Here is a 42,289-nt window from a genome sequence, read left to right on the forward strand (position 1 = left end):
TCTTTCGCGAGGAAGGCGGCCTTTTCCGTTCCTCAGTCGAGGTGCGCCTTGGCTTCCGCGTAGGAGCCGGTGGGGGCGTTCTCGTCGCGGGTGTAGACCAGGTGCAGCACGCCGGTCCCGAAGGTCTCCGACGAGAGCAGGCGCAGCGGAATCGGCGCGCTGTCCTCGAGCAGCCGCTCGCCCTTCCCGACCGCGATCGGATGCACCAGCAGGTGCAGTTCGTCCAGCAGTCCTGCGGCCAGCAGCTGACGCACCACCGATACCGAACCGCTGATCGCGATGTCCCCGCCGTCCTCGTTCCGCAGCGCGGCCGCGGCCTCGGTGAGCTCGCCGTCGAGCCGCTCGGAATTGCGCCAGGACAATTCCGGATGTTCCTGGTGGGTGACCACCAGCTTGCGCGCGTCCCCCAGCTTCTTCGCGAACCCGGCGTCCGGCCCGCCATCGGCTTCCCGGTCCGGCCACGCGCCGGCGAAACCCTCGTAGGTCCCGCGGCCGAGCAGCAACGTGTCGGCGCTGCCGAGCTGGGCGTCGACCGCGGCGCCCATGGCGTCGTCGAAGTACGGGAAGTGCCAATCCTGGGGGTCGGCGATCACGCCGTCGATCGACATGAACAGTCCGGCGGTGATTTTCCGCATCGCGATTCTCCTCTGACGAGCACTGAGTGGGTCGCTTGATACGACGGCACGGCACCCACGAACTCATCGCCGCGACCGTTCGAGTTCCGCTGTGAACGCTGTGATGGCGGTGGCGAGGGAGGTGGGGTGGGTGAGGGCGAGGCCGTGGTCGGCGTCGGGGAGCAGGACGGATCGGGCGTGAGGGAACCAGGTGTTGATCAGGTCCTCGATCTCGGCGAACCACGGGCCGCTCGCGGTGCCGCCGAGGTAGAGGACGGGAGCTTGGACGCGGGTGGCGTCGGTGGCGGTGAAGGTCCAGGTGAGGAGGGCGGACAGGTCGGTGGTGAAGAAGGTGGGCGCGTCGGTCGTCGCCTGCGCTGTGGCGCCGGGGAGCTGCCGGTCGAGGACGCCGCGCCAGTCGGGTCCGCTGACGATCTCCATCAGGTGCGCGAGGGCGGCGTCGGCACCCGCGGCCGCGTATTCGCGCTGGAGTTCGGTGCAGGCGGAACGGAATTCGGCGAGGTGGACCGGCGGGGGCTCGATCAGGATGAGCGAACGGACGCGCTCCGGCAGGTCGGCCGCCAGTTGCAGGGCGACGGCGCCGCTGTAGGACAGCCCGAGCACCTGCGTGGAGTCGATATCCAGCGCGGTGAGCAGGGCCGCGCAGTCCCGCGCGTCACGACTGATCGAGCCGGGGCCGGTCACCGGATCGCTGCCCGCGTAGCCGCGCCGGTGATAGCGGATGGTGGTGAAATCGCGCGCCAGCGCCTCCGCCAACGGCGCGCATTCCTCGGCCAGCAGCCCGGTCTGGATCAACACGAGCGGCGGCCCGGTTCCGCCGATGATCACTTCCAGGCCGACCTCGCCCGCGAGCACACGACGAACACCGTGGCGAAGGCGGGACATGGCAGCCACCTCGATCCATCGAGCCTGCTCAGCCAGTGTATTCCACCAGGACGACCGGCCACGGGGAGCGCGTCGACGCGGTGCGGCCTCCTCACACCTGGGTTACGAGCGTCCAGATCACCAGCAGGGGCAGGGTGCTCAGATAGGCGATCCCGCTGTATCGGAACACCTTCTCGGCCATGAGGCCACCATCGTTTCCGGTCAGCACTTTCATCGGGTTCGTGGATTCGTTGTCGCCGCCGTCGTCCAAGGTCAACGCGCACACCAGCAGCAGTGTGTCGGCGACGACGAGCAGGGGCCACACGGTCGGCGAGGCGGCGAATCCGGCGAAGATCAACGGCCCGAAGGTGAGGGCGGGCAGCAGGCCGAGGGTGAACACGCTGACACCGGCATAGATCATGGCGAACCAGCCGAACGCGGTGAGTCGCAGGAGCAGCGCGAGAACAACGACGCCGATTTGGATGTAGCCCATCGACGCACCTCCCCTGTGCCGCGCGACTGGATTCTGCGTAAGTGAGCCTAGAACACCCCGCACCACGCCGCGGCCCACCGTTCGTGACGTCGGGGTGGCAGCTTCGAGCGCGAGGTTTCCGGCTATCGGTAGTGCGCGGCCGCGTCGAGTACCGCGGAGCGATAGGCGCGACCGAAGAGGACGGCGTGGACGAGCAGGAGGGGGAGCTGGTGGAGGGGGACGCGGGTGCGCCAGTCGTTGGCCAGCGGGTGGGTTTCGTGGTAGGCGGCGATGATTCGGGAGAGGTGTGGGGCGCCGCCGAAGAGGATGAGGGTGGCGAGGTCGGTTTCGCGGTGGCCGCCGTGGGCGGCGGGGTCGATCAGGTAGGGGGTGTCGCCGGGGCCCCAGAGGATGTTGCCGGGCCAGAGGTCGCCGTGGATGCGCGACGGTAGTTCGGCGGGGGCCTCGATGTGGATGGATTCGACGAGGCGGGCGTCGGCGGCGTCGAGGGCGCCCGCGTCGACGGCGAGTCGCAGGTACGGGAGGACGCGGCGCTCGCGGAACCAGGTCGGCCAGTCGTCGCCGGGGGTGGTGTCGAGCGGCAGGCTGCCCAGGTAGCCGACACCGTCGCCGTCCTGGGCCGCGACATCGCCGGTCGCGCCGAAGGTGGGTGCGCCCGCGTCGTGGGTGGTGGCCAGACCGTGGCCGAAACGCTCCGCGGCGGCGGCCGTCGGTTCGGCGTGGTCGACCCACCGCATGAGCACCAGGTCGTCGGAGACGGCGTACACCTCCGGCACCGCGACCCCCTCCGCCGCCCGCAACCAGCTCAGCCCGGCCGCCTCGGCGGCGAAGAAGCCGGGCGGCGCCGCGGCGGGCGCACCGTCGGTGGGCGCCGCGGAGACCCCGCCGGGCCAGGTCTTGAGGAACAACTGCGTCCCGTCGTCGAGTCCGATCCGTTCGGCGACGGCGATCGACCCACCACCGACGGGAGTCGTCCGCAGCCGCTGATGGGTGAGGAAGGTGGGCAGCAGGTGCGGGTTCGCGCGCAGGTACGGCAGGTCCACGGCTGCCATTGTGCCCAGGCGCCCCGGCCGCGGTGGCCGATCGACTCACGCGACACGCGGACCACTTTATAAACAGGTATTACTAAACACTGTTCATAAAGGGCCGATCCGTGGTTTCATCGATGCTGGACGTGGTCCGCATCACGTTGAGACCGGAGGAGACAGTCGTGACCAGCACCAACATCCCCGCGGGATTCGATTTCACCGATCCCGACCTGCTCGCCAGCCGATTGCCGATCGCTGAGTTCGCCGAACTGCGCCGGACCGCGCCGGTCTGGTGGTGCGCCCAGCCGGACCGCGCCAGCGGGTTCGACGACGGCGGCTACTGGGTGGTGTCCAAGCTGGCCGACATCAAGGAGATCTCGAAGAACCCCGACGACTTCTCCTCGCACGAGAACACCGCCATCATCCGGTTCAACGAGGAGACCACCCGCGAGCAGATCGACATGCTCGGCAACATGCTGATGCTGAACCTGGATCCGCCGCAGCACACCAAGATCCGCCGGATCGTGTCGAAGGGCTTCACCCCGCGCGCGGTGGAGAACCTGCGGGCCGCGCTCACCGAGCGGGCCGAGCGGATCGTGTGGGAGGCCAAGAAGTCCGGGCGCGGCGACTTCGTCGAGCAGGTGGCCGTCGAACTGCCGTTGCAGGCGATCGCCGAACTGCTCGGCGTGCCGCAGGAGGACCGCCGCAAGATCTTCGACTGGACCAACCAGATGATCTCCTACGACGATCCGGAGTTCGAGGGCAACCACCACACCGCCACCGCCGAGGTGATGGGCTACGCCTGGAACATGGCCGAGCAACGCCGCGGTTGTCCCGCCGCCGACATCGTCACCCAGCTGGTGAACGCCGATGTCGACGGTGAGCACCTCGGCTCCGACGAGTTCGCCTTCTTCGTCATCCTGCTCGCCGTCGCGGGCAACGAGACCACCCGCAATTCGATCACCCACGGCATGAAGGCCTTCGTCGACAACCCCGCCCAGTGGGAGCTCTACAAGGAGCAGCGCCCGCGCACCGCGCCGGACGAGATCGTGCGCTGGGCGACCCCGGTGACCGCGTTCCAGCGCACCGCCACCCGCGACCTGGAACTGGGCGGACAGCAGATCGAGAAGGGCCAGCGGATCGGGTTGTTCTACAGCTCGGCCAACTTCGACGAGGAAGCCTTCGCCAACCCGTTCGAGTTCGACGTGCTGCGCAACCCCAATCCGCACGTCGGCTTCGGCGGCACCGGCACCCACTACTGTGTCGGGGCGAATCTGGCCCGCCTGGAGATCGACCTGATGTTCAATGCCATTGCCGACGCGATGCCGAACCTGCGCCAGGTCGCCGACCCGGTGCGGCTGCGCAGCGGCTGGCTCAACGGCATCAAGCGCTGGGAGGTCGAATACGCTTGAACCGAAACATGATCGAGGGGGTGGCCGGGTGACGGGAAAGGCGCGTGGCCGCGCGCCCGTGGTGACCGATGCCGATATCCGGCGGGTCGCCCGGGCGCTGCTGGCCGCCCAGGGCCCGGACGCGGTCACCCTGCGTGCGATCGCCCGCGAGCTCGGCGTCACCGCGCCCGCGCTCTATCGGCACTACGCCTCGCGCGACGAGCTGATCGAGCGGTTGCGGGTGGAGTTCTGCACCGACCTGGCCGCGTTCCTCTCGGCCGAGATCGCGGTGCTGCCCGACGACGGCGCGGCGCAGTTCCTGGCCATCTGCCGCGGTTTCCGGCGGTGGGCGCTGGCTAATCCCCGGGAGTTCACCCTGGTGTTCGCCTCGCCCACCGCCGGCCGGTCGATGATGCGCCGTTTCGATGAGCCCTTCGGCCGGATCTTCCTCGCCGCGGCGGGCAGGCTGCTGGTGAGCTTCGAGATCGCCACCCCGCCCGGCGATACCATCCCGGCCGCGCTGCGCGAGGACCTCGTCGCCTTCCAGACCGATCTGCTGGCCATGCTCTCGGAGTCCGGCCAGAAGTTCCCGGCCGAGAAGCTGGACCTGGGCGTCACCTATCTGATGGTGCAGATCTGGGCTCGGCTCTTCGGCCACGTCACCCTCGAGGTGTTCGGCAACTACCCGATTCCGCTGGCCGATCCGGAGATCATGTTCGACGCCATGCTGGCCGACCTGGCCCGCACCACCGGTTTCGCCGACCGATGATCAGCGGCCGGCCGCGAACGCGATGATCGCCGCGGCGAGGTCGGCCGTGTGGGTGAGAGCGAGGCCGTGGTCGGCCCCGGCGAGCAGCACTGTTTCGGCTCGCGGGAACCAGGTGGTGATCAGCTCGGCGACCTCGGCGAACCACGGACCGCTCGCCGTCGCGCCGAGGTAGAGCACCGGCGCCCGGACCCGGGCCGCGTCCGCGGCGGTGAACGACCAGCTCAACAGCGCGGGCAGATCGGTGGCGAAGAAGGTGCCCGCGTCGGCCGCCGCCTGCTTCTCGGCGCCGGGCAGCTGCTGGTCCAGCAGCTCGCGCCAGCCCGGCCCGCTGATGATGCGCATCAGACGGTCCAAGGCTACCGCGCCGCCTTCGTCCCGGTACGCGCGATGGAGTTCGGTAGTGACGGAACGGAATTCGGCATTGTGGACCGGTGGTGGCTCGATCAGGGTCAGTGAGCGGACCCGCTCCGGCACGTCGGCCGCCAGCTGCAAGGCGACGGCACCGCTGTAGGAGAGCCCGAGCACGTGCGCGGCGTCGATGCCGAGCGCGGTGAGCAGGGCCGCGCAGTCGCGCGCGTCGCGGCCGATCGAGCCGGGACCGGTGACAGGATCGCTGCCCGCGTAGCCCCGGCGGTGGTAGCGCACCGTGGTGAACTCGCCGCCGAGTGCGGCCGCCAGCGGCGCGCATTCTTCGGCGAGCAGCCCGGTCTGGATCAGGACGAGGGGCGCGCCGCGGCCGCCGACGATCACCTCCAGGCCGACCTCGCCCACGCGCACCACGCGGACACCGCCGGGCGGGCTGGGCATGACGGCCACCTCGATCCATCGAGCCTGCTCACGCAGTCTATCCCCGGCCGACGGCTCGACTCTGTCGGTGCGGTGGGCCAAGATCGAGTCCAGAGCCGACCGGATGGGGAGGGAAGCGGCGATGGAACGCGAGCAGTTCGTGGAAACCGTGCTGGCGAGTGTGCGGGCGCACGGGATCGGTGATGCCGAGTACTCGGCCGAGGATTTCAGCGTGCAGCACAGTGACGGCCGGGTGATCTTCCTGGACAACATTTTTCGTGAGTGCCGCCATCTCGGCCCCGCCGAGAGCGAGGAACGGGTCACCGCCTTCGTCGCGGCGATGACCGGTTCCGACGACGTACCGGGAGACTGGGATTCGGTGCGCCCGATGCTGCGTTCGGTGCTGCGCCCGGTGACGCTGGGCCAGGACGGCCCGCGCCCGCTGCACCGCGCGGCGTTCCCGTTCATCGACGAGGTGATCGTCGTCGATCTGCCGCGGACACGGGCGTTCGTGTCCGTCGAGCAGGTCGCGTCCTGGGGTGTCGACGCCGAGCAGGTCTTCGCCGCGGCGCGCGACAATCTGCTGGCGCTGAGCAAGCCCGGCTCCCCGGCCGAACTACAGATCCTGCGCTTCGTCGATGACGGCGATTCCTACTGCGCCTCCTGGCTGCTGGTGCCGGGCTGGCTGGCCGGGTACGCGGGCGGGGCGGCCCGCCCGGTGGCGTTCATCGCCGAGAACGATTCCCTGCTGGTCGTTCCCGACGATCCGGAGCTGCTGGTCGAGGTGTTCGAGATGATCGAGCAGCAGTACCGCGACGCGGCCCGCCCGGTGTCGCCGCAGGGCTACACGGTCGACGAGCACGGCACGGTCGTCCCCTTCGACGAGGCGGGCCCGCACCCGTCGATGCCGCTGGCGCTGCGGGCGCGCGCGGGCCTGGCCGCGACCGAATACAGCATCCAGACAGACCATCTGAACACCATGTTCGAGGAATATCTGGAACTGCCCGACCTCGACATCGCCCCCGCCTACGCGGCCGCGGTCAACTACGAGGAGTCCACCGACGGCGCCTTCACCTCGGTGGTCTGGGGCGAGGGCGTGGAATACCTGCTCCCGGAGACCGACGTCGTGCGCTTCCTGCGCCGCGACGACAACGACGAGGTCGAACTCGTCTGCACCGTCCCCTTCCCCACCGTCGTCGAGATCCTCGGCCTCACTCCCCTGCCCACCCTCGACCCCATCCGCTTCGAAGCCCGCCACTGGCCCGACCCCACTGCCCTGTCCCGCCTCCGCGCCGCCGACATCGAGCAGTAGGGAGTCAGTCCAGGGGCGGGGCGGTGGTCCAGGAGTCGCCGGCGATGACGAGGTGGTCGAGGTAGCGCAGGCCGACGATGTCGGCGGCGCGGGACAGGAGGGTGCCCGCGCGGCGGTCGTCGGTGCTGGGGGTGGGGTCGCCGGAGGGGTGGTTGTGGACGACGGCGAAGGCGCGGCCGTCATGGCGCAGGACGGTGTTGAGGATCTCCCGGACAGGGACGGCGACGTGGTCGATGGCGCCCTCGGCGACGAAGGCGCGGTGGCGCAGGCGATGCTGGGTGTCACAGATCAGGACGAGCAGGCGTTCGACCCTGGCGCCGGCGAACAGCGGCACCGCGACGCGGGCGATATCGGCGGGGGTGCGCAGCCGCGGCACCGGTTCGCTGGTGCGCGACCGGGTGCCGAGATGGAACGCGGCGATCACCGTCGCCGCTTTGGCGGGTCCGATGCCCGCCCTGCGCGCCAGTTCCTCCGGCCGGGCGGCGGCCAGCTCGGCCAATCCGCCGTACTCACCCAGCAGGTGCGCCGCGAGCTCGAGCGCGGACTGCCCGCGCGTGCCCTGCCCGAGCAGCAGCGCTAGCAGCTCGACATCGCTGAGCGCGTGCGGGCCGAGCAGCAGCAAGCGCTCACGCGGGCGTTGGGCGACGGGCAGATTCGCGATCGGTACCGACATCGTTCCCCCTGCGGATCGGCGACGAGACCGATGATCCCAGCGGGTACCGACACCTTCGCCCCGAGCTATCCTTCGGCGACCGCGTCCGCGGCGAGCATCGCGTCGCGCTCGTCCTCCCGTGGGGTGCTGAAGATCGAATCGGCCATCAGCCGTTCGAGATTGCGTAGTTGACGCTCGTGCACGACGATGCGCCGCAACGCCTCGTTGACGGTCGCGTTGCTGTCGGCGGTGCCCATGATGTCGGCCGCCGCGGCCAGCAGGTGCTGATCGAGATCTATCCGCAGGGATCGCAATCGTCCTCCTTCGTCGATCGCAATCTTGCGTTATTCGCGCCGGACGCGTCGGCCGATTCACCGCGTCGTTACCGAATACCCGCGTTCGCAAGCCCGCACAGCAACCGATCGGGAACCTCGCGATCGCGTGCAGGCAAGCGCGCAGAAAACCCTGATGATCGCCGGAAACAGCGGCCTTTCGCCACGAGAACTGTGCAGTTTGCGCAGTTGTGCGCGTCGTTGTTGTCGACGGGAACGCGCGGTGCTTGCCTGGAGGCATGTTCACCGAGGCGCAGCTGTACTCCCCGGTCACGCGCGAGCGCGACGGCGATGTCACTGTGCACCTGAGCGCGGATCATCCCGGCGTCGACGACAGCGACTACCGCGCTCGCCGCAACGCCATCGCCGCGATGGCGCTGGACTACCAGCCGGGCTCCCCCGTTCCACGGATCGACTACACCGACGACGAGCAGCGGGTGTGGCGGATCGCCTCGGCCGAGCTGGCCCGCAAGCACGAGATCTACGCGTGCGGCGAGGTGCGCGAGGCAGCGGCGGCGCTCGACCTGCCGCGCGATCACATCCCACAGCTGGACGAGGTGTCGCGGCTGCTCGCGCCGCTGACCGGCTTCAGCTACGTGCCTGCCGCCGGACTGGTCCCGCTGCGCGAGTTCTTCGGTTCCTTCGCCGAGCGCACCTTCCACTCCACCCAATACATCCGTCACCACTCGGCCCCGCTCTACACCCCGGAGCCCGACGCGATCCACGAGATCATCGGCCACGCGAACCAGATCGCGAGCCCGAAATTCGCCGCGCTCTACGAGACGGTCGGCGCCGCGGTGGCGCGCTTGGAGACCGAGACGGCGCTGAATTTCCTGGCCGATGTGTTCTGGTTCTCGATGGAGTTCGGCGTCGTCCGCGAGGGCGACGAGATCCGCTGTTACGGCGCCGGGTTGCTGTCCTCCTTCGGCGAGATCGACGAATTCCGGCACGCCCGGCTACGCCCGCTCGACGTCGCGGCGATGGGCACCATCGACTACGACATCACCCACTACCAGCCGGTGTTGTTCTGCGCGGACTCGGTGGCTCAGATCGTCGGCGTGCTCGGCGAATTCTTCGCGACCATGGACGACGAGACACCCGCCAGACTCGGACACCATCCGCACGCCGTCTCATAGCGTTTCCGAAAACGTTGTCACAGAACACAGTTCAACATTTCGCAATTCTCATCTGCTGAGACGCGGCAGGCGCGGCGGAGCGGTCGCTGTTACCTTCGACCGGTTCTACGAGCTTTTCCGAAAGGGTCGGGTAGACCGAAAATGACTGTGGATGTGACAGATACGCAAGCCGAGCAGAATCCCGAGCCGGAGGCCCCGCTGTGGCTGCAGGGCCGCGAAGCGGTGATCGCCGCGGCGGCACCGACGGAATGGCGTGGCAACGTCCCGGACTACGAACTCAGCCACGAGGTGATCCCGCGCGAGCGCACCACCGAGCACGCCCCCGGCTCGCTCGAGGCGATCGTCGAGGACCTGGTGAAGGTCTTCGAGATGGAGGTCTCGCACAAGGGCGATCCGGCCACCTGGCTGTCGGTGGTCGCCGAGCAGTACCGCGGCCGGGTCAACGGCGGCGAATGGCAGGATGCCGAGGAATTCGCCCGGATCGGCAGCTACAACATCCTGATCGGCGACAACCCGTACTACGAGGCGGCGAACGAGACTTTCGAGTCCTCGCACCACGTCTTCCACACCGCGTTTCCCGGCGGCTTCTTTTGGGAGGTCATCGAGGTGCTGTCCGGCCCGCCGACCGTGAGCTTCCGCTGGCGGCACTGGGGCAAGTACGAGGGCGAGTACAAGGGCCACCAGCCCACCGGTGAGCAGATCGAGATGTTCGGCGTCACCATCGCCCGGGTCAGCGAAGACCTGCGCATCCTCGAGCTGGAGCACTTCTACGACAACAACAAGCTGCTCGGCCCGCTGGCCCACGGCTGCCCCGTGCAGCACGGCAAGGGCGAGTAGTCAGCTCCGGTCGCTGCCGTTCGGTGCGTCATCCGGACCGAACGGCAGCCCCGCCTGCAGGAAGCGCAGGGCGTGCCCGACATTGTCGGCGTTGACCGGCGTGGTGGTCACGATGGCCAGCATGGTGCCNCAGGAAGCGCAGGGCGTGCCCGACATTGTCGGCGTTGACCGGCGTGGTGGTCACGATGGCCAGCATGGTGCCGATCATCGCGCCGGCGGCCACCCGCACCTCGAAATCGTCGGCGGGTCTGCCGGTGTATTCGGCCAGCAGTTGCGCCGCCAATTCGATGCTGCGCTGGAATTCCAGGCCGATCGCCGGACGCAGCTCCGGCACGTGGTACAGCAGTGCGTGCCGTTCCTGCTCGAAGGCCATGTCCGCGGGCGACATGCCCGAGAACACCGCCGAGGTGGCGTTGCGGAAGGCGGTCAGCGGATGCAGGCCGCGCGGTTGCGCCGCCAGCGCCTCGATCATCAGCGCGTCCTGGTCGTCGGCGATGACGAGCTGTTCCTTGGTCGGGAAGTAGCGGAAGAAGGTGCTGGGCGAGATCTCGGCGGCCGCCGCGATCTGTTCCACCGTGGTCTCGGTGTAGCCCTGCTCCCGGAACAGCCGGAACGCCTCGACCCGGATGGTGCGGCGGGTCCGCTCCTTCTTCCGCTCGCGCAGCGACATCTCAACCGACATGCATCGATTCTGCCGTATCCGGCGCGACAGCCGGTGCCGCCGCCCGCTCGCGCAGTACCAGCGCCGCCGCGGCGGCCGCCACCACGCACAGCGCGGCGCATACCCCGAGCATGGTGTTCATGCCGGCGACGAAGGCCTGTTGCACCTGGGCGAGCGTCGCCGGATCGCCCGTCCGGTGTGCGACAGCCACGCCCGCGTTGACCCCGTCGGAGATCGGCTCCCGGTTCAGCGCGCCGAGTTCGGTCCGGTACGTGGTGGCCAGCACCGTGCCGAGCACGGCGACGCCGATGGTGCCGCCCGCCTGCCGGAGTGCTTGCAGCAGTGCCGAACCCGAACCGGCGCGGGCGGCGGTGAGCTCCCCCATCGCCAGGCCCATCGCCGCCGGCATGACCAGACCCATGCCCGCGCCGAGCACCGTCGTCCACAGGGCGGTCGGCCCGTAGCCGCTGTCCACCCTGGTCAGCGCGCCGAGCCCGATCCCGCCCGCCAGGACCAGGAAGCCGGCGGTGAGCACCCCGCGCACCCCGAGGCGCGGTAGCAGCAGGTCGACCAGCCTGCTGCCGAGCACCAGGCCACCGATCATCGGCAGCAGTCGCAGGCCGCTGCCGAGCGCGTCGACGCCGAGTACCGCCTGGAAGTACTGCGGGACGGTGAAGAACATGCCGAACATGGCGAAGCTGACCAGGAGGGAAAACGCCGTGCCCCAGCGGAAACCGGGAGCGGCGAACAGGCCGACATCGATGAGCGGGTGCGCGCACCGCCGCTGCCACCACAGGAAGGCGCCGAGCGCGACGACGCCACCGGCCACCGCGAGCCAGCCGAGGGCATCGGCCCAGTCCCGGTCACCGATCCGGATGAAGCCGTAGGTCAGCCCGAGCATGCCTGCAGCCGAGAGCGCGGCGCCGAGCAGATCGATGCGAAAGCCGGTGTCGCCGTGTGATTCCGGCACCAGGGTCGCGACCGCCAGCGCGCCGAGCACCACCAGCGGCACATTGATCAGGAACACCGAGCCCCACCAGAAGTGCCGCAGCAGCCAGCCGCCGAGGATCGGCCCCAGCGGCAGGCCGACGGCGGTCGAGGTGACCCAGATCGTCAGCGCACGCTGACGCTGCGCCGGCTCGGTGAACAGCACCGGCAGCACCGCCATCGACAGCGGCATCATGGCCGCGGCGGCGACGCCGAGCGCGACCCTGGCGGCGATCAGCTGCCCGGCCGAGCCGGCGAACGCGCAGGCCAGTGAGGCCAGTCCGAACACGACGAGCGCGCCGAGCAGCACCTTCTTGCGCCCGTAGCGGTCGCCCAGCGCGCCCGCGGGCAGCATCAGCGCGGCCAGCGCGAGGGTGTAGGCGCTGCTGAACCATTGCAGCGCCGAGGTATTCGCGTCGAGGTCGACCGCGAGCGTCGGCAGGGCCACCGTCAGCACGGTGACGTCGAGGCCGATCGTGAGCATCGCCAGGGCGAGGGCGCCGAGGGCGAGCCAGCGGCGGGGGGATTCCGTCCGCATATCTCCTCCAAAATGAACGTTACAGTCATTTGCTAGTAACTCTCATTTAGTAGATCATGTCAAGACTTGCCACCGGCCGCTGCGCCGGCGCCCGGCGGGCTCGCTACTCTCTGTGGCGATGAAGATCCGCGAACTCGGCGTCCGCGCCGCCAGCTCCCTCGGCGCCGCCGCGATCGCCGCCACCCTGGTCTGCGCCCCCGCCGCCATCGCCGTCCCCGGTTCCGACGCGCCACCGAGCAGCGGACCGAGCACGACGACCACACCCCCGTTCACCACGCCGAACACCGACGACTGCCCGCAGCAGACGCGGCCGCCCGCCCCGATCGACGCCTCCGAGGTGCCCGAGCCGGGCGAGCCGACGCCGAGCGCGCTACCGGTGCCCGATGCCCCGATCGGCGGCGACCGGATGAGCGAATGCGGCGTCGTGCTGCCCAAGGACGCCCCGCCCCTGCCCGCCGACATCTCGGCCACCGCGTGGATGGTCTCCGACCTCGACACCGGGCGCGTGCTCGCGGGCAAGGACCCGCACGGGCGCTACCGCCCCGCCAGCACGATCAAAGTGGCGCTGGCGATCGTCGCGCTGCGCACTCTCGACCTGGACAAGGTCGTGATCGGCACCCAGGCCGACGCCGACGTCGACGGCACCAGGGTCGGCATCGGGCCCGGCGGCCGCTACACCAACCGCCAGCTCATGCAGGCGCTGATCATGTGTTCGGGCAACGACGCCGCGCACGCGATCGCCACCCAGCTCGGCGGTGACAAAGCCACCGTGGCGAAGATGAACGACGTGGCGAAGTCTTTGCGCGCGTTGGATACTCGCGCCGCGACCCCGTCCGGCCTGGACGGCCCCGGCATGAGCACCTCGGCCTACGACCTGTCGGTGCTGTTCCGCGAGGCGATGAGCATCCCGCTGTTCGCCGAGCTCATCCACACCGAGCAGGCCGACTTCCCCGGCTACCCGGCCGACCCGAAGATCCCCGACGACAAGGACCACCCCGGCTTCCCGATCGCCAACGACAACCAGCTGCTCTACAACTACGCGGGCGCGATCGGCGGCAAGACCGGCTTCACCGACGACGCCAGGCAGACCTTCGTCGCCGCCGCCGAGCGTGACGGGCACCGGCTGGTCGTCACCCTGCTCAAGGCCGACGTGCGCCCGATCCGGCCGTGGGAACAGGCGGCCCGGCTGCTCGACTACGGTTTCGCGCTCGACGCCGATGCCCGGATCGGCAAGCTGCCCGAGTCCGGCAGCGCGGCAGTGCATCCCAGCGTGCCGCTGGCCACGCCCCCGCCGCGCGCAGACGGGACGCAGGCCCAACCCGAACAGCAGCCACACCACGCCGCGCGGGTGGCGACCCTGATCGGCGGGCCGATCGTGGTGCTGGCGCTGCTGCTGTGGGCGCGGCGCAGCTACCGGCGCAGGCGCTGAGTCAGCGGCGCCTGCCGAACACCAGCAGCGCCAGCGCGGCGACCGCGCCCGCGCCGAAGTAGGCGGCGCCCGCCCCGGTCGACATGCCGCGATCGACCACGCGCGGCCGGATGACCACCACGTTCGGCGGCGCCACCTCGGCATCGCGTTCGTTGTCCGACGAGGTCGCCGCCCAGGCGGTCGCGAACAGCAGGATGCGGTAGGTGGTGTAGCTGAACACCATCAGACCGATGATGGAGCCGAACGTCGCGCCCGCCGGACTGCGCAGCACCATCTGCAGGTAGATGGCGGCGATCTGTTTGAAGATCTCGAACGCGATCGCCGCCAGCGCCGCCGCGCGCGCCGCGCTGCGCAGCGAGACCGGCTCGCGCGGCAGGCGGGCGATCATCCAGGCGAAGACCGCCCACGAGGCGAGCAGACCGAGCGCGATCGACACCACCGCGAGTACCACCGGCGCGCCGGGCAGATGATCGGCGCCGATGAGCGCGAGCAGCTGCGCGCCGAGCCCGCTCGACGCGAGCGCCGAGAGCCCGAGCGAGACCACGAACGCCAGGCCGAGGCCGATCAGCGCGCCGAGGTCGGACAGTTTGCTACGCCACCACGGACTTTCGGGGCTCTGCACCTCCCACTGCTCGGTGAGTGCGGCCCGCAGATTCGCGATCCAGCCGAGCCCGGTGTACAGACCGACAAGCAGACCGAGCAGACCGACCGTGCCGCGCGAGCGGATCGCCTGATCGATCAGGTCGTTGATCTGGGTGCCGAAGGAGCCCGGGATGTTCTCCACGACGCTCTCCTGGAGCCGGGCGAGCAGCTCCGGCTGCCCGGCCAGGATGAAACCGGCCACCGAGAACGCCACCATCAGCAGCGGAAACAGCGACAGCACAGTGAAGTACGTGATGCCCGCGGCGAAGTAGTCACCGCGCTGCCGCTGGAATCGACCGCCGGCCCTGACCAGATGATCCAGCCAGGGCCTGCGCCCGATCTGCTTCTCGACCGCGGCCGAGATGTTGTCGACGAGCTGCATGGCACGCGCCCTTTCGGCCGAAACCGCAGGCGCACACCGGGTCAGCGAGCCAGGAAGCCCACCCGGTCGTACACCTGCGCCAGTGTGTTGCCTGCGATCTCGCGTGCCCGCTCGGCACCCGAGGCCAGGATCCGGTCCAATTCGGCCGGATCCGAGAGGTATTCCTGCACCTTCTGCTGGACGGGAGTGACGAATTCGACCAGCGCGTCGGCCACGTCGGCCTTGAGATCACCGTAACCCTTACCCGCGAAATTCTCCTCCAGGGTGACGATCGGGGTTTCGGTGAGCGCGCTCAGGATCACCAGCAGATTGCTCACGCCCGCCTTGTGCTCCGGGTCGTAGCGGATCTCGCGCTCGGTGTCGGTGACCGCCGACTTGACCTTCTTCGCGGTGACCTTCGGATCGTCGAGCAGGTTGATCAGGCCCGCGTCGGTGGCGGCCGACTTGCTCATCTTCGCGGTCGGATCCTGCAGGTCGAAGATCTTGGCCGTGCCCTTGACGATGTGCGGCTCCGGCACGACGAAGGTCTTCTTGAAGCGGGTGTTGAAGCGCTGGGCCAGGTTTCGGGTCAGCTCCAGGTGCTGGCGCTGGTCCTCGCCGACCGGTACCTGGTGCGGGCGGTAGAGCAGGATGTCGGCGGCCATCAGCACCGGGTAGGTGAACAGGCCGACCGTCGCGTTCTCCGCGCCCTGCTTGACCGACTTGTCCTTGAACTGGGTCATCCGGCTGGCCTCACCGAAACCGGTGATGCAGCTCAGGACCCAGGCCAGCTCGGCGTGTTCGGGCACCTGGCTCTGCACGAACAGGGTGGACTTCTTCGGGTCGATGCCGAGCGCGAGCAGCTGGGCGGCGGCGGCCTTGGTGCGGGCCCGCAGCGCCTTGGGGTCCTGGCTGACGGTGATCGCGTGCATGTCCGGAATGAAGTACAGCGCGTCGTAGTCGTCCTGCATGGTCACCCAGTACTGCAGCGCACCCAGGTAGTTGCCGAGGTGGAAGGAGTCGCTGGTGGGCTGGATGCCCGACAGCACCCGCTGCTTGCGTTCGGCCGTCGCGGCCGGGGCAGGACTGGACATGCCCCCGATCTTTCCATGACGCTCAAACCGTTTTGTCGGGCGGTGCGCCCCGAGGGCCCTGCGTGGTTACACTGCGCTACCGCCTCCGGGCCCGCCGGTCACACCGCGGCATTTCGCTGCACCCAGTTGCGCGGATCGACGCCGGGCATACTCGGCTTGCCCGCCTTGACCATCCGCTGTTCGCGGCGGGCCAGCAGCTGGTAGGAGGGCGTGCTCGGCCCGGCGAGCGCGCCGGCCAGCACCCGGGGCGCCAGCGGCGGAGCGACGTGCGCGGTCCGCAGGCTACGGCACAGCGCGCCGTAGGCCAGCTGATCGGCGATCCCCCACTCGATGCCGTACATGTCCCGGATCCGGGCGGGCAGGCTGCCCTGCACCAGCAGATACAGCGCCGAGCCGACCTGCTCGGCGGGCGGGCGCAGGCGATAGGCCTTGCGATGGCCCGCCAGGTACGAGCCGACCAGATCGGCCTCCTCGGTGAGGAACAGCTCGGCCGAGTTCAGGTAGTCGTCGAAGTACCGGCGGAAGGCCGGGTAGTCGGCGGACGCGGCGTCGCGCGGCATGCCGAACAGCTCGCCCCAGCGAACGTAGTCCTGATAGAGGTCCTCGCGTTCGGTGGCGGTGAGTTCGCGGACCAGCCGGTCGTACATCGCCTCGGCGGAGTCGAAGGTGAAGGCCATGGTCATGAACATCAGGTGCGGATCGTGCGCGGCGTAGGCGGTGCCCGCCGGATAGTGCGCGCCCGCGTCCTCGGGCAGGGCGCCGACCACCTTCTCGTGCTTGCGCCGGGTGAAGGCCAGGGCACGGTCGGCCTCGGCCTTGCTGCCGAGGAAGACCGCCTCGAACAGCGCACCGGTGATGGCCAGCCGGGTGTAGGGCGTCGCGCGGTGCGCGGTGTGCTCGCTGGTGCCGACGAACAGCAGCGGGTGCACCGCGCCGATCACCAGCGCCCGGACGCCGTAGGTCAGCCCCACCGCCCGCTTGCTCATCACCCGTCGAATCATCGAATCGTCGGCGAAATATCCGGGTTCGCCTTGCCGTGCGGCCATGCTGCGCCTCCTCGTCGAGTGCATCTGGCAATAGAATCCACCAGATTTGATAATCTGGCAAGAGTCTCTACCAGAAAACCTTCCCGCGACGGCAGGACGCAGAATGGGAGCTGTGGCAGCACAACGCACCTATGGTGGCGTCTCGGCCGAACAACGACAGGCCCAACGCCGAACCGCCCTCCTCGACGCGGCGCTCGACATCGTCGCCGAGGACGGGCAGGCCAAGCTCACCGTCGCCGGGCTCTGCGCCCGCGCGGGCCTCAACGAGCGCTACTACTACGAGAATTTCGAGCATCGCGACGGCGTGCTCGAGGCCCTGCTCGACCGCATCGCCGAGGAGCTGACCGCATCGATCGTGACGGCGCTGGCCACGGCGGACCCCGACAGCAGGTCCCAGTCGCGCGCCGCGATCGACGCGGGCATCTCGGTGCTCATCGACGATCCGCGCAAGGCGAAGGCCGCGCTGATCGCGGGCATGGCGACGCCGGAGTTGCGGGCCCGCACGGCCCGCACGGTGCGGGCGTTCTCCCGCCTGGTCGCCGCCGAGGGCACGGGTTTCTACGGGGTAGAGGTACCACAGAAGCTCGTCGACTTCCGCGCGATCTACCTCATCGGCGGCCTGACCCAGACCCTCACGACCTGGCTGGCCGGCGACCTGGACCTGACCCGGGAGGAACTGATCGACCAGGTCACCGAGGTGTTCGTCCTCCTCGGCGACGACCTGGCCGAACGCCACCGCTGACCTACGTCACCGCCGCGGGCAGAGACCGGCGGGTGCGGTGCAGGGTTCCGACGAACCGTTGGCCAGCCATAGGATGGCCTGATTGATCGTCACCACCAGCTCGGGCGACAGCACCGACGACCCACTGTCGGCGATGGGCTGGGACGCCTGCTGCGGCAGTGGCAGGCACCCGTCCAGCTCGATGCCGTCGCACGGCTGAGACGAGCCCGCGTTCAGCAGCTGGGCGAACGGGAAGTCCTCGGTCGACCCGACCGCGCCGGCGATCTCGGCGCCCGAGCCCCGGTGGCTCGGCTGCGCGTCGGCCGTGGCCGGACCCGCCGCGGCGGTCAGGAACGCGGCGAGAATGCTCGCACTCACCAGAACTCGCTTCATCGTGTTCTCCTCATCGACGGCCTCGGCAGCCGCTCGGCGAGAACGTTAAGCGGACCGACAAGGTGGTGGCAGCCGCCAATTCCGGTGGCAATGGATCAGTCGGTCAGCGCCACCGCGCCGAAGATTTCCGGCTCGCCCTGCAGGACGACGCGGAAGACGACGTCGCGGCGCGACCAGTAGGCGGCGCAGTCGCGCATGGCCGCGTCGAACCAGGTGCGCTCGGTGGGGTCGTCGGCGAGCAGTTCGGCGGCGGTCCGCACCACCACGACGTAGCCGGGCGCGTCGCCGACGAAATCGTCCAGGTCGCGCAGGCATTCGTCGAAGGCGTCCTTGTTCGCGCCGAAGTAGTACGGGAACTGGAAGGCCGCGGCGAACTCGTCGAAGAGTTCGGCGGTGGTGCGCATCTTGGGTCCACGCAGTTCGCGGACGCGGTAGTCGGCCGGCGCGTCGTAGCGGACGCCGCTGAACTGGTTGGCGTCCACCGGCAGGGCGCCGAGCACCGGCGGCGCGGCGGCCACGGCGGGCGCCTCCGCGCTGGGACGAGCAAGGAACCGCGACAGCGTCATTCGCGTCGTCATCAGCGCATCCTCGTGAAGGTCTCGTAGTGGTCGCCGGTGTACCAGGCGGTGCCGTCGCTGCCGGTGACGATGCGCTCGGCATCGCGAGACCGGTTGCGCTGCTTGGGATTGACGTCCCACTCCTGGTAGGTCACGGCTTTGCCCGCCGAATCCTTCGGCGGCAGTTTGGTTCCCCGGTTCATCCACTGCTCGCCGCCCTTGGTGCCGGGCGCGTTCGCCGAATCCGGCCAGCGTCCGGCATCGATCTCCACGAGCGTGGCGTAGGCGCGATCGGGCACGCCCGCCGCCTTGGTGACCGGGGCCGCGCTGGAATTCCCGGCGGGCGGGCCCGGCTTCGGCGCGGCCTTGGTGGTGGTGACCCCGGCGACCGCGCGGGTGGTGGTCGCCGCGGTGGTGTCCTCGCCGCCGCGCCCGGTGAGCAGGGTGAAGCCCACCGCGAGCACGATCAGCACGAGTCCGCCGAGCAGACCGAGCGTCTTGCGCGAGAGATTCATCGGTACTGCACCGTCACGGGAGCGTGGTCGGACCAGCGCTGGTCGTAGGCATCGGCGCGTTCGACGACGGCCTGCTTGGCGCGTCCGGGCAGTTCACCCAGGGCCAGCTGGTAATCGATGCGCCAGCCCGAGTCGTTGTCGAAGGCGCGGCCACGGTAGGACCACCAGCTGTAGGGGCCCGCGACGTCGGGGTGCAGGGCCCGCACCACGTCGACGTAGCCGGCCGCCAGCAGTTCGGCGATCCAGGCGCGTTCCTCCGGCAGGAACCCCGCCGACTTCTGGTTGCCCTTCCAGTTCTTCAGGTCGACCTCGGCGGGCGCGATGTTCCAGTCACCGCTGACCACGAACTCGCCGGTCCGCGTCTTCAGGTAGGCGCCGAACTCGGCCATGAACCGGTACTTCTCGTCCTGCTTGGGGGTGTTCTCCTCCCCCGAGTGCACGTACACGCTGGCCACGGTGACCTCGTCGAAGTCCGCCTCGATGTAGCGCCCGGACTCGGCGAACTCGCTGCTGCCGAAGCCGATCCGCACCGCGTCGGGGGTCCGGCGCGACAGGATGCCGACTCCGGCGCGCCCCTTCGACTCCGGTTCGGCGTGCGAGAGCACCCAGCCCGCCTCGAGCGCGGGCGCCAGCGCGGCGGCGACCTGGGCATCGGTCGCCCTGGTCTCCTGCAAGCACACGATGTCGGCTTCGGTCGCGTCGAGCCAGGGCAACATGCCCTTGGTCGCCGCGGCGCGCACGCCGTTGACGTTCACGGTTGAAAGGATGAGAGCCACCGGACGACCGTACAATGACAGGTCAGGAATGCTCCCCCGGACACTGTCGTCCAGGAAGGGGTGATTGACGATGACGTCACGCACCGCCAAGTCCACTGCCCGGCCGTCGCCTGTCGCGGCGCTGCACCTCGGGTCCGGTGATCCGGTCCTGCTGTTGCACGGGTTCATGTTGTCGCCGCACTGCTGGGAGCAGGTGGCGCGGCGGATGTCGGCCCACTGCGAGGTGTACGCACCCGCGTTCGCCGGGCACTGGGGTGGGCCGAAGGTCGAGGGCTGGTCCCTGGATGTGTACGCGCTGGCCGATCAGATCGAGGATCAGCTCGACGAACTGGGCTGGCAGACCTGCCATATCGCGGGCAACTCGCTGGGCGCCTGGGTCGGGCTGGAGTTGACCCGGCGCGGGCGGGCGCTCACGCTCACCGCGATCGCGCCGGCGGGCGGCTGGGATTCGCCCTCGTTCACTCAGGTGCGAATCGGCGCCAAGTTCGCCTCGCTGGTCCCGTTCGTCGAGGTCGGCAAGCGGATCAGTGGCCTGGTGATCAACAACCCGCTGGTCCAGCAGGTCGCCGCGCTGATGCTGAGCAAGCACACCAGCGCGGTGGCCAAGCGCGACCTCGCCACGATCATCGCGGCCGTCCTGCACTGCGACGCGATCGTGCCGATGCTGCTCGGCAGCCTGCGCACGCCCGCGATGGACGACCTGAGCGAGCTGTCCGCCCCGGTCCGCATGCTGCTCGCCGAGTACGACCGGATCATCCCCAACCATGTCTACGCCACCCGCTACCTGCGCGAGCTCCCCGAATCCGCGGATCGCATCCTGGTCAACGGCGTGGGTCACGTGCCGATGCTGGAGGCGCCGGACCGGATCGCCACCCTCATCGCCGAGCACATCTACGCCAGCCGCGGTCACCTGCGCGCGGTCTGAGCACGCGAGAACCCGGCCGCGCGAGGCGCTCTCGCGGCCGGGTTTCGCCGATCGCTACTTGCCGAGCAGACCCTTGGCGATGTGGGTCACCTGGATCTCGTTGCTGCCCGCGTAGATCATCAGTGACTTCGCGTCACGCGCGAGCTGCTCCACCCGGTACTCGCTCATATAGCCGTTGCCGCCGAACAGCTGCACCGCCTCCATCGCGACCTCGGTGGCCGCCTCCGAGCAGTAGAGCTTCATCGCCGACGCTTCGGCCAGGCTCGGCGGCTTGCCCGCCTTGCCCCGCTCGAGCACGTTGAACACCATGTTCTGGACATTGATCCGGGCCACCTCCATCTTGGCCAGCTTGAGCTGGATCAGCTGGAACTTCCCGATCTCCTGCCCCCACAGCGTGCGGGTGCGCGCGTAGTCGACGCACAGCCGGTGACACTCCTCGATGATGCCCAGCGCCATGAAGCCGACGCCGACCCGCTCGGCGGTGAAACTGGCTCTGGCGCTCTCGCGTCCGTCGCCACCGCGATGCTCCTCGGTCTCGCCGAGCAGCCGGTCGCGGCCGAGCCGGACATTGTCGAAGAACAGTTCACCGGTCGGTGAGGAGTGCAGGCCCATCTTCTTGAACGGCTTGCCCTGGGTGAGCCCCGGCATGCCCTTGTCCAGCACGAAGGTCAGCACCTTGCGGTGGCGCTTGTCGGCGCCGTCGCCCTCGTCGAGCTTGGCGTAGACGATCATCACGTCGGCGCACGGGCCATTGGTGATGAAGGTCTTCTGGCCGTTGAGGATGTAGTCGTCGCCGTCGCGCTCGACGCGAGTCTTCATGCCGCCGAAGGCATCCGAGCCGGAGTCGGGCTCGGTGATCGCCCACGACGCCACCTTGCGCAGGGTGACGATGTCGGCGAGCCAGCGTTGCTTCTGCGCGAGAGTGCCCCGCGACATGATGGTGGTGGCGCCCAGCCCGATGCTGACACCCAGTGCCGACACCAAACCCATACAGACGCCGGACAGTTCGCTGATCAGCACCGCCATCATCGACTGCTGCCCGGCGAACGGCGACCCACCGCCGCCGCCGGACTTCTCGCCGGGACCGGCCGCCTCTTTGGCCAGCATCTTGGTGACGGCGTCCTCGCCCATCGCGTCGATCCCGAACTGGCTGAACAGTTTCCGCAGGATCGGGTACGGCAGCATCTCACCGCTGTCGAGGGCGTCCAGATGCGGACGGACTTCCTTGTCGATGAAGGTCCGCACGGCATCGCGGACCATCAGATCGGTTTCGGACCATTCGAACATCGTCGTTCTCCCGCCGCTCAGGGCAGCCGCACGGCGATGTCGTCGATCGCCCACGGCCCTTCGGTCTCGATGGTCTTCACATCGTGCCAGCCGGCCAGCTCGGAGATGGCGCCTCCCTGCACGGCGAACACCTTGCCGGTGATCGGGCACTTGTCCGAGGCCAGGTAGGCGACCAGCGGCGAGATATTGGCCGGGCTGAACGCGTCGAACCCGCCGGACTCCTCGGCCGCGGCGGCCTCGGCGGCGAACATCGCGCCCATGCCGGGGGTGGCCAGGGTGAGCCGGGTGCGCGCGATCGGCGCGATCGCGTTGACCCGCACCCCGTAGCGGCCCAGTTCCTCGGCGGCGACCTGGGTGAGCGCCGCGATGCCCGCCTTGGCGGCGCCGTAGTTGGCCTGGCCCGCGTTCGGCAGGGTGACTCCCGAGGCCGACGCGGTGTTCACGACCGCGGCGTTGGGCTGGTTGCCCGCCTTGCTCTGCGCCTTCCAGTAGGCGGCGGCGTGGTGCAGCACGGCGGCATGGCCCTTGAGGTGCACGGCGATCACCGCGTCCCACTGCGCCTCGTCCATCGCGGCGACGAAGACGTCACGCAGGATGCCCGCGTTGTTGACGACGATGTCGAGCCCGCCGAGCTCACCGACCGCCTGGGCGATCAGGTTCTGCGCGCCGTCCCAGGTCGCGATGTCGTCGGTATTGGCGACGGCGATGCCGCCCGCCGCGACGATCTCGTCGACCACCTGCTGCGCCGGGCCGGAATCGGCGCCCTCACCGGCATTGCTGCCGCCGAGATCGTTGACCACGACCTTCGCGCCTTCGCGCGCGAACAGCAGCGCGTGCTCACGGCCGATGCCGCGACCCGCGCCGGTGATCACGGCGACCTTGCCTGCCAGGGAACTCATGGATGACTCCTGTGTGTGATGAAGGGTTCAGTCGGCGATCTCGGCGAGGCCGTCGCTGAGGACGACGTCCGCGCCGCGCACCGTCTCGAAGGCATAGGTGGTGACGCCGTCCGCGCTGGTGACAGGCCAGATCCGGGTCTGCAGATCGTCGCCGGGGAAGACGAGCTTGGCGAAACGCACCGCGAAGCGCCGCAGCCGATGCACGTCCGAACCCGCCGTCGCGGTGAGCACGCCCCACGACGCCATCGCCATGGTGCACAGCCCGTGCGCGATGATCCCGGGCAGTCCGGCGTCCTTGGCGACCTGCTCGTCCAGATGCAGCGGCATCGGATCGCCCGAGGCGGGCGAGTAGCGGAAGGTCTGGTCGTCGTCGACGTGGTGCTCGACAACCGCGAACGGCGCGCTCGCGCGTCGACTTTCGTCGAAGCGATGCGCAGGCGCCTGCTCCCCGACCGACTTGCCCGCGTCGATACCGCGGAAGAAGGCGGTGAGGTACTGCTCGTTGACCAGTTCGCCTGCCGTGTCCCGGCATTCGACCAGGATGGTGACGGTCGTGCCGGTCGACTTGCTGGTGTAGCCGACCGCCTTGGCCCGCGAGACCAGCTGCTCACCAGGGCGGATCGGCCGGTGGAAGTGGAAGTCCTGCTCGCCGTGCACGACCCGGCCGAAGATGTCCATCGGCGCCACGTCGAGGATCGGCATCATCATGGCCTCGAACACCGGGACGATGGCGAAGACCGGGGGCGCGACGCTGCCGTCGCGATGGGTCCGGATCGGGTCGTTGGTCGCGGCGGCGTAGTCGGCGATCCGCTCCGCGGTGACGGCGAATTCCTCGGCGTCGCTCCATTTTTCCAGGCCGGCGTCGTCGAATTCGACGATGCGGCCGCCCGCTGCGTGTGCTGTCATCCCCGCGCCCCTACGCCGAGGCCAGCGCGTCGAGCTGGTCGAGGGATTTGTCGAGCTGGGTGCGGCCGTCCTTCTCCACCGCCTTGCCCAGCGCGCCCTTGATCAGGGCGCCCTCGAAGTCACCCGAGACCAGGATGGTGCTGCCGGAGCCCGCGGGCTGGATGTCGAAGGTGAATTCGGTGCGGACACCGGCCATTCCGGCACCGGCCAGGGTCAGCCGGTTCGGCACCTCGACCGCCCGGACAGTCCATTCGATCTTGTTGGCCATGCCGAGCATCACGATCTTGGCGACCAGTGCGGCGCCCTCGGCCAGCACGGCGGGCGGTTCCTCCATGAACTTCTCGTGGATGGTGAACCACTTGTCCCAGGTCTGCGGGTCGGAGACGACCGCCCACAGCGCCTCCGGAGTGGCCGTGACGGTCTTGGTGGCTTCGATGTGTCCCATTGCGGTTCTCCTCGTGCTGGTCAGCGCACCGCGCGCTGGTAGGCGGTGACCACGGCGGCGCCGCCGAGGCCGATGTTGTGCTGGAGCGCGGCGGTGACGTTGTCGACCTGGCGCTTGTCGGCGGTGCCGCGCAGCTGCCAGGTGAGCTCGGAGCACTGGGCCAGGCCCGTCGCGCCGAGCGGATGCCCCTTGGAGATCAGGCCGCCCGACGGGTTCACCACCCACTTGCCGCCGTAGGTGGTCTGGCCCGCGTCGATCAGCTTCCCGGCCTCGCCCTCGCCACAGAGGCCGAGCGCCTCGTAGAGCAGCAGCTCGTTGGCGGAGAAGCAGTCGTGCAGCTCGATCACCTGGAAGTCGTCGGCGCCCAGGCCCGCCTGCTCGTAGACCTTGCGCGCGGCAGCGACATTCATGTCGTAGCCGATGAGGTTCTTGGCGGTGCCGTCGAAGGTGGAGGCGAAGTCGGTGGTCATCGCCTGCCCGACGATCTCGATCGCCCGCTCCGCGAGATCGTGCCGGTCCACGAACGCCTCACTCGCCAGGATCGCCGCGCCGGAACCGTCCGAGGTCGGCGAGCACTGCAGCTTGGTGAGCGGGTCGTAGATCATTCGCGAGCCCAGGATGTCGTCGAGCGAATACTCGTCCTGGAACTGCGAATACGGGTTGTTCACCGAGTGCTTGTGGTTCTTGTGACCGATCTTGGCGAAGTGCTCGGCGGTGGTGCCGTAGCGCTTCATGTGCTCGCGACCGGCCGCGCCGAACATCCACGGCGCCACCGGGAACAGCACCTCGGAGATCTCCGCCAGGGCCAGCACGTGCTTGGCCATCGGCTGTTCGCGATCGTCCCAGGTGGAACCGAGCGAACCGGGCTGCATCTTCTCGAAGCCCAGCGCCAGCGTGCACTCGGCCAGCCCGCCCCGGATCGCCTGCGCCGCCAGGTACAGCGCGGTGGAGCCGGTCGAGCAGTTGTTGTTGACATTGACCACCGGTATGCCGGTCATCCCGAGCTCGTAGACGGCGCGCTGCCCGGAGGTGGACTCGCCGTAGACGTAGCCCACATAGGCCTGCTCGACCTCGCGGTAGTCGATGCCGGCGTCGGCCAGGGCCTTGGTGCCCGACTCCCGCGCCATGTCCGGATAGTCCCAGGCCCGGGTGGTCCCGTCGGCCTCCTCGACCTGCTTGCGGCCCGGCTTCTCGAACTTCGTCATCCCTACGCCGACCACATAGACCTTGTTCGTCATCGAACTCCCATCCTCAGGCTCCGCACAAACATACAACCCTGCATGTATCTTCACAACGCTTTTCGTGACCCCGGTCACCATCGGGCCGCGTAACAGCGGCGTAACGGTTCGGAAAATTGGCGTCTACATCCATCGAGCACCGTCGGTGAGCCGCCGAATTCGACGGCCGCGTGGATGAGGGAGAGGGAAATGGCCGGAGCAGATACCGCTGCCAAAGAAACACTCGAGGACTACACGCTGCGTTTCGCCCCGCGGAGCTACCGCAAATGGAGCCCGGCAGTGGTCGGCATCTCCGCTCTCGGCGGCATCGCCTATCTCGCCGATTTCGCGATCGGCGCGAATATCGGCATCGCGCACGGCACCGGAAACGCGCTGATCGGCATCGGTATCTTCGCCGTCGTGGTGATGCTGACCGGATTTCCGCTCGCCTATTACGCGGCGCGCTACAACATCGATCTGGATTTGATCACGCGCGGTAGCGGATTCGGCTACTACGGCTCGGTGATCACCAATATCGTGTTCGCGTCGTTCACCTTCATCTTCTTCGCGCTGGAAGGTTCGATCATGGCCCAGGGCCTGGAATTGGGCCTCGGAATTCCGCTCTGGATGGGCTATCTGGCCTCGACGGTGATCATCTTCCCGCTGGTCATCTACGGCATGAACACCCTGGCCAAGCTGCAGGTGTGGACCACTCCCCTGTGGCTGCTGCTGATGGTGGCGCCGTTCGGCTTCCTGCTGGTGCGCCACCCCGATTCGGTGGGCTCGTTCTTCGCCTACGGCGGCGAGAACGGTGGCGGCGTCAGCGTGTCCGGCGCGCTGCTGGCCGCAGGCGTGTGCCTGTCGCTGATCGCCCAGATCGCCGAGCAGATCGACTACCTGCGGTTCATGCCGCCGCGCACCCCCGAGAACCGCGCCAAGTGGTGGGGGTGGATGCTGCTGGCCGGTCCCGGCTGGGTGCTCTTCGGCGCGGCCAAGCAGGTCGTCGGCCTGTTCCTCGCGGTCTACCTGATCGCCAATCTGCCCGCCGCGCAGGGCATCGCGAACCAGCCGGTGCACCAGTTCCTGGAGATCTACCGCGACATGGTGCCGGGCTGGCTGGCCATGACGCTGGCCGTGGTGCTGGTGGTCATCAGCCAGATCAAGATCAACGTCACCAACGCCTACTCCGGCTCGCTGGCCTGGACCAACTCCTACACCCGCGTCACCAAGACCTATCCCGGTCGCCTGGTGTTCCTGGTGGTCAACCTCGGGGTGGCGCTGGTGCTGATGGAAGCGAACATGTTCGACTTCCTCAACAACATCCTGGGCTTCTACGCCAACTGCGGCATCGCCTGGATCGTCACCGTGGCCACCGACATCGCGGTGAACAAGTACCTGCTGAAGATCTCGCCGAAGGTGCCGGAGTTCCGGCGCGGCATGCTCTACGACTTCAACCCGGTCGGCCTGGTCGGCTTCGGCCTGTCGGCGGTGCTGTCGATCATGACCTTCTTCGGGCTCTTCGGTGAGCTGCTGAAGCCGTACTCGCCGCTGGTCGCGGTGCTGGTGGCCTTCGTCGCGACCCCGCTCACCGCGATCGCCACCAAGGGCAAGTACTACCTGCGCCGCGCCGACGACGGCATCGAGTTGCCGATGTTCGACGAGCACGGCAACCCGTCGGGCGACCTGCTGCCCTGCCACGTCACCGGCATGGAGTTCGAGCGACCGGACATGATCGCCTCGGCGGTCCCCGGCCCCGAGGGCGAGATCCAGTACATCAGCTCGCTGGCGCTGTCCACCGACCGTGAGGGCAAGCACCTGCTGCCCCGCCAGCACTGACCCACCCACGACGGCCGTGCCGGACGACCATCTTTCGCCGGCACGGCCGTCGTCGTGGTCAGAGGAGTTTGCGAACCAGGGGTAGGGGCAGGGTGCGCAGAGCGAAGGCGAGGGGGATCCAGGGCCAGTCGGGGACGTAGGCCTTGGCGCGGCGCTTCTCGATGGCGGCGACCATGGCACGGACGCCGGTTTCGGTGTCCACCATGAACTTCGGCTCGTGCTTGATCCGGTCGTTCATCTCCGAGCGGATGTAGCCGGGGTAGATCACCGAGACATCCACGCCGGGAACAGCTTCGGCGCGCAGGCCCTCGGCCAGCGCCGCGACGCCCGCCTTGGTGGCGGCGTAGGTGGTCAGCGTCTTGGGCATGCCGCGCAGGCCGGAGATCGAGGAGATCATCACCAGGTGACCACGACCCTGCGCGCGGAAGATCTCCATCGCGGCCTCGGTCTGGGCCAGGGCGGCGAGGAAGTTCACGACGGCGGTCTCTCGGTTGGCGGCGTGCTTGCCGGTGCCCAGGGGCGCGCCCTTGCCGAGTCCGGCGTTCACCACGACTCGGTCGAGGGTGCCGAACTCGGCGGCGAACTCGGCGAAGACGGTGAACACGGCGGCGTCATCGGTGACGTCCAGCTGTTTCACCGAGACGACGCGATCGGGATGCGCCGCGAGGATCTCCGCGCGCAGCTCGTCGAGCCGTTCGGTGCGCCGGGCGCACAGGCCCAGGTCGTAGCCGAGGGCGGCGAACTGGCGGGCCATCTCCGCGCCCAAGCCGGAGCTGGCGCCGGTGATCACGATGGTGCCCCGGCTCACGAGAGCGTGTCCGGTGCCTGCGCCCGCGAGGGCTCGATGTGCGAGTACATGCGCTCACGCTAGTCATCCGGCCCCGCCGGTGGAACCGATCGCTACCGATGTGGTGTCGCGGCGGCATGTCCGGGCGCGCGGTCGGACTATCCCGCCACACCCAGGTATCGACCCGACCGACCCGCGCTGCCCGCGCTCACTGGGAATCGGCCGTGATCACGGCGGCCGCCGCGGCACGCAGGTCCACCGCGGCGCGACGCCAGCGGCGATGGGCGCGTTCGGGGTCGGGGACGACGAAGTTGGCGACGAGGATGCCGCGCAGCGCGTCCATCGCGGTGTAGGCGAAGTCGCGGGCGCCCTTGCGGCGCAGATCATCCGGAACCAGCTCGGCCACCGCCCGCAGGACCGCGGTGTTGACCAGCGGTTCGACCTCTTCCATCGCGGCGGCCAGCACCGGATCGGTCCGGCCAGCCACCCACAGTTCCACCGTGGCGATGAACAGGGGTCCCTGATGCAGTTCCCACAGGAACTCGAGCGCGGCGCCGACCGGATCGTCACCGACCGAGACCTGGGTCATCTCGCTCATCGCCGCCGCCACCCGTCGCTCGGCCAGATGCTTGACGGCGGCGACCACCAGGTCGTGTTTGGACCCGAAGTGGTGCACCTGCGCGCCGCGAGTCACCCCGGCCCGCTCGGCGACTCGCGGTGTCGTCGTCCCCGCGTACCCGTACTCGACCAGGCAGTCGATGGTCGCGTCGAGCAGCCGGACGCGCATCTCGCTGCTGCGCTGCTCCTGCGTCCGCCGCTGCGGTTTGTCGGCTGCGGTGCTGGTCATCGGGCGATCCTACCGCTTACATACAGACCTGTTGGTAAGCGGGAGTTCGTCGCGTCACCGCACAGCGACCAGCCGGGCGGAGTTCGCCGCTTCGTCGTCACCCGCCTCGTTGGCGGCCAGTTCGGCATGGACCCGGTCGTAGTAGCGGTTGATCTCGGCGTTGGCGGTGTCGTCGTCCCAGCCCAGCAGCGGCGCGATCAGCCGGGCGATCTCCGGTGCGGCGGCCAGCCCACGGTCGGGGACCTCGATGGAGATGCGGGTGCGGCGGGTGAGCAGATCGTCCAGATGCAGCGCACCCTCGTGGGTGACCGCGTAGACGGCCTCGGCGGCCAGGTAGTCGGGTGCGCCCGGAATCGGCTGACGCAGCGTGGCATCGGCGGCGATCAGATCGAAGATGTCGGTGGCCAGCGCGCCGTAGCGGCCGAGCAGGTGCTCGACGACCTCGAGCGGCAGACCCACCGTGGCGGCCAGTTCGGCGGACTCGGCCAGCATGTCGCGATAGCCCTGCGCGCCGACGATCGGCAGCTGCGCGGTCGTCGAGGCCGGGATGTCACCGCCGAGGCGCGCGGCGACGGCGTCGACCACGTCGGCGGCCATCACCCGGTAGGTGGTGTACTTGCCGCCCGCGATCACGAACAGCCCGGGCACGGGCTCGGCCACGGCGTGCTCGCGCGAGAGCTTGGCCGTCTCCTTCGACGCGCCGGTCATCAGCGGACGCAGCCCGGCGTAGGTGCCGACGATGTCGGCTCTGGTCAGCGGCTCGCGCAGCAGCGCGTTGACATGGTCGAGGATGTACTGCACGTCGGCGGCGGTGGCGGTGGGATGGTTCTTGTCCAGCTCCCACGCGGTGTCGGTGGTGCCGATGATCCAGTGCTCGGCCCACGGGATCACGAACAGCACGGACTTCTCGGTGCGCATGATCAGGCCGGTGTGCAGGTCGAGCCGGTCACGCGGGACCAGGATGTGCACGCCCTTGGACATCCGCACGTGGAACGGGAAGTCGACGCCGGTCATCTTGATCATGTCGTCGGTCCAGACACCGGTCGCGCTGATCACGCTGCGGGCCCGGATGGTGTGGGCGACACCGGTTTCCAGGTCGACGACGTGCGCGCCGACGACCCGCGCCCCGTCCCGCACGAGCCCGGTGACCTTGGTGCGGGTCAGCACGGTCGCGCCGTGGTCGGCGGCGGTCCTGGCGATCATCATGGTGTGCCTGGCGTCGTCGACCTGGGCGTCGTAGTAGCGAATCGCGCCGGTCATCGCGTCCGAACGCAACGCGGGCGCGAGTTCCAGTGCGCCGGAACGGGTCAGGTGCTTGTGCATGGGGACGGCGCGCGCGCCGCCGAGGGTGTCGTAGAGGGCGACGCCGGCGCCGATGTAGGCGCGCTCCCACACCCGGTGCTGGAGCGGGAACAGGAACGGCACGGGGTGCACCAGGTGCGGCGCGAGCGTGTTCAGCAGCAGCCCACGCTCTTTGAGCGCCTCCCGGACCAGCGCGAAGTCCAGCTGCTCCAGGTAGCGCAGGCCGCCATGGATGAGCTTGGACGACCGGCTCGAGGTACCGGCGGCGAAATCGCGGGCCTCGACCAGAGTGACCGAGAGACCGCGCGCGGCGGCGTCGAGCGCGGCGCCGGCACCGGTCACGCCGCCGCCGATCACCAGCACGTCGATCTCGCGGTCGCCGAGCGCCGCGATCGCCTTGTCGCGGTAGAGGGAGTCCAGGGGAACGGACACGGTGTGCTCCTTGTCGAGGTGATCGGTCATCAGTCGAGTTCGGCCCAGTCGAGGGTGCGTTCGACGGCCTTGAGCCAGCGGCCGTACCCGCGTTCGCGTTGCTCGTCGGACCAGGCGGGGAACCAGCGGAGGTCTTCGTGCCAGTTCGCGAGCAGTTCGTCGGTGGAGTTCCAGACCCCGACCGCCAGGCCTGCCGCGTAGGCGGCGCCCAGGGCGGTGGTCTCGGCGACGACCGGCCGCGAGACCGGGACGCCGAGCAGATCGGCCTGGATCTGCATGGCCAGCTTGTTCACGGTCACGCCGCCGTCGACCCGCAGCGTCGCCAGCCGCACCCCGGAATCACGCTGCATCGCCTCGACCACGTCGCGGGTCTGATAGGCGATGGATTCCAGTGTCGCCCTGGCCAAGTGGGCGTTGTTGCTGTAGCGCGAGAGGCCGACGACGGCGCCGCGCGCGTCGGGTCGCCAGTACGGCGCGAACAACCCGGAGAACGCGGGCACGAAGTACACCCCGCCCGCGTCGTCGACCTGGCCGGCCAGGTCCTCGATCTGCGCGGCGCCCGCGATGATGCCGAGCTGGTCGCGCAGCCACTGCACGGCCGAGCCGGTGACCGCGATCGAACCTTCCAGCGCGTAGACGGGCTTGTCGTCGCCGAACTGGTAGGCGACGGTGGTCAGCAGGCCGTGTGCCGAGCGCACGATGTCGGTGCCGGTGTTGAGCATCAGGAAGTTGCCGGTGCCGTAGGTGTTCTTGGCCTCGCCCGGCTGGAAACACACCTGACCGACGCCGGCGGCCTGCTGGTCGCCGAGGACCCCGGCGATCGGGACCGCGCGCTCGAACGGCCCGTCGGGGTTGGTGGTGCCGAAACCGGCCGGGTTCGACGAGGGCGCGATGGCGGGCAGCATGGCGCGCGGGATGTCGAAGACGCGCAGCAGCTCGTCGTCCCAGCGCAGGGTCTCGAGATCCATCAGCATGGTGCGCGAGGCGTTGGTCGGATCGGTGACGTGCACGCCGCCGCGGATGCCACCGGTGAGGTTCCAGATCAGCCAGGTGTCGAGCGTGCCGAACAGGGCGTCACCGCGTTCGGCGTCGGCGCGCACGCCCTCGATGTTGTCGAGGATCCAGCGCAGCTTGCCGCCCGAGAAGTACGGCGCGGGCGGCAGACCGGTGCGCTCGCGGATCAGATCGCTGTGCCCGGCGGCCTCGAGCGCGGTGATGATCCGATCGGTGCGGGTGTCCTGCCAGACGATCGCGTTGTAGTACGGGCGGCCGGTGTGGCGGTTCCACACGACGGTGGTCTCGCGCTGGTTGGTGACGCCGATCGCGGCCAGATCGGCGGCGGTGAGGTCGGCCGAGGCGAGCGCGGTCTTCACGACGGTGCGGGTGCGTTCCCAGATCTCGTCGGGATTGTGTTCGACCCAGCCGGGCCGCGGCATGATCTGCTCGTGTTCGAGCTGATGCCGGGCGACGACCGTGCCACCGCGGTCGAAAACCATGAAACGCGTCGAGGTCGTGCCCTGGTCGATCGCGCCCACATACCGATTCATCGTGGTCCTTTCGAGCGGGCTCACCGTCGAGCCCGGCACCCACGCTAGGAACGGCCCGGCCCCGCCGCCACGGCCGCCGTTCGACAATGCCGAACGCTCGGGCTGATAGGTTCGGGCGGTGCCGGGTCCGATCCAGTCGATCGAGCGAGCCGCCGCCGTGCTGCGGCTGCTCGCGCGCGGGTCGGGGCCGATGGCGGTGGGCGAGATCGCCGCCGCGCTCGACCTGGCCAAACCCACCGCGCACGGGATTCTGCGGACGCTGCTCGGGGTGGGCTTCGTCGACCAGGACCCGGCGACGGGGCGGTATCTGCTCGGGCCCGCGCTGGGCGAGCTCGGCACCGACCACCTCGATGTCAACGAACTGCGCTCACGCGCGATCCACCGGGCCGACGCGCTCGCCTCGCGGACCGGCGAGTCGGTGCGGATGGCGGTGGCGCGACCGTCGGGGGTGACGGTGGTGCACCACGTGTTCCGGCCCGACAACACCGAGCAGGTGCTCGCCGTCGGCGAGGTGCTGCCCGCGCACGCCACCGCGCTGGGCAAGGTGCTGCTCGCCTACGACGCGGCATCGAACCCCGCTGCGCTGCAGTCCTTCACGCGCCGCACTATCGTCGACCCGACCGCACTGGACCGCGCGATCGCGCAAGTGCGGCGCACCGGCTGGGCCGGCGAGGTCGAGGAGTATCGCTCCGGCGAGGCGGGCATCGCCGCGCCGATCCGCGCCAGAGGAGGACTGGTGGTCGCCGCCATCGGCATCTCGGGACCGACCGATCGGCTGTGCGACAACCGATTACAGATCCGGCCCGCCGCCGTGGAGCAGGTGCGCGCCGCCGCGCAGGCCGTGCACCGCGATCTCGGAGCGGCGCGATGATCCGGGCCACCCAGCCGCGCCCCGCACGACCGCGGCGCCGCGTGACGAACGGGAGAATCCGGTGACGCCCCGGTATGTCCTCGCCCTGGATCAGGGCACCACCTCCACCCGCTGCATCGTGTTCGATCGTCACGCCAGGCTGGCTGGCCTGGCCCAGCGGACCCACCGCCAGCGCTATCCGCGCTCGGGCTGGGTCGAGCAGGACGCGCTGGAGATCTGGCGCACGGTCGAGCGGATCGTGCCCGCGGCGCTGCGCGATGCCGGGATCACCGTCGAGCAGGTGGCCGCCATCGGGATCGCCAACCAGCGCGAGACCACCGTGGTGTGGGATCGCGCGACCGGGGTGCCGGTGCGGCCTGCCATCGTCTGGCAGGACATCCGTACCGAGGAACTCGTCGAGCGGTTCCGGGAAACGCCGGGCGCGCACCGGATCACGGAGCTGAGCGGGTTGCCGCTGGCGACCTATTTCGCCGCACCTCGGCTGCGCTGGCTGCTCGACCACGTCGACGGGCTGCGGGCCCGCGCCGAACGCGGCGAGGTGCTGTTCGGGACCATGGAGTCCTGGCTGATCTGGAATCTCACCGGCGCGCACGTCACCGATGTCACCAACGCAGGCCGCACCCTGCTGATGAATCTGGCCACCCGGCAGTGGGACGAGGAACTGCTGCGGTTCTTCGATATCCCGCGCGCGATGCTCCCCCGGATCGAGCCGTCCACCGGCGATTTCGGGATCGCGCGCACGGTCGCCCCCGGCGTCCGGATCGGCGCGGCCCTCGGCGACCAGCACGCCGCGCTCTTCGGCCAGACCTGCTTCGCTCCCGGCGAGACCGAATGCACCTACGGCACCGGTGGATTCCTGATGATGAACACCGGCACCGACCTGATCCGATCCGAACACGGACTGCTCACCACCATCGGCTACCAGGTGGGTCCCGACCCGGTGTACGCGCTGGAGGGTCCCATCGCGGTCACCGGGTCGCTGGTGCAGTGGTTGCGCGACATCGTCGGCCTGATCGCCACCGCGCCCGAGATCGAGACCCTGGCGAGCACCGTCGACGACAACGGCGGCTGCTATCTGGTGCCCGCCTTCTCCGGGCTCTACGCACCGCATTGGCGCAGCGATGCCAGGGGCTTGCTGATCGGGCTCACCTCCTACGTCACCAAGGGGCACCTGGCGCGGGCGGTGCTGGAGGCCACCGCCTGGCAGACCCGCGATGTGGTCGAGGCGATGAACGCCGATGCCGGATTGCGGGCCCGATCGCTGCGGGTCGCGGGTGGGATGGCCGCGAACAATCTGCTCATGCAGATCATCGCCGACGTGCTCGGCGTCGCGGTGATGCGTCCGCTGGTGACCGAGACGGTCTCGCTCGGCGCGGCCTACGCGGCCGGCCTGGCCGTGGGGTACTGGCCGGATCTGCAAGGGCTGCGGAGCAATTGGCGGGTGGCGGCGCAATGGGTGCCCCAGGCCGACCGCGCCGTCCGCGACGAGGAGTACGAGCGGTGGCAGCGGGCGGTGCAGCTCAGCGTCGGCTGGGCGCGGCCTGCGGGCGCCGCCGGTAGCTCACAAACTTGACCGATCGTTCCTGAAAGGACCGAACTCAGCCCAGGATCGACGCGGCCACCCGGCCCGCGTCGCGCAGGCGGGTGGCGGAATTGGGCGCGCGTTCGAGCACCCAGACGCCCTGGAAGAAGACGAGCAGGAAGCGGGCCATGGCGCGGGTATCGGCGTCGGGCGGCAGTTCTTCCTGCGCGCGGGCGCGCGAGAGGGCGGAGAACAGCGCCGTCTCCGTACGGGCCCAGCTGGATTCGACCAGCCGCGCGACCTCGGCGTCGCGCGCGGCGAGCTCGACCGCGGCGGTCGTCACCAGGCAACCGAGGAATCTGTCCGCCGCGCAGGACTCGGTCACGAACCGATCGATCAGCCCTCTGATCGCGGGCAGCGCCGGGCCGCGCCGGGCCAATTCCGCCGTGATCCGCGCGTCGACGATCTCCAGGTGCCGTTGCAGCGCCTGCATGAACAGTTCGTGCTTGCTGCCGAAGGTCGCGTAGATGCAGCCCCTGGCGATCCCGAGATGCTCGATCAGATCCGCGATCGACGTGGTCTCGTAGCCACGCTGCCAGAACAGATCCAGCGCGCGGTCCAGCACCACGTCGGGGTCGAATTCTTTGGTACGCGCCACTTTCCGAGCATACCAACGCCTATTGCGACCGATCGGTCACGTATGCAACACTTCGAGCCGCCCTTCACGGTCACACAGTTGAACAAAGGATTCACCATGGCGTTCACCAAGCTGCTCGGCGCAGGCATCGCGGCACTGGCTTTCGGAGCGGTCCTCGCCGCGGGCCCGGCCACGGCCGCTCCGCTGGCCCCCGCCCCCGTCGTCGCCCCCGGCGAACCCGCTCCGGGCGGTGCGTCCACGGGTAGTGCCTTCCTCGACGAGTTCGGCTCGTTCCTGCGCCAGCTGCAGTGCGGCTCGGCGTACTCCTGCAACCCGCCCGCCTAGCCGCGGCGGTCCGTCGCGCACTCGCCGCCGGGGCGGTCGGCGAGTGCGCGGTCACCTCAGCCCAGCGCCGCGAGCGCGTCCACCTCGAACAGCATGCCCGGCAGGGCCAGCGCGGCGACCCCGAGCAGGGTCTGCGCGGGCGGCCGGTCACCCCAGATCGCGGCGATCTTGGCGCCGAGCACCGTCAGCTTCTCCACATCGTGGTCGACGACGAACGTGCGCAACTGCGCGACATCGGCGTAGTCCGCCCCCGCCGACCGCAGCGCGACGCCCAGATTCGCGAACGCCCGATCCACCTGCTCGCCGAAATCGGTACTGGTCGTGTGCCCTTCAGCATCGGAGTCGTACTGCCCCGCGATGACGACCAGTTCGCCCGTCACCCGCGCGACGTGGCTGTACCCGAACCCGGTCGGATCGTGCAGTTCGGACGGGTTGCTGATCACTACTGACATGACACCTCTCCTGTTGCCGATGGTCCTGCGCAGACGAGACGACGCGGCGCGCCCGAGTGTGACATTTCCGGGCGTTCAGCCGGTGGATCGGGCGCGGGCAGGGGTCGGTGCACGGGTTGTCGCGTTGCAGCTCGGTGCCCGACCGGCCTCCGTGCTTGTAGGGTTCGGTGAGCAAACCGGGGAGGACTCCTGCATGGCACAGCTTCGGCATCGGATCGACGAAATGACCGATGACTCGGGATATCTCGGCCTTGTCGACCCACACGCGTACACGTCGTTCGTGGGCGAAGACTGGACCTTGGAGCTACTGTTCGAGCGCGTCGAATCGCAGATCCGGCAGCGGACGATGCTGCTCTGGGGAACCGGCGGCGAGGAGCAATGGCAAATCGACCTCTCGGACTCGCCGGTAGATCCGCGGCTGCCGATCATCAGGCAGATCGCCGGCCCCATCACCGTGACGGGCGGTGAGCTGGTCGTCGTCAATTTGGACACGGTCACCATGGCCGCCCAGTTCGCCGACTCCGCCGTGGACGACGACAAGGAGATCTACGGGTCCAGCGTCGAACTCCCGAACGGCGACTACATCTGCACCATCAGTCAGCTCACCGATCCCGAGCGGGACCGGACACATGACGGCCCCGACTTCCACCTCCAGCTGCTGGCTGGACGAATCCCGCCATGGTCCGGAGTCGCATGGTCCGAGCTGTGACGCTCCGGCGGAACGCACGACAGCGGGGTCAGCCGGCGGTGTCCGGCGCGCGGCGCCGGGCGGCCCAGACGGTGACGGTGAACAGGCCGACGCCGAGGATCGCCAGGAGGGCGCCGACGGCGGCGGGGGCGGTGTAGCCGAGACCGGCGGCGATGACCAGCCCGCCCAGCCAGGCGCCCGCCGCGTTGGCGATGTTGAGGGCGGCGTGGTTGAGGGCGGCGGCGAGGGTCTGGGCGTCGGCGGCGACGTCCATCAGGCGGGTTTGCAGGCCGGGGGCCAGGGCGGCGCCGGACGCGCCGACCAGGAACGCGCCGATCGAGGCGGTGATCGGGTTGTGCGCGGCCGCAACGAAGCCGGCCAGGATGATCACCATCGCGATCATGCCGACGAGGATCGAGCGGTCCACGCCCCGGTCGGCCAGGATGCCGCCGAGGACGTTGCCCGTGATCATGCCGAGGCCGAACAGGGCCAGCACGATCGGGACCGCGCCGATCGGCATGCCCGCGACGTCGGTCATGGTGGTGGCGATGTAGGTGTAGACGGCGAACATGCCGCCGAAGCCGATCGCGCCCACGGCCAGGGTGAGCAGCACCTGCGGGCGGCGCAGCGCGCCGAGTTCGGTCATCGGGTTGGTGATCTTCATACCGCTCAGGCTCGGCACGAACCGCCACAGCGCCGCTACCGTCGCGACCCCGATCACCGCGACCACGACATAGGCGTCCCGCCAGCCCAGATGCTGGCCCAGCCAGGTCGCGCCCGGCACCCCGATCACATTCGCCACGCTCAGCCCCAGCATCACCGCGGCCACCGCCTTGGCCCGCTGCCCGACCGGGGCGAGCGTAGCCGCGGCCAGCGAGGCGACACCGAAGTAGGCGCCGTGCGGCAGACCGGAGACGAACCGGGCCGCCACCAGCGTGCCGAAGGTCGGGGCCAGCACCGTCGCGGCATTGCCGACGGTGAACGCGGCCATCAACGCGATGAGCAGTTTCTTGCGCGGCACCCGGGCGCACAGCGCGGCGATCAGCGGCGCGCCGACGACGACGCCCAGCGCGTACGCCGACACCGCGTGCCCGGCCGTCGGCTCGGAGATGTCGAAGTCGGCCGCGATATCGGGCAGCAGACCCATCGTCACGAACTCGGTGGTGCCGATGCCGAACCCTCCCAGCGCCAGCGCGAGCATCGCCGGGACATGCCAGTTCGTGCGTGGCGTCTCGACGAGACCGGAGGCGGAGAGGGAAGAAGTCACGCATCAATGCAACGGGCCCCGCTTCCCGATCGCTACCCGGGGCGAGGGTGAGTTATCCCACCCCGATGCCCGGCGACGAGAAAGGCGCCCGCATCGGGTCCGATGCGGGCGCCTTGCCCAGCGATGCGGGTGCCGCGGTTCGACGCGGCGCCCCAGCTCTATCTCACTTCAGGGCGCGAGCGAGGTTCACGTCCAGCGCACCCAGGAACTCCTCGGTGCTCAGGTAGCCCTGGTCGCCGCCGACGAGCAGCGCCAGGTCCTTGGTCATCTGCCCGCCTTCGACGGTCTTGATGACGACGTCCTCGAGCGCCTGCGCGAAGCCGATCACCTCGGGGGTGTTGTCCAGCTTGCCCCGGTGCTCCAGGCCACGGGTCCAGGCGAAGATCGACGCGATCGGGTTGGTCGAGGTCGGCTTGCCCTGCTGGTGCTGGCGGTAGTGCCGGGTGACGGTGCCGTGCGCGGCCTCGGCCTCACAGGTCTTGCCGTCCGGGGTGAGCAGCACCGAGGTCATCAGGCCCAGCGAGCCGAAGCCCTGCGCCACGGTGTCGGACTGCACGTCGCCGTCGTAGTTCTTGCAGGCCCAGACGTAGCCGCCCTCCCACTTCATGGAGGAGGCGACCATGTCGTCGATCAGGCGGTGCTCGTAGGTCAGGCCCGCCGCGTCGAACTCGGCCTTGAACTCGGCGTCGAAGACTTCCTGGAAGGTGTCCTTGAACATGCCGTCGTAGGCCTTGAGGATGGTGTTCTTCGTGGAGAGGTACACCGGGTAGTTCTGCTGCAGGCCGTAGTTGAACGAGGCCCGCGCGAAGTCCTCGATGGACTTCTTGAAGTTGTACATGCCCATGACGACGCCGCCGTCCTCGGGCATCTTCACGACCTCGTGCACGATCGGCTCGCTGCCGTCCTCCGGGGTGAAGGTCAGCGTGACGGTGCCCGCCTCGTAGACCTTGAAGTCGGTGGCGCGGTACTGGTCGCCGAACGCGTGGCGGCCGATGATGATCGGCTTGGTCCAGCCGGGCACCAGGCGGGGCACGTTGGAGATGATGATCGGCGCGCGGAAGATGGTGCCACCCAGAATGTTACGGATGGTGCCGTTGGGCGAGCGCCACATCTTCTTGAGGCCGAACTCCTTCACCCGCGCTTCGTCGGGGGTGATGGTGGCGCACTTCACGCCGACGCCGTGCTTCTTGATGGCATTCGCCGCGTCGACGGTGACCTGGTCGTCTGTCTTGTCGCGGTACTCGATGCCGAGGTCGTAGTACTCGAGGTTCACGTCGAGATACGGGTGGATCAGCTTGTCCTTGATGAACTGCCAGATGATCCGGGTCATCTCGTCGCCGTCGAGTTCTACGACGGTACCTTCAACCTTGATCTTGGACATGGATCTTCGTGTCCTCCTAGGATGGTGCCCTCATTGCACGGCCAGGCGAACACGCTTGTGAGCGGACCCCAGCTGTTCCAACAGACAACGTATATGCCCCGCGTTGTCTGCGGGACGTGTGGTGCAAACAAGACGAGCGTACTGCTGCCCCCTACCTCACCGCGATGGGAGGGCCCGCTGTGCGGGACTCCGCCGGCGCAGCGGACGGCAAACGGGTCGCAAGTGACCGAGGGCACTGTCGGGTCATGACCGACATACGCTCGACACCCAACCTACTCGGCATGCGCCTGGCCCATCGCGCGATGCTGGCCGATACCGCCCGGTTCGCCGCTCTGACCGGGGAGCTCGCCGCCACCCGGATACCGTGTCCGCCGCGGCGGGCCCGCGCGATCGCCGACTATCTCGGCCTGCTGTGCGACTCCATCCACCATCACCACCGCGTCGAGGACGAGGTGCTCTGGCCGACGCTGACCGCCGCCGCGGGCGACGCGGTGGAACTCAGGGAGCTCAGCGACGACCATGCCCAGCTCGACCCGGCGCTGGCCCAGATCAGGACGACCTGTGCCGAGCTGGTCGCCCGCCGCCCGGGTGCCGCCGCCGACCTGGCCGAGCGGCTGACCCGGCTGCACACCGTGCTCGACGAGCACATCGCCGACGAGGAGCGCACGGTCTTCCCGATCATCACCGAGTACCTGACCACCGCGCAGTGGGAGCGGGTCGAGGCGGCGGCCCGCGGCGGCGCGGTGATGAGTTTCGAACTGCCGCGCATGGTCGCGGTCTGCGCGCCGACGGAACTCGCCGAACTGAGGGCCGAGGGTGGACTGCCGGTGCGGGTGATGCTGACGGTGTTCGGTATCGGATACCGCCGTCGGGAGCGTGTGCTGGCCGGTGGGTGAACCCGTGGCGGCGGGCTACGCGGTCGCCGACGGCCCGCCCGCGGTGGTGCCGAGATCGTCGAGTGCGGCCAGTTCGGTCGCGATGGCGGCGAGCACGTCCTCGGCCGCGGCGCGGTGCGCGGTCGCGGCGGCGTGGTCACCCAGCCGGTCGGCCAGTTCGGCGAGGACGGTGTCGACCGGGCCGAAGGCGACCGACCCGGAGTCCATTCCCGCGATGGTGCCTGCCCTCGGCAGCAGATCCTGATAGAGCTGCCGGGCCGCCTCGATCGTGCCGATCCGGGTGACCACCCTGGCCTCGAACACCGACATCGCGCACCAGTAGTAATCGCGCAGCACCGGGATGCCCGCGTCGAGCACCGCGGCCGCCCGCTCGGTCTCGCCCGCGTCGAGCAGGGCCAGCATGTACGCGGACCTGAGCGCGTGCGGCGCGGCCGCGTTCAGCGCGGCGAAACCCTCCAGGCCGGGCGCGAGGTCGCCCAGCGCCCAGCCGGTCATCATCTCGGCGAGCAGGACCAGTTCGGCGCCGTTGGCGTGACCTGCCGCGATCATCTTTGCGCTGAGGTCGGCATCGATGGCCTCGGCGGTCGCGAAGTCGCCGCGCAGCGCGGCGAGCACAGCCAGGTGCGCGGTGGACACGACCAGCAGCGGGCCGAGCTGGCCGCCCTCGGCGCAGTCGAGTGCCATGGCGATCTCGGCTCGCGCGGCGACGAGCCGGCCCGCGCCCGAGGCGACGAGGAAGCGCAGGAAATGCGCGACCGCCTGGTACTCCGGCAGCCCCGCCTCGGTCGACACGCGCAGCAGTTCGTCGGCCAGGGCGCCGCGCTCCGGCCACAGGTCGGGGCCGAGCGCGACGAAGGCCCTGGCATTGAGTGCGGCGCACAACAATTCGGGATCACCGAGCTCGCGCGCCGTGCGCAAGGCCTCAGCGGAGCAGGCGAAGGCGTGCGGGTTGTCGAAGCCGACGACTTCGAAGGCGGTGCTGACGAGCAGCCGGATCCGCAGGTCCGGCGCTGTCGTGCGCGCCGACGCGGCGGCCAGCTCCGCCCACATGCCGGGGTCGGGCAGGCCGCGCTCTCGACTGGTCCAGATGGTGGGGGCACGCCAGCAGGTGAGGACGGCGACGACGGGATCGGTGGCGATGATCCGGGCATCGTCGCCGCGCGCGGCAGCGGTGTTCGGCATGAGGGCGCGCGCCGTTGCCAGAGCTTCGACGCGCAGGATGCGGGCCTGTTCGTCGTTGCCGCCGTAGGCGAGGGCGTTGATCAGCGCGCAGGTGGTCGACAGGGCCGCCAGGCGGTCGGCGCGCGGTGCCATGGCGTCGACGTGTCCTGCGCTGGTGTGCAATTCGAGGGCGGAGCGCCACAGTGGCTCGGCGTCCTGGTGGGCGCGGCGGGCGGTGCGGCGGCGGGCGGCGGCGAGGACGTAGCGCAGCGCGCGGGTGGCGTTCGCGGTGCCTGCCCCGGCGATGGCGTGGTGGGCCATGGCGTCGAGGTCGACGGTGCCGGTAGCGGATTCGAGGTCCGCCGTGGACGCGCCGGTGCGGCGTTCGAGGAGTTCCAGTGCCGACCAGTGCAGGCGGGCGCGGCGCAGGGTGGGGATGTCGCCGTAGACGGCGTCGCGGATCAGGGCGTGGGCGAAGGTGATCCGATCGGTGTCCGCGATGCGGACCAGTCCGGCGACGGTAACCGTGTCGACCAGGTCGATCAGCGTGTCCTCCGGTTCGGCGGTCAGCTCGAGCAGGGTGTCGAAGTCGATGTCGTCGCCCCAGACGGCGGCCAGGCGCAGGGCGCGGGCCGCGCCCGCGGGCAGCCGGGCGATCCGGCGGCCGAGGACGTCGCGGACGCC

43 protein-coding genes and 1 pseudogene are annotated in these 42,289 nt (G+C 69.4%); 14 read left to right on the plus strand and 30 right to left on the minus strand.

Going from position 1 to position 42,289, the window contains the following annotated elements; translation table 11 throughout:
- Nucleotides 1–32: 32 nt before the first annotated feature.
- The 4 genes from V8688_RS16700 to V8688_RS16715 form a co-directional block, all read right to left on the minus strand.
- Nucleotides 33–635 (minus strand): dihydrofolate reductase family protein, encoded by a 603-nt coding sequence (locus V8688_RS16700; protein WP_342801171.1) that lies wholly within the window; start codon nucleotides 633–635, stop codon nucleotides 33–35.
- Nucleotides 636–698: 63 nt separating this feature from the next.
- Entirely contained in the window at nucleotides 699–1,520 is an 822-nt protein-coding gene (locus V8688_RS16705; RefSeq protein ID WP_342801172.1) for an alpha/beta hydrolase, read from the minus strand.
- A 91-nt stretch (nucleotides 1,521–1,611) separates the two neighbouring features.
- Nucleotides 1,612–1,992, minus strand: a complete 381-nt coding sequence (locus V8688_RS16710) for a hypothetical protein (protein WP_280220129.1) — start codon at nucleotides 1,990–1,992, stop codon at nucleotides 1,612–1,614.
- A 122-nt stretch (nucleotides 1,993–2,114) separates the two neighbouring features.
- Nucleotides 2,115–3,044, minus strand: a complete 930-nt coding sequence (locus tag V8688_RS16715) for a fructosamine kinase family protein (RefSeq protein ID WP_342801173.1) — start codon at nucleotides 3,042–3,044, stop codon at nucleotides 2,115–2,117.
- A gap of 158 nt (nucleotides 3,045–3,202) precedes the next feature.
- Between V8688_RS16715 and V8688_RS16720 the strand changes: the two genes are divergently transcribed.
- Nucleotides 3,203–4,432, plus strand: a complete 1,230-nt coding sequence (locus V8688_RS16720; protein WP_342801174.1) for a cytochrome P450 — start codon at nucleotides 3,203–3,205, stop codon at nucleotides 4,430–4,432.
- A 28-nt stretch (nucleotides 4,433–4,460) separates the two neighbouring features.
- Nucleotides 4,461–5,180, plus strand: coding sequence for a TetR/AcrR family transcriptional regulator (locus tag V8688_RS16725; RefSeq protein WP_342801175.1), 720 nt, complete (start codon nucleotides 4,461–4,463; stop codon nucleotides 5,178–5,180).
- On the opposite strand, the gene V8688_RS16730 is transcribed toward V8688_RS16725, so the two are convergent.
- Nucleotides 5,181–5,987, minus strand: a complete 807-nt coding sequence (locus V8688_RS16730) for an alpha/beta fold hydrolase (RefSeq protein ID WP_342801176.1) — start codon at nucleotides 5,985–5,987, stop codon at nucleotides 5,181–5,183.
- A 121-nt stretch (nucleotides 5,988–6,108) separates the two neighbouring features.
- Here V8688_RS16730 and V8688_RS16735 point away from each other — a divergent pair, with 121 nt between their 5' ends.
- A complete protein-coding gene (locus V8688_RS16735; protein ID WP_218717679.1) occupies nucleotides 6,109–7,278 on the plus strand; it encodes a hypothetical protein in 1,170 nt (389 codons plus the stop codon).
- Nucleotides 7,279–7,282: 4 nt separating this feature from the next.
- On the opposite strand, the gene radC is transcribed toward V8688_RS16735, so the two are convergent.
- Both radC and V8688_RS16745 read right to left on the minus strand, forming a co-directional pair.
- The gene (gene radC, locus V8688_RS16740) at nucleotides 7,283–7,951 is read right to left on the minus strand and encodes a DNA repair protein RadC (RefSeq protein ID WP_218717678.1); all 669 of its coding nucleotides are present in this window, start codon (nucleotides 7,949–7,951) and stop codon (nucleotides 7,283–7,285) included.
- 65 nt (nucleotides 7,952–8,016) lie between these two features.
- Nucleotides 8,017–8,244 (minus strand): type II toxin-antitoxin system VapB family antitoxin, encoded by a 228-nt coding sequence (locus V8688_RS16745; protein ID WP_218717677.1) that lies wholly within the window; start codon nucleotides 8,242–8,244, stop codon nucleotides 8,017–8,019.
- A 257-nt stretch (nucleotides 8,245–8,501) separates the two neighbouring features.
- Here V8688_RS16745 and V8688_RS16750 point away from each other — a divergent pair, with 257 nt between their 5' ends.
- The gene (locus V8688_RS16750; protein WP_342801177.1) at nucleotides 8,502–9,398 is read left to right on the plus strand and encodes a phenylalanine 4-monooxygenase; all 897 of its coding nucleotides are present in this window, start codon (nucleotides 8,502–8,504) and stop codon (nucleotides 9,396–9,398) included.
- A 153-nt stretch (nucleotides 9,399–9,551) separates the two neighbouring features.
- Nucleotides 9,552–10,235 carry a SnoaL-like polyketide cyclase gene (locus tag V8688_RS16755; RefSeq protein WP_308248434.1) on the plus strand — a complete coding sequence of 228 codons (684 nt, stop codon included), beginning with the start codon at nucleotides 9,552–9,554 and terminating at the stop codon, nucleotides 10,233–10,235.
- A 28-nt stretch (nucleotides 10,236–10,263) separates the two neighbouring features.
- On the opposite strand, the gene V8688_RS16760 is transcribed toward V8688_RS16755, so the two are convergent.
- Nucleotides 10,264–10,917, minus strand: coding sequence for a TetR family transcriptional regulator (locus V8688_RS16760; protein WP_342801178.1), 654 nt, complete (start codon nucleotides 10,915–10,917; stop codon nucleotides 10,264–10,266).
- Complete coding sequence (locus V8688_RS16765; RefSeq protein WP_342801179.1) at nucleotides 10,907–12,421, minus strand: MFS transporter; 1,515 nt, start codon at nucleotides 12,419–12,421, stop codon at nucleotides 10,907–10,909. Before V8688_RS16765 ends, V8688_RS16760 begins: the two co-directional genes overlap by 11 nt.
- 118 nt (nucleotides 12,422–12,539) lie before the next feature.
- Between V8688_RS16765 and V8688_RS16770 the strand changes: the two genes are divergently transcribed.
- Entirely contained in the window at nucleotides 12,540–13,850 is a 1,311-nt protein-coding gene (locus tag V8688_RS16770) for a D-alanyl-D-alanine carboxypeptidase family protein (RefSeq protein WP_342801180.1), read from the plus strand.
- A gap of 1 nt (nucleotide 13,851) precedes the next feature.
- Here the strand turns inward: V8688_RS16770 and yhjD are convergent, their stop codons facing one another.
- From yhjD to V8688_RS16785, 3 genes are all read right to left on the minus strand, one after another.
- Nucleotides 13,852–14,874, minus strand: coding sequence for an inner membrane protein YhjD (gene yhjD / locus V8688_RS16775; protein WP_342801181.1), 1,023 nt, complete (start codon nucleotides 14,872–14,874; stop codon nucleotides 13,852–13,854).
- 41 nt (nucleotides 14,875–14,915) lie between these two features.
- Complete coding sequence (gene trpS, locus V8688_RS16780; protein ID WP_218717671.1) at nucleotides 14,916–15,947, minus strand: tryptophan--tRNA ligase; 1,032 nt, start codon at nucleotides 15,945–15,947, stop codon at nucleotides 14,916–14,918.
- Between the two features lie 98 nt (nucleotides 15,948–16,045).
- Nucleotides 16,046–16,993 (minus strand): oxygenase MpaB family protein, encoded by a 948-nt coding sequence (locus tag V8688_RS16785; protein WP_342801182.1) that lies wholly within the window; start codon nucleotides 16,991–16,993, stop codon nucleotides 16,046–16,048.
- A 103-nt stretch (nucleotides 16,994–17,096) separates the two neighbouring features.
- On the opposite strand from V8688_RS16785, the gene V8688_RS16790 reads away from it, so the two are divergent.
- On the plus strand, nucleotides 17,097–17,735 hold the full coding sequence (locus V8688_RS16790; RefSeq protein WP_218717669.1) for a TetR/AcrR family transcriptional regulator: 639 nt from the start codon (nucleotides 17,097–17,099) through the stop codon (nucleotides 17,733–17,735).
- Nucleotides 17,736–17,741: 6 nt separating this feature from the next.
- On the opposite strand, the gene V8688_RS16795 is transcribed toward V8688_RS16790, so the two are convergent.
- The 4 genes from V8688_RS16795 to V8688_RS16810 form a co-directional block, all read right to left on the minus strand.
- Entirely contained in the window at nucleotides 17,742–18,107 is a 366-nt protein-coding gene (locus tag V8688_RS16795) for a hypothetical protein (RefSeq protein WP_218717668.1), read from the minus strand.
- Nucleotides 18,108–18,202: 95 nt separating this feature from the next.
- Nucleotides 18,203–18,685: a barstar family protein gene (locus V8688_RS16800; protein ID WP_218717667.1), complete on the minus strand. Its 483-nt coding sequence runs from the start codon at nucleotides 18,683–18,685 to the stop codon at nucleotides 18,203–18,205.
- Nucleotides 18,685–19,179 (minus strand): ribonuclease domain-containing protein, encoded by a 495-nt coding sequence (locus V8688_RS16805; RefSeq protein ID WP_218717666.1) that lies wholly within the window; start codon nucleotides 19,177–19,179, stop codon nucleotides 18,685–18,687. The genes V8688_RS16800 and V8688_RS16805 overlap by 1 nt, the downstream gene beginning before the upstream one ends.
- Entirely contained in the window at nucleotides 19,176–19,955 is a 780-nt protein-coding gene (locus V8688_RS16810; protein ID WP_218717665.1) for an exodeoxyribonuclease III, read from the minus strand. The genes V8688_RS16805 and V8688_RS16810 overlap by 4 nt, the downstream gene beginning before the upstream one ends.
- 70 nt (nucleotides 19,956–20,025) lie before the next feature.
- Between V8688_RS16810 and V8688_RS16815 the strand changes: the two genes are divergently transcribed.
- On the plus strand, nucleotides 20,026–20,880 hold the full coding sequence (locus tag V8688_RS16815) for an alpha/beta hydrolase (protein ID WP_342801183.1): 855 nt from the start codon (nucleotides 20,026–20,028) through the stop codon (nucleotides 20,878–20,880).
- A 54-nt stretch (nucleotides 20,881–20,934) separates the two neighbouring features.
- Here the strand turns inward: V8688_RS16815 and V8688_RS16820 are convergent, their stop codons facing one another.
- The 5 genes from V8688_RS16820 to V8688_RS16840 are packed head-to-tail and all read right to left on the minus strand — an operon-like array spanning nucleotide 20,935 to nucleotide 25,655.
- A complete protein-coding gene (locus V8688_RS16820) occupies nucleotides 20,935–22,167 on the minus strand; it encodes an acyl-CoA dehydrogenase family protein (RefSeq protein WP_342801184.1) in 1,233 nt (410 codons plus the stop codon).
- 17 nt (nucleotides 22,168–22,184) lie between these two features.
- Nucleotides 22,185–23,066 carry an SDR family oxidoreductase gene (locus V8688_RS16825; protein WP_218717662.1) on the minus strand — a complete coding sequence of 294 codons (882 nt, stop codon included), beginning with the start codon at nucleotides 23,064–23,066 and terminating at the stop codon, nucleotides 22,185–22,187.
- A 27-nt stretch (nucleotides 23,067–23,093) separates the two neighbouring features.
- Nucleotides 23,094–23,972: a MaoC/PaaZ C-terminal domain-containing protein gene (locus V8688_RS16830; RefSeq protein WP_342801185.1), complete on the minus strand. Its 879-nt coding sequence runs from the start codon at nucleotides 23,970–23,972 to the stop codon at nucleotides 23,094–23,096.
- Between the two features lie 10 nt (nucleotides 23,973–23,982).
- Nucleotides 23,983–24,417, minus strand: coding sequence for an SRPBCC family protein (locus V8688_RS16835; protein ID WP_342801186.1), 435 nt, complete (start codon nucleotides 24,415–24,417; stop codon nucleotides 23,983–23,985).
- 20 nt (nucleotides 24,418–24,437) lie between these two features.
- Nucleotides 24,438–25,655, minus strand: a complete 1,218-nt coding sequence (locus V8688_RS16840) for a lipid-transfer protein (RefSeq protein ID WP_342801187.1) — start codon at nucleotides 25,653–25,655, stop codon at nucleotides 24,438–24,440.
- A gap of 189 nt (nucleotides 25,656–25,844) precedes the next feature.
- Between V8688_RS16840 and V8688_RS16845 the strand changes: the two genes are divergently transcribed.
- A complete protein-coding gene (locus V8688_RS16845; protein ID WP_316573618.1) occupies nucleotides 25,845–27,470 on the plus strand; it encodes a hypothetical protein in 1,626 nt (541 codons plus the stop codon).
- Nucleotides 27,471–27,528: 58 nt separating this feature from the next.
- Here the strand turns inward: V8688_RS16845 and V8688_RS16850 are convergent, their stop codons facing one another.
- The 4 genes from V8688_RS16850 to glpK (V8688_RS16865) all read right to left on the minus strand — a co-directional run bounded on the left by V8688_RS16850 (nucleotide 27,529) and on the right by glpK (V8688_RS16865) (nucleotide 32,385).
- Nucleotides 27,529–28,278, minus strand: a complete 750-nt coding sequence (locus V8688_RS16850; protein ID WP_342801188.1) for an SDR family oxidoreductase — start codon at nucleotides 28,276–28,278, stop codon at nucleotides 27,529–27,531.
- Between the two features lie 187 nt (nucleotides 28,279–28,465).
- Nucleotides 28,466–29,104 (minus strand): TetR/AcrR family transcriptional regulator, encoded by a 639-nt coding sequence (locus V8688_RS16855; RefSeq protein ID WP_316573616.1) that lies wholly within the window; start codon nucleotides 29,102–29,104, stop codon nucleotides 28,466–28,468.
- A gap of 54 nt (nucleotides 29,105–29,158) precedes the next feature.
- The gene (locus tag V8688_RS16860; RefSeq protein WP_316573615.1) at nucleotides 29,159–30,838 is read right to left on the minus strand and encodes a glycerol-3-phosphate dehydrogenase/oxidase; all 1,680 of its coding nucleotides are present in this window, start codon (nucleotides 30,836–30,838) and stop codon (nucleotides 29,159–29,161) included.
- A 29-nt stretch (nucleotides 30,839–30,867) separates the two neighbouring features.
- Nucleotides 30,868–32,385 (minus strand): glycerol kinase GlpK, encoded by a 1,518-nt coding sequence (gene glpK, locus V8688_RS16865; RefSeq protein ID WP_218717654.1) that lies wholly within the window; start codon nucleotides 32,383–32,385, stop codon nucleotides 30,868–30,870.
- Between the two features lie 118 nt (nucleotides 32,386–32,503).
- On the opposite strand from glpK (V8688_RS16865), the gene V8688_RS16870 reads away from it, so the two are divergent.
- Together V8688_RS16870 and glpK (V8688_RS16875) are read left to right on the plus strand one after the other, a co-directional pair.
- A complete protein-coding gene (locus V8688_RS16870) occupies nucleotides 32,504–33,256 on the plus strand; it encodes an IclR family transcriptional regulator (protein WP_218717653.1) in 753 nt (250 codons plus the stop codon).
- 61 nt (nucleotides 33,257–33,317) lie between these two features.
- Nucleotides 33,318–34,829, plus strand: a complete 1,512-nt coding sequence (glpK, locus tag V8688_RS16875; protein ID WP_218717652.1) for a glycerol kinase GlpK — start codon at nucleotides 33,318–33,320, stop codon at nucleotides 34,827–34,829.
- Between the two features lie 25 nt (nucleotides 34,830–34,854).
- On the opposite strand, the gene V8688_RS16880 is transcribed toward glpK (V8688_RS16875), so the two are convergent.
- A complete protein-coding gene (locus V8688_RS16880) occupies nucleotides 34,855–35,436 on the minus strand; it encodes a TetR family transcriptional regulator (protein WP_342801189.1) in 582 nt (193 codons plus the stop codon).
- A gap of 96 nt (nucleotides 35,437–35,532) precedes the next feature.
- On the opposite strand from V8688_RS16880, the gene V8688_RS16885 reads away from it, so the two are divergent.
- A complete protein-coding gene (locus tag V8688_RS16885) occupies nucleotides 35,533–35,760 on the plus strand; it encodes a hypothetical protein (protein WP_342801190.1) in 228 nt (75 codons plus the stop codon).
- A 56-nt stretch (nucleotides 35,761–35,816) separates the two neighbouring features.
- Here the strand turns inward: V8688_RS16885 and V8688_RS16890 are convergent, their stop codons facing one another.
- Nucleotides 35,817–36,212, minus strand: coding sequence for a Rid family hydrolase (locus V8688_RS16890; RefSeq protein ID WP_342801191.1), 396 nt, complete (start codon nucleotides 36,210–36,212; stop codon nucleotides 35,817–35,819).
- 193 nt (nucleotides 36,213–36,405) lie between these two features.
- Here V8688_RS16890 and V8688_RS16895 point away from each other — a divergent pair, with 193 nt between their 5' ends.
- A complete protein-coding gene (locus V8688_RS16895; protein WP_316573612.1) occupies nucleotides 36,406–36,921 on the plus strand; it encodes a hypothetical protein in 516 nt (171 codons plus the stop codon).
- A 28-nt stretch (nucleotides 36,922–36,949) separates the two neighbouring features.
- Here V8688_RS16895 and V8688_RS16900 read toward each other — a convergent pair whose 3' ends face one another.
- On the minus strand, nucleotides 36,950–38,101 hold the full coding sequence (locus tag V8688_RS16900; protein ID WP_218717703.1) for an MFS transporter: 1,152 nt from the start codon (nucleotides 38,099–38,101) through the stop codon (nucleotides 36,950–36,952).
- 229 nt (nucleotides 38,102–38,330) lie between these two features.
- Nucleotides 38,331–39,548, minus strand: coding sequence for an NADP-dependent isocitrate dehydrogenase (locus V8688_RS16905; protein ID WP_342801192.1), 1,218 nt, complete (start codon nucleotides 39,546–39,548; stop codon nucleotides 38,331–38,333).
- 245 nt (nucleotides 39,549–39,793) lie between these two features.
- On the opposite strand from V8688_RS16905, the gene V8688_RS16910 reads away from it, so the two are divergent.
- Entirely contained in the window at nucleotides 39,794–40,444 is a 651-nt protein-coding gene (locus V8688_RS16910) for a hemerythrin domain-containing protein (protein WP_218717646.1), read from the plus strand.
- A 15-nt stretch (nucleotides 40,445–40,459) separates the two neighbouring features.
- Here V8688_RS16910 and V8688_RS16915 read toward each other — a convergent pair.
- A pseudogene (locus V8688_RS16915) lies at nucleotides 40,460–42,289 on the minus strand (hypothetical protein); the annotation flags it as partial.

Origin of the sequence: Nocardia sp. No.11 (genome assembly GCF_038752175.1) — a bacterium.
Taxonomy (GTDB): domain Bacteria; phylum Actinomycetota; class Actinomycetes; order Mycobacteriales; family Mycobacteriaceae; genus Nocardia; species Nocardia canadensis.

Bases quoted from the DNA above. Each gene is read 5' to 3' on its own strand.
- V8688_RS16820 (WP_342801184.1), bottom strand. From the start codon at position 22,167: ATGTTCGAATGGTCCGAAACCGATCTGATGGTCCGCGATGCCGTGCGG.
- radC (WP_218717678.1), bottom strand. From the start codon at position 7,951: ATGTCGGTACCGATCGCGAATCTGCCCGTCGCCCAACGCCCGCGTGAG.
- V8688_RS16900 (WP_218717703.1), bottom strand. From the start codon at position 38,101: ATGCTCGCGCTGGCGCTGGGAGGGTTCGGCATCGGCACCACCGAGTTC.
- V8688_RS16730 (WP_342801176.1), bottom strand. From the start codon at position 5,987: ATGCCCAGCCCGCCCGGCGGTGTCCGCGTGGTGCGCGTGGGCGAGGTC.
- V8688_RS16790 (WP_218717669.1), top strand. From the start codon at position 17,097: ATGGGAGCTGTGGCAGCACAACGCACCTATGGTGGCGTCTCGGCCGAA.
- V8688_RS16800 (WP_218717667.1), bottom strand. From the start codon at position 18,685: ATGACGACGCGAATGACGCTGTCGCGGTTCCTTGCTCGTCCCAGCGCG.
- V8688_RS16785 (WP_342801182.1), bottom strand. From the start codon at position 16,993: ATGGCCGCACGGCAAGGCGAACCCGGATATTTCGCCGACGATTCGATG.
- V8688_RS16855 (WP_316573616.1), bottom strand. From the start codon at position 29,104: ATGACCAGCACCGCAGCCGACAAACCGCAGCGGCGGACGCAGGAGCAG.
- V8688_RS16795 (WP_218717668.1), bottom strand. From the start codon at position 18,107: ATGAAGCGAGTTCTGGTGAGTGCGAGCATTCTCGCCGCGTTCCTGACC.
- trpS (WP_218717671.1), bottom strand. From the start codon at position 15,947: ATGTCCAGTCCTGCCCCGGCCGCGACGGCCGAACGCAAGCAGCGGGTG.
- V8688_RS16830 (WP_342801185.1), bottom strand. From the start codon at position 23,972: ATGACAGCACACGCAGCGGGCGGCCGCATCGTCGAATTCGACGACGCC.
- yhjD (WP_342801181.1), bottom strand. From the start codon at position 14,874: ATGCAGCTCGTCGACAACATCTCGGCCGCGGTCGAGAAGCAGATCGGG.
- V8688_RS16905 (WP_342801192.1), bottom strand. From the start codon at position 39,548: ATGTCCAAGATCAAGGTTGAAGGTACCGTCGTAGAACTCGACGGCGAC.
- V8688_RS16770 (WP_342801180.1), top strand. From the start codon at position 12,540: ATGAAGATCCGCGAACTCGGCGTCCGCGCCGCCAGCTCCCTCGGCGCC.
- V8688_RS16840 (WP_342801187.1), bottom strand. From the start codon at position 25,655: ATGACGAACAAGGTCTATGTGGTCGGCGTAGGGATGACGAAGTTCGAG.
- V8688_RS16765 (WP_342801179.1), bottom strand. From the start codon at position 12,421: ATGCGGACGGAATCCCCCCGCCGCTGGCTCGCCCTCGGCGCCCTCGCC.
- V8688_RS16705 (WP_342801172.1), bottom strand. From the start codon at position 1,520: ATGTCCCGCCTTCGCCACGGTGTTCGTCGTGTGCTCGCGGGCGAGGTC.
- V8688_RS16700 (WP_342801171.1), bottom strand. From the start codon at position 635: ATGCGGAAAATCACCGCCGGACTGTTCATGTCGATCGACGGCGTGATC.
- V8688_RS16715 (WP_342801173.1), bottom strand. From the start codon at position 3,044: ATGGCAGCCGTGGACCTGCCGTACCTGCGCGCGAACCCGCACCTGCTG.
- V8688_RS16845 (WP_316573618.1), top strand. From the start codon at position 25,845: ATGGCCGGAGCAGATACCGCTGCCAAAGAAACACTCGAGGACTACACG.
- V8688_RS16710 (WP_280220129.1), bottom strand. From the start codon at position 1,992: ATGGGCTACATCCAAATCGGCGTCGTTGTTCTCGCGCTGCTCCTGCGA.
- V8688_RS16910 (WP_218717646.1), top strand. From the start codon at position 39,794: ATGACCGACATACGCTCGACACCCAACCTACTCGGCATGCGCCTGGCC.
- V8688_RS16885 (WP_342801190.1), top strand. From the start codon at position 35,533: ATGGCGTTCACCAAGCTGCTCGGCGCAGGCATCGCGGCACTGGCTTTC.
- V8688_RS16815 (WP_342801183.1), top strand. From the start codon at position 20,026: ATGACGTCACGCACCGCCAAGTCCACTGCCCGGCCGTCGCCTGTCGCG.
- V8688_RS16750 (WP_342801177.1), top strand. From the start codon at position 8,502: ATGTTCACCGAGGCGCAGCTGTACTCCCCGGTCACGCGCGAGCGCGAC.
- V8688_RS16895 (WP_316573612.1), top strand. From the start codon at position 36,406: ATGGCACAGCTTCGGCATCGGATCGACGAAATGACCGATGACTCGGGA.
- V8688_RS16890 (WP_342801191.1), bottom strand. From the start codon at position 36,212: ATGTCAGTAGTGATCAGCAACCCGTCCGAACTGCACGATCCGACCGGG.
- glpK (WP_218717654.1), bottom strand. From the start codon at position 32,385: ATGAATCGGTATGTGGGCGCGATCGACCAGGGCACGACCTCGACGCGT.
- V8688_RS16805 (WP_218717666.1), bottom strand. From the start codon at position 19,179: ATGAATCTCTCGCGCAAGACGCTCGGTCTGCTCGGCGGACTCGTGCTG.
- V8688_RS16735 (WP_218717679.1), top strand. From the start codon at position 6,109: ATGGAACGCGAGCAGTTCGTGGAAACCGTGCTGGCGAGTGTGCGGGCG.
- V8688_RS16835 (WP_342801186.1), bottom strand. From the start codon at position 24,417: ATGGGACACATCGAAGCCACCAAGACCGTCACGGCCACTCCGGAGGCG.
- V8688_RS16825 (WP_218717662.1), bottom strand. From the start codon at position 23,066: ATGAGTTCCCTGGCAGGCAAGGTCGCCGTGATCACCGGCGCGGGTCGC.